The sequence below is a fragment of the Falsiroseomonas sp. E2-1-a20 genome (assembly GCF_051433195.1).
Taxonomy (GTDB): Bacteria; Pseudomonadota; Alphaproteobacteria; order Acetobacterales; family Acetobacteraceae; genus Falsiroseomonas.
In genome coordinates this window covers 109573-165321 of the sequence record NZ_JBHMFT010000010.1, presented here as the reverse complement: position 1 = coordinate 165321, position 55749 = coordinate 109573, and the positions used below count along the sequence as shown (strand labels likewise).

Sequence of the window (55749 nt, the reverse complement as noted above, 5' to 3'; positions counted from 1 at the left end):
GCGAGGCGCGCGCCAGCAGGGCCAGAAGGTAATCCTCGACGAAAGGCGGCGGCGCGGCCATGGCTGAACATATGACTTTTCATGTGTGGGTGCCAGCGCTAGGCTTTTGGCATGCGTGATGACCGGATCGAGCCGCAGTGGATCGAGGCCTTCGAGGCCGTGCTGCGGCTTTGTGCCGCGCAGCCGGGGGAGGCGGTCTGCCTGCTGTCCGAAAGCCAGTCGCGGCGGCTGAACATCGACCTGGCGGAACTGGCCGCACATCGGCTCGGCTGCCGGCCGTTCCGGCTGGAGGTGCCGACCCCGCGGCAGGCGGCGCCGGTGCCGGTGCGCTCCACCGGCGCGTCGCGGGCGCTGGCCGGGCATCCCTCGGTGCTGGCGGCGCTGGGTGCGTCCTCGCTCGTGATCGACCTGACCTGCGAGGGGCTGCTGCACGCGCCGGAGCTGAAGCCGATCCTGGCGAGCGGCGCGCGCGTGCTGATGGTCAGCGACGAGCACCCGGACATCCTGGAACGCCTGGTGCCGCGCCCGGAGGATGCCGCGCCGGTGAAGGCCGCGGTGAAGCGCCTGCGTGCCGCGCGTCGGATGCGCGTGACCAGCGCGGCGGGCACCGACCTGGCGGTGGAGATGGCGGGGGCGACGAGCGCCGGCGTCTGGGGTTTCACGGATCGGCCCGGCACCATCGCCCATTGGCCGGGCGGCGTGGTGGTGTCCTTTCCCGCCGCGGGCAGCGTGAACGGCACGCTGGTGCTGGCGCCGGGCGACGCGAACCTGACCTTCAAGCGCTATGTCGAAACGCCGGTGCGGCTTGCGCTGCGCGACGACCACGTGGTGGCGGTGGAAGGCGAGGGCCTCGACGCCATCCTGATGCGGGAGCATCTGGCCGCCTGGGGCGACAAGGGCGCCTACGCCGTCAGCCATGTCGGCTGGGGGATGAATCCGCGGGCGCGGCGGGAGGCGCTGCTGTTCCATGACCGCCGCGACCTGAACGGCACCGAGCTGCGCGCGGCGGCCGGGAACTTCCTGTTCTCGACCGGCGCCAATGAATTCGCCGGACGCTTCACGGAGGGGCATTTCGACCTGCCCGTCTTCGGCTGCACCATCACGCTGGACGACGTGCCCGTGGTCATCGAGGGGAGGCTGGTTGCATGAGCGTTGTCCTGTTGCACGGCATCGGCGGACCTTCCTGGGGCGACATGGTGCCGGGGGCGCTGGACTGGCCGATGCCGGGTTTCTGCGGGACCGCGCCACTGCCAAGGATGACGTTTCCCGCATTGGCGGAGGCGCTGCTGGCGGAGCTGGATGCGCAAGGCATCGAAAGCGCTACGCTGGTCGGCCATTCGATGGGCGGCATGCTGGCGCAGGAATTCGTGGCGCGCTTCCCGGACCGCGTGGCGCGGCTGGTGCTGGTCGGCACGACGCCGGCCTTCGGCGGGCGCGACCCGTCCTTCGCCGAGCAGTTCCTGGCGGCGCGGCTCGGGCCGCTGGAGGGGCGCAGCATGCAGGATGCCGCACCGGAACTGCTGGACGGCATGCTGCCCGCCGATGCGCCGCCGGATGCGATGCCGCGGGCGCTGGAGGCGATGCGTGCGATTCCGGCGGAGGTGTATCGCGACACGCTGCGCTGCCTCACCACCTTCGACCGCCGCGGCGACCAGGCCCGCATCGCCGTGCCGACGCTGCTGATCGCCGGCGAGCGCGACCAGGCTGCGCCGCTGAAGACCATGCAGCGCATGGCGGAGACGATCCCGGGCGCACGGATCGTGGTGATCCCGGGCGCCGGCCACCTGATCCACCTGGAAGCACCGGACGAATTTCGGGCCGCGCTGCTGCCCTTCCTCGCGGAGTGATGCCGATGGACGCGCTGCCTCCGACACTGGCCGCCGACGCGCCGATCTTCGACGCCAAGGCGTTCCGGCTGACGCCGTTCGAGGCGGACCTCACCGCGAAGGCGCGCAGCTTCGGCGCGCGCGTGCTGGCGCCGCGCGCGGCGGGCTGGGACCGGGAGGCGACCTTTCCCAGCGACAACTACCGCGACATGCACGCCGAGGGGCTGCTCGGCATCTGCATCCCGGCGGAGGAAGGCGGGCTCGGCGCGGATTTTCGTGCGTACTGCCTGACGGCGGCCGAACTCGGTCGCTACTGCGGTGCGACGGCGCTGACCTGGAACATGCATGTGTGCAGCACGCTGTGGACCGGTGCGCTCACCGAAGATCTGGAGATGGATGAGGCGACGCGCGCCGAACACCGGCGGCGGCGGCGGCTGCACTACGACACGATCCTGCGTGACGGCAGGATCTTCTCGCAGCCCTTCTCGGAAGGCGGCGCTGCGGCGGCGGGCGCGGCGGCCTTCGGCACCACGGCGAAGCGCGTCGAGGGCGGCTTCCTCGTGAACGGCAAGAAGATCTTCGCGAGCCTGGCCGGCCATGCCGACACCTACGGCATCCTCTGCACGGAGATGCGCGAGGGCGAGAAGCCATCGCGGAGGAACACGCTGTATCTCGGCGTGCCGGCCGATGCGCCGGGTGTTTCCGTGAACGGGGAGTGGGACCCGCTCGGCATGCGCGGCACCGTCTCCCGCACCCTGATCTTCCAGGATGTGTTCGTGCCGGAGGATGCGGCGCTGATGCCGCCGGGCCTGTATTTCCAGGCGGCGATGCGCTGGCCGCACATGTTCCTGACGCTGTCGCCGACCTACATGGGCCTCGCCCAGGCGGCCTACGACTTCTGCATCCGCTACCTGCGCGGCGAACAGCCAGGCACGCCGCCGGTGAAGCGTCGCATGTACCCGACCAAGCAGATCGCGGTGGCGCAGATGCGCGTGATGCTGGAGCAGACCAAGGCACTGTGGTTCCAGGCTATCACCGAGGCCGGGCCCGATCCGAGCAAGGACCAGATGCTGCGCGCGCTGGCCGCGCAGCACACGGTGATGGAGAACGCCCAGGCCATCGCCAGCCTCGCCATCCGCACCTGCGGCGGCCAGGCGATGCTGAAATCCTTGCCGCTGGAACGCATTTTCCGCGATAGCCGCTGCGGCGCACTGATGCTGCCCTGGACGGCGGAACTCTGCATCGACCGCATCGGCCGCGATGCGCTGTACGAGAAGGGCGAGACGGACGAGGCACCGTGAAGCACTGGCTGTCCGCGCATCCGCCGGCAAGCCTCGCGCTGCGTTTCGAGGGCGCGGCGATCACCTACGGCGCGCTGGATGCGCGGGCGCGGGCGATGGCGGCGGCGATGTGGGCGCGCGGCGTGCGCGCGGGCGATCGTGTCGGCTTCCTCGGCCAGAACCATCCGGCGCAGATCGCGCTGCTGTTCGCCTGCGCGCGGCTGGGCGCCATGCAGGTACCGCTGAACTGGCGGCTCGCCGCGCCGGAGTGGCGCTTCATCCTGGAGGATGCCGGCACAAGGCTGCTGCTGGCGACGCCGGACATGCTTTCGGCCGCACGCGCGGTGGAGGCCGCGGCGTTGGACGCCACGACGCTGCACGACGACGCATCGCCGCCCGATGCGGGGGGTGACGGGGCGCCGATCCTGCTGGTCTACACCAGCGGCACCACCGGCCGGCCGAAGGGCGCGGTGCTGGACCAGGCGGCGCTGCACGCCAATGCGCTGAGCGCGCGCCACGCCTTCGCCATTACGCCGGAGGATCGCGTGCTGACGGTGCTGCCGCTGTTCCATGTCGGCGGCCTGAACATCCAGACCACGCCCGCCCTGCAGGCCGGTGCCGAGATCATCCTGCACCCGCGCTTCGACCCGGATGCCGTCTTCGACAGCCTCGCCCGCGACCGCCCGACCCTGACCCTGCTGGTGCCCGCGGTGATGCAGGCGCTGGTTGCGCATCCGCGCTGGGCCGGCGCCGACCTGTCCAGCCTGCGCGCCATCGGCGCCGGCTCCTCCGACGTGCCGCTCCCGCTGATCGAGGCCTTCCATGCGCGCGGCATTCCCGTGCAGCAGGTCTATGGCGCCACCGAGACCTGTCCCATCGCCATCATCCAGGACCGGGCGGAGGCCTGGGCCGCGCCTGGCTCGCTCGGCCGCCCGGCACTGCATGCTGAGGCGCGCATCGCCGGCGGCGGCGCGGAAGGCGAGATCCTGGTGCGCGGCCCGGCCACGCTGCGGGCCTATTGGCCCGATGTGCCGGCGCTGGATGCGGAGGGCTGGTTCGCCACCGGCGATGTCGGCCGCATCGACCCGGAGGGTCGTTGGTGGTTCACGGATCGCCTGAAGCACGTGATCATCTCGGGCGGGGAGAACATCTACCCGGCCGAGGTCGAGCGCCTGCTGCGGACCGCCCCGGGCGTGGCGGAAGGCGCCGTTATCGGCCGCCCCGATCCGCGCTGGGGGGAGGTGCCGGTGGCCGTGGTGGTGCCCGGCCCGGGCTTCGATGCCGCGCGGGTGCTGGCGCATTTCGAGGGGCAGATCGCCCGCTTCAAGATCCCCCGCGCCGTGGTCACCCTGCCCGCGCTGCCGCGTACGGCGCTCGGCAAGGTGGAGGTGGCGCGGCTGCGGGAGATGGTGGCGACGCTGGCGCGGCCCCCTCACCCAACCTTCAACGCAGCGCGTCGAACTCCCTGAAGCAGGGGGCGAGGCCTTTCAGGTCAGGCCGCGCGACGCGTTGCGTCGATGCTCCACGGGCCGGGGCCGGCGGCGGCGATGTAGAGAAAGACGAAGCAGTACAGGATCGCCGCGTCGCCGCCGTTCAGCACCGGGAAGAAATCGCGCGGCGCATGCGCCAGCCAATAGGCGAAGGCCATGGTGCCGGAGGCCAGGAAGGCGGCCGGGCGGGTGAACAGGCCGATCAGCATCAGGAAGCCGGTCACCAGCTCGATCACCCCGGCAAACCAGCTCAGCGTGAAGGCCTCCGGCCCTCCGCCGGCACCATCGGCCACGGGGAAGCCGAGCAGCTTCTGGGTGCCATGCGCCATGAAGATCAGCGCCGCCACGATCCGAAGGACGGAGAGCAGCCGCGGCGCCCAGGTGGTGGGGAGGGGGGAGGTCGTGGTCACGTCGATCGCCATGCGCAAAATCCCTGACACGAGCGGAATGCCCGTGATCTGGGCTTGCAACGCAGACGGCGACCTCACGGCAACGTGAGGTCGCGGAGCCGTGAACTATCCGGCGATGGGAAGCCTGGTGCCGACCAGCACGTCACGCGACACCAGCGCGGCGAGGCGCTCGGCGTCCCAGCCCTCGGTGCCGGCGGGCCGGGTCGGCAGCACCATCCAGCGGTAATCCGCGGTGCTGTCCACCACCCGCACCTCCGTCCCCTCCGGCAGGGCGGTGCCCCATTCGGCCAGCACGCCGCGCGGGTCGCGGATGGCGCGGGCGCGGTAGGCGGCGGATTTGTACCAGTGCGGCGGGTAGCCGAGCACGGCGCGCGGGTAGCAGGAACACAGGGTGCAAACCACCAGGTGGTGCAGCCCCTCCCGGTCCTCCAGCACGCCGAGCGGCGGGGCGCCGGCCATGGAGACGCCCATCGCCTCCGCCGCCTGGGCGCCATCGCGCAGCAGCAGGGCGCGGTAGTCCGGGTCGGTCCAGGCGCGGGCGACCATGCCGGCGCCGATGCGGGGGTCGGCACGGTCCGTGCGCTCGATCTGGGCGGCGATCTCGGACTCCGAGACGATGCCTTTCGCGGCGAGCGCGGCGGTGAAACGCTCCAGCAGCGCGACGCTGTCGGCGGAGGGGGCGTGCGCCATCACACGGGCTCCAGCCAGTGTTCGTACAACTCCACCAGCACGGTGTCGCCGGCCTGGCCCTCGTTCCACAGCGCCGGCTGGTCGAAGCGCACATGGTACAGCGGGATGGTGGCGGCCGGCCGGGCGAAGGCCAGGTCTTCCGGGTTGCGGTAGGAGCCGAGCGGCTTTTCCACCACGCCCTGCCGCCCGCGCAGATAGTGCGGCGTGCGGATATGGCAGGGACCGCGGAGCTCGGGGAAATCCGCCTTCACGCGGATGGGCGTGCCGGGGGCGAAGGCTGTCATGGGTGCAGATCCTCCGGTGCCACCACGCCCTTCTCCGCCATCAGGCCGGAGATCGAGCGCAGCCAGCGTTCGTAGTAGCCAAGCGCGTGGTACTCGGCCTCCGGCAGCGCCTCGATGCCCCGCCGCAGTTCATCCACCGACATCAGGCCGCGCTGGGCGAGCAGCTGGCGCAGCGCGTCGACGCGCTTGCCGAAGGCATCCGGCGGCGCCTCGTCATCCGGCTCGACCGGCGTGCAGCGGAAGCGCGGGGCGCCGCCGATGTCGTGCGTCGCGGGTGGGGGTGCTTCGTCGGGCATGGCAAAAGCCTATTTGATTTCCTCGGTGGCGCCCACGCCCCAGATCTCGGCGCGGCGCAGATAGCCACGATGGCCGGAAACCTGCACCTCGCACCAGGGGGCGTCGGCCTCGCATTCGCGGATGCGGGCGATGACGCCGGGGCGGATGCGGGCGACGGCGGCGGCACCCTCCTCCGCCCGCCGGCGCAGCGTCGCCTCCGGCGTGGCGGAGGGAGGGCGGACCAGCACGGTGCGGCGGCCGGCGAGCGTCGAGGAATGCACCCAGCCCTCCGCCCCCTCGGCGTCGCGGATGCGGCGCCAGAGCTGGAACTCGCCGACGATCTGCACCGGCAGGTCGCGGCGCTGGAAGGTCCACTCGATCGGGTAGCTGGTGGAGGGTCCGACCCGCATGTTCACCTCGTCCGAGCGCAGCGCGGCGAAACGCGGCAGCGGCAGGCCGGTGGCCGGGCCGATGGTGGGCGCGGCGGGCGTCGCCGGCAGGGCAGGCGCGGGCGGGCGGGCGGCCGCGGCAGTTGCGGCGGCCGCCGCGGCGGCGGCAGCGCCGGTGGCGGCAGCGGCCGCCGCTGGCCGGCGATTGGCGGGTGGCGTGGTGCCGCCGACGGTGGGCGGGGTGGCGCGGGGCCGTGCCGGGGTGGTGGGCGGCCGCGCCGGGGTGGCCGCCGGGCGGGCAGGGGCCTGCACCTGCGGCGCCCGGAACGGCTGCGCCGGGGCCTGCTGGGACTGCGGCGCTGCGGGCCGGGCCGGCGGCGCGGCCAGGTTGCGCGGCTGTTCCGCCGGGACCAGGCGTGGCGCGCCGGCGGGGTTGGGCATGGGCGCGGCGGCCCGTGGCGGCGCCAGGCTGCCGGGCGTCGGCGCCAGGCTGGATTGCGGGCGTGCCTCTCCGGCACCCAGGGCGAGCAGGATCAGGGCAAGCGGGGCGGGACGGGCGAGCGACATACCCGATCCCTCCCCCATCCACCCGTGTCGGGTCAAGCGTGCTATAGCGTCGCGATCTGGCCCTCGCCCACCGCGGCCAGGAACGTCACGATTCCGGCTACCTCGACGCCCTGCGCCAGCGAGCCGGGTTCAATGTCCTCCGCGCGCAGCCCGGCCTCGCAGGCGATGCGGCGGATGCCGAGTTCGGCCGCGGCCTCCAGCAGGGTCGCCAGCGTGGCGACGCCGCGCTCAGCCAGCAGCGCCTCCCGCGCATCGGACAGCAGGGGCGGATCGGCGAGGAACAGCCGGCAGCCGGCATTGCTGGCGAATAGTACGACATCCCGCCCGATCGCGGCGGCGCCGGTGGCCAGCACCAGGGCGTAGTGCGTGCGGTCGTGCGCGCCGGACAGCAGCAGGATGCCGAGCGGCGCGCTCACACCGCGCAGGCCGGCGCGGCGTGGGCGGACAGGTCGTGGATGTCGGCCCCCGGGCCACACAGGCGGCAGGCCGGGTCGCGCTTCAGGGTGACGGTGCGGAACCGCATGTCCAGCGCGTCCCACAGCAGCAGGCGTCCGGCGAGGCCCTCGCCGATCCCGAGGATGAGTTTCAGCGCCTCCGTCGCCTGCAAGGTGCCCATCACGCCGGTGACGGCGCCGAGCACCCCGGCTTCCGAACAGGTCGGCACCAGGCCCTCCGGCGGCGGTTCGGGGTGCAGGCAGCGGTGGCAGGGGAAGCGGGCGCCGTCATGGCTGCGGAACACCGAAAGCTGGCCCTCGAAGCGCAGCACGGCGGCGGAGACCAGCGGCCGGCCGAGCAGGTGGCAGGCATCGCCGAGCAGGAAGCGCGTGGCGAAGTTATCCGTGCCGTCGCAGACCAGGTCGTAGTTGCCGATGTTGTCCCAGGCCCAGCCGGCATCCAGGCGACGGGCATGGATTTCCACGCGCGTCTCCGGGTTCAACGCGGCGATGGCCTCCGCGGCGCTGTCCGCCTTGTTGCGGCCGATGCGGGCGGTGACGTGGGCGACCTGGCGTTGCAGGTTGGACAACTCCAGCCGGTCGTCGTCGATGATGCCGAGCGTGCCCACCCCCGCCGCCGCCAGGTACAGCGCCAGCGGCGAGCCGAGCCCGCCGGCGCCCACCAGCAGCACCCGCGCGGCCCGCAGCTTCGCCTGGCCAACGGCGCCGACTTCCTCCAGCAGGATGTGGCGGGAGTAGCGGCGGAGTTCCGCTTCAGTGAAGTCCAGGTCCATGCCGCCGATATGGGCGCGGCGGGGTGGTGGCCGCAAGGCAGGCTCCGTGCGGGCGGCGGTGGCTTCCTGTTCCCAGACGGGAATCTTGGGGCGGTCGTGCCGCAGCGCCGCGCCGGCGGCGACCAGCAGGGGGGCGCGCAGGGGTTTTGCCCGTTCCAGGTCCAGCCGCGCCTCCGGCGTTTCCGGCGCCCGCGCCAGCAGGCGTTCGGCCAGCAGGTCGCCCAGGCGCGCGCGGGCCTCACCCTCGATGCAGACGAAGCGCCAGGGCTTCAGCCCGCCATGGTCCGGGGCCCGCAGGGCCGCCGCGACGGCGAGCGACAGTGCCTGCGCGCCGGGACCCGGGTCGTGCAGAAGGCGCGGCGGGACGGAGGCGCGGCCGAGCAGGGCGGCGACCGCGGGGGAAAGCGGGAGGGGAGCTTCGGGCATGGCTGCCTAGATATGCGAATCACTCGCAAGTGCAAGGTCAGCCAGCAGGGGTTGGCGGGGGCGCGCGGCCCCCACCACCAGGTTCAGCCGAAGATGTCGGCCGGGCTGTCCTTGCGCAGGCTGTCGCCCAGTTCGCGGCCCATTGCCGCCGCATCGGCGCGCGCGCCCCACAGCTTGCGCTTCAGCAGGAAGGAGCCGTCGGCGCGGGCCACCAGCCCGGTCAGTTGCAGCGATCCGTCCGCCAGGAACTGCGCATGCCCGCCGATCGGCGTGCGGCAGGAGCCATCCAGCGAACCCAGCAGGGCGCGCTCGGCGGCGCTGACGCAGGCGGCATCGCGATCCTCGATCGCGGAGAGCAGTTCGCGCAGCTCGTGGTCGTCCGCGCGCACGGTGACGCCGACGATGCCCTGGCAGGCGGCCGGCACCATCACTTCCGGGTCGATGACCACCGCGGCCTCATGCGCCATCTCCATCCGCCGCAACCCGGCGATGGCGAGCAGCGAGGCTTCCGGCCCGCCGGAGGCGCGCACCTTGGCGAGGCGCATCTGCACGTTGCCGCGGATGATCTCCACCTGCAGGTCCGGCCGCGCATGCAGCAGCTGGCTCTGCCGGCGGATGGACGCGGTGCCGACCAGGGCGCCCTTCGGCAGGCAGGCATAGGGGTCTTCCGAGGCGGCGCCTTCGCAGGTCGGGCCGAGCACGATGGCGTCCCGGCTGTCCTCCCGCTTCAGGGCGCAGGCCAGCACGATGCCGGCCGGCAGCTCGGTCTCCAGGTCCTTCATGCTGTGCACGGCGAAATCCACGCGGCCATCGAGCAGCGCCTCGTGGATCTCCTTCGCGAACAGGCCCTTGCCGCCGATATCGGCCAGCCGCTTGTCCTGGATCTGGTCGCCGGTGGTGGCGATGACGCATTCCTCGAAGGCTTTCACCTGCCGCAGCAGCGGGCAGACCTCCGTGATGAGGCTGAGGAAGTGCCGCGTCTGCCACAGCGCCAGCGGGGAGCCACGCGTGCCGACGCGCAGCGGCAGGGTGCGCGAGGATTGCCGGTGCTGCGGCGAGCGGCCATGGATGGCACCGCGCTGGCGCATCGCCTCGGCGGCGGTGGAGTCCTGGTTCGACAGCAACATGGTCAGGCGTCTCCACGCGAGGGCGAGGTGGTCGGGGCCACGCGCGGGCCGGCGAGGCCGACAAGATGCGCGAGATCCTTGAAGAAGATCTTCACGTGGGCCACCGGGTCGCGCTTCACGAGTTCCTTGTTCATGTACGCCTCCCAGGTCAGGCGCTGCACGTCCTTGTCCCGACAGATCGCGACGAACTTCTCGCGGCGCTTGTCGGAGGAATACCAGAAATACTGCATGATCCCGAGGATCAGGAAGACGCGGCCATGCGCCTTCATGAAGCGCTTGCGCGCCGTGGCCAGCGCGCTGGCGCGGCCGGTCGCGCAGAACTCGGCGGCGGCATCGGCGGCGAGCCGGCCGCACAGCATGGCGTAGTAGATGCCTTCGCCGGAGGACGGCGCGACGACGCCGGCGGCATCGCCGGCCAGCACCACGTCACGGCCGTTGTCCCAGCGCTTCAGCGGCTTCAGCGGAATCGGCGCGCCTTCGCGGCGGATCGTCCTGACCTTGTCGAGCCCGGTGCTGGCGCGCAGGTCGCTGACCGAGTTGCGCAGCGAGAAGCCCTTATGCGCGGAGCCGGTGCCGATGGAGACCTTGTCGCCATGCGGGAAGATCCAGGCGTAGAAATCCGGCGAGAGCTTGCCCTGGTAGAACACGTCGCAGCGCGTCGCATCGTATTTGGGCGCTTCCGTCGTCGGCGCCTCGACGATCTCGTGGTAGGCGAAGACGCAGGGGATCTTGTCCGCGCCCTTCACCGATTGCTTGGCGACCTGGCTGCGCGCGCCATCGGCGCCGATGATGCAGCGGGCGCGCACCCGGATTTCCTCCGTGGCGCCCTTCGGCGTGTAGGCGACGACGGCGACGCCATCCGCGTCATGCTCGATGCGCTCGAAGCTGCCGGTCCGGCGCTCGGCGCCCGACTCCGCGGCGCGAACTCGTAGAAATTCGTCGAAGCCGTCGCGGTCGACCATGCCGACATAGCCGCCATCGATCGGCATATCGACCTCGGCATCCGACGGCGCGATCATGCGTGCCGCGTTGACGCGCGCCACGATCATGTGGTTCGGGATCTCGAAGTCGCGGATCAGGCGGGGCGGGATGGCGCCGCCGCAGGGCTTGATGCGCCCGGCCTTGTCCAGGAGCATCACGCTGCGGCCCTGCCGCGCCAGGTCGTGCGCTGCGGTGGCGCCGGCCGGACCGCCGCCCACCACCACGACGTCGAATTCGTCGAAGCTCATGCTTCCTGCCTCCCCATCAGCAACCGGACGTTACCGGTGCCGCGTCGTTCATTCGCTGAGCCGCGCCCGATGCGCAGCGCCAGCACGGCCGCGGCGAGGAACAGCCCCGCATCGGCCAGGAATACCGTGACATAGCCACCCTGGGCGCTGCCGCTGAGCAGCCGCCCGAGATCCAGCACCACCGTGCCGGCCAATCCGCCCGCGCCGAAGGCAATCGCCTGCGCCGCGCCGAACATCCCCATCCGCACGCCCTGCCGGCCTTCGCGCCCCTGGCTGACCAGTTGCATCATCGAGGCGATGGCCGCCGCGGCGAAGGCGCCGTTGGCCAGGCCCAGCACGAAGAAGCTTTCTGCCAGCGGGAAGCCGGTGCCGGCGATGCTGGCCCCGGCCAGCGCCGCCAGCAGCGCCGCGGCGGACAGGCAGCCCCCGATGATCCAGCCGCGCAGCACCGCGACGCGGCCGCCGGTCAGCGTGCCGACGATGGCGATCAGGATCATGCCCGCCAGCACGCCGCCATGCTGCACGGAGGACAACCGGGTGGTTTCGCCCAGCGTCATGCCGAAGACGGTGCCGGCGAAAGGCTCCAGGATCAGGTCCTGCGCGCTGTAGGCCAGCATCGAGACGAAGACGAAGATGGTGAAGTGACGCGCGACGGGCTCCGCCCACACTTCGCGCAGTGCCGGCAGGAAGGGCGTCCGCTCGGCCGGTGCGGCCTTTTGGGGCGCACCCTCGATGCCGACCACCGCGACCAGCGCCAGCAGGAAGGCGAGCACGGACACGCCGGCGGAGACCGCGACCAGGCGCGGCCCGGAATAAGGGTCCAGCAGCCGGCCGGCGACGGCCGTGGTCAGCACGAAGCCTGCGATCATCATGATCCAGACCAGCGAGGCCGCCGCCGGCCGCCGCGCCGGCGCGACCCGCGCCGCCAGCAGCACCAGCAGGGACGTGCCGGCCGCACCGACGCCGCCGCCGACCAGCAGGAAGGCCACGACCGCGAGTGCCATGCCGGAGATCAGCGAGGACGCCATCCAGGCCGTCGCCACCGCCGCCAGCACGCCACCCAGCCCCAGCACGGCCATGCCGCCGATGATCCATGGCGTGCGCCGCCCGCCCTGGTCCGACCCATGGCCAAGCCGCGGCCGCAGCATCTGCACCGCGTAGTGCAGCGCCACCAGAACGCCCGGCAGAGTCGCCGGCAGCGCGTGTTCCACCACCATCACGCGGTTCAGCGCCGCCGTGGTCAGCACCACCACCGCGCCAAGTGCGGTCTGCACCAGCCCGAGCCGGACGATGCCAAGCCAGCCCAGCGGCGGCAAAGTGCTGTTCATGGTGCGAGCGCCACGGCGGACGCCATCATGCCGGAGACATACAGCGTGATCCCGGTGCCGTTGTACCAGGGCGCCAGGCCGCGCGGATCGCGCAGCAGCTTCCGCATCAAGGCAAGCTGCGCCAGCAGGGCTGCCGCCACCAGCAGCGCCGCGATAGGCGCACCCCAGGTCGCCAGCAGCGCCACCACCACCGCCTGCGGCACCGCCATGAAGACGCAGGCGACGCGCGCGGCACGCGGCGCGCCGAGGATGACGGGCAGGGACCGCAGGCCGAAACGCGTGTCGCCCTCGATCGACTTGAAGTCGTTCAGCGTCATGATGCCATGCGCGCCGAGGCCATACAGCACGGCCACCAGCACCACGCGCCCATCCGGCGCGCCGGCGGACAGCACGGCGACGGCGGTGATCCAGGGCAGCGTCTCGTAGGACAGGCCGCAGGCCAGGTTGCCCCACCAGCCATTCTGCTTGAGGCGCAGCGGCGGCGCGGAATAGATCCAGGCCATCACCACCGCCAGCACCGTCGCGGCGAAGCCCCAGGCGCCCAGCCCGGCACCGATCGCCAGGGACACCAGCGTCCAGGCGATGGCAACATACAAACCCCAGCGCCCGGGAATGCGACCCGACGGAATCGGCCGGTTCGGCTCGTTGATCGCATCCACATGCCGGTCGTACCAGTCGTTCACCGCCTGGCTCATGCCGCAGACCATCGGCCCGGTCAGCAGGATGCCGAGCGCGATCAGCGGCGCGTTGTCCAGCACGTTGACGCCGGAGGCCGCGACGCCGCAGGCGAAGGCCCACATCGGCGGAAACCAGGTGACCGGCTTCAGCAGTTCCAGCACCGCCGCCGGTTGCAGGCGGGGCGTGGCGCTTGCCGTGAAGGTGGCGGGACCGTCCATCACGGCGCCTGCTGTTCGTCGAGGTCGCCGAGGCCGTAGCGCCGCAGCTTCACATACAGGCTCTGCCGCGACAGGCCGAGCATCTCGGCGGCCGAGGCGCGGTTGTCGCCGGTCAGCTCAAGCGCCGCCTCGATGCACAGGCGCTCGATTGCATCCGTCGCCTCGCGCACCAGGTCCTTCAGCGGCACGCGGCCGATCAGCTCCGTCAACTGCTCCACGCTGCGCGTCGCACCTTCCGCGGCACGGGCGGGTGGGCGGGTGCGCGGGCCGATGTCGCGGATCTGGAAGCCGAAGCAGGAGGCGCCGCCATTCATCACGGACACCGCGGAGATCTCGACCTCCGCCTGCGCGCCCAGCTCGCCCCGCAGCACGGTGGTGTACAGCCGGACCGCGCCGCGCGTCCGCAGGTTGGACATCAGCACATCGAGTTCGACACCCTGCCGCCCGATCCAGCGGTCCAGCGTCTCGCCCCGCGCCTGCTGTTCGGTGTTGAGCTGCGCCATGTCGAGGAAGGCGGCGTTGGCGGTCAGCACATGGGCGGTCGCATCAGTGACCACGAAGCCGTCCGGCGCCGCCTCCACCACCTTCAGCAGCTTAGACTGTGCATCCGGCAGCAGGATCGCATCGCCGCCCTGATGGGCCACCGACAGCCGCACCAGGAACAGCAGCCCGCCTTCCTGCCGGAAGGTGGAGGCGGAGACGACAACGGATTCGCCGCCATCGGCCAGTCGTGCGGAGACATCATCCGCGCGCCCGGCGCTGCGGACGTTGGCCAGCAGCGCCTGCACCGCGGCGCGGTCCTCCGGCTCGAACACCTCGTTCAGGGTTCGGCCGGGCATGCGCTTCGCGTTGCGGCCGAACAGGCGCTGCGCGGCGGGATTCGCCTCGATCACGCGCTGCTGTTCCGCTTCCAGGATCAGCACCGGGTCCATCGACATCTGGAACAGCAGGCGGTAGCGCGTCTCGGCCTGGCGCAGGCGCGAGTAATCCCGCTCCATGGATTGCTGCACCTCGACCATGCGCTGCTGCAGCTGCGACAAGGGCCGCAGGTCGCGCCCGAACACCACGTGCCGCCCCGCCTGGCCCACCGGGGCCACCGAGCACAGCAGGGGAATGGAGGCGCCGCGCGCCGAAAGCTGGTTCACATGGCGCCAGCGCACCGAATCGGGGGCCGGCCGCGTGGCCAGCATCGCCTCGACCTTCGAGCGGCTGTCCTTCGCCACGGTGTCGCTCCAGGCCCGGCCCAGCCAACTGTCCTGGCCGTCGAATTCGCGGAACAGCTCCTCGTTGCTGAAGGCCAGGTCGCGAATGATGCCGGCCTCGTCAAGCACGAGCGCGATATCCGCTGCGGCGGCGAGCAGGCCTGCCATGGCATCCGCATCGAGCGGGCCGAGCGACGTCCTGGGAGTGGCGAACGGTTTCACGAAGCATTGCGTCCTTCATCCCAAGGGTCCCCTCCCCAGCCTGTCCTCCTGCACGTCACGTCGTAGTCATTCGAACGACCTCAGGCCTCGCGCATCAGCAGGGCCAGCAGCGTTTCCGCCTTCAGCGCCGCCTGTTGACCATCTGCCGCCGTCGCATCCGCACCGACCAGGGCCGCCAGCTCCGGCCGCTCGTTGAACACCCGTCCGCCGACGAGCACCCCGACCTGCGGATTGCGCGACGCCCGCCGGATTTCCCGGATGGCGCCCGCCAGAACCTCCAGCCGATCCTCGCAGGCCAGCGAGAAGCCGACCGCGGCGAACCACTGCCGCCGCACCACGGCGGCGAGTTCCTTCACCGTCGTCCCGGAGCCGCTGGAAACCTCCCAGCCCTGGCGCCGGAAGAATTCGCCCACCATCAGCAGGCCGAAGCTGTGCTGTTCCCCCGGCACCGGGGCCAGCAGCACGCGGCGGTCCACATCGGCGCGGCCGAGTCGCGGGCGGAAGGAGGGGCTGTTCTCCAGCACCACCTGCTGCAGGCAGCACAGGCCGATGGTGACCGCCGTGAAATCGCAGCGATCCTGTTCCCACAGGTCGCCGAGATGCCGCGCCACCGGCGCCAGCAGATGCAGGTAGATGCAGTCGAGCGGCATGCCGCGCGCCGTCAGCCCACCGACATAGGCCAGCGCCCCGGCCAGGTCGCCCTGCATGGCAAGGCCCGAGACCACGGAGACATCCTCCGCCTGCGGCAGGCTGCCGCCGGGGCTGTCGATGTAGGCCGGCGCATTCGCCTCGCGCCGCGACAGGATGAGGCGGGGGATGACCTCCGTCTCCAGGGTGCGGGCCAGCAGCGCCACGCGGCGCCGTTCCGCATTGGCAGGGCGCGGCCTGCCGGCGTTGACTCCGTGCGGCGCACCGATCGGCGCGCGCGACACGGCCCGGTCGCCACCAGCTGCCTGGTCGAGCCCCAGCCCGGCATGCGGGGAGGAACCCGCCTCCGGCGTACGGCTCATCTCGGACATCTGGTTGAGTGCCATCATTGGCTTCGCGGACATCGCCCCTCTCCGGTTCTTCTACTTGATGCCTGACGCCCCGGCCTGTCAATCGCGATTTACGTCAATCGCGCTTGACACTACGAAGGTCCGGCCTCTAGCCTCCCTGACAAGCACGGTGTGGGGAGAGAAAGTGATGCGCAGGGACGCGGCCAAATCGGCCAACGAGCGCGGTTTTCTCCCCGGTATCCCCCATCGCAGGCTGTCTGCCAGGTGCCACGGCAGCCTTGATCGGGCAGCGGACAGCCTTTGCAGGAGGATTGTCAAGCCATGCTGACAATGAACGGTCTGTCCGGGTTGCTTGACGCCCTGGACGCGTCCCCTTGGGGCGCCACCACCGGCCGCGCCAGGCGCGAGGCGGCAGCCAGCCGGCGGCCCCTGTATACGCCCGAGGAACGCCTCCGCCGGGATGCGACGCCCTGGACGCTGGTGCAGGGCGTGCTGGCACCGATCCAGTTCGCCGTCTTCCTGGTGAGCCTCGGCCTGGTATTGAACTTCCTGATGACCGGGCAGGGACTCGCGGTGGCCACCGCCTCCGTCGTGGTGAAGACGGGCCTGCTCTACACCATCATGGTCACCGGTTGCGTCTGGGAGAAGGTGGTGTTCGGCCGCTACCTCTTCGCCCCCGCCTTCTTCTGGGAGGACGTGTTCAGCATGCTGGTGCTGGCGCTGCACACCGCCTACCTCGCCGCCGTGCTGACCGGCTTCGGCGACGGCCAGGGGCAGATGCTGCTGGCGCTCGCCGCCTACGCCGCCTACGTCGTCAACGCCGCGCAGTTCCTGCTGAAGCTGCGCGCCGCCCGGCTGGATGAAGCCCGCAGCCACACCGGGCTGGCGGCATGAGCGCCGCGGCCGCCCTTCCCGTGACCGGCTGCGGCGACGCGCCCGTGCTGCGGGAGCGCGGCCAGCGCGAGGTGTTCTGCGGCCTGACCGGAATCGTCTGGCTGCACCGCAAGATCCAGGATGCCTTCTTCCTGGTTGTCGGCAGCCGCACCTGCGCCCATCTGCTGCAATCCGCCGCCGGCGTGATGATCTTCGCGGAGCCGCGCTTCGCCACCGCCATCATCGATGAGCGGGATCTCGCGGGCCTCGCCGACTGCAACGCCGAGCTCGACCGTGTGGTGACGCGGCTGCTGGAACGGCGCCCGGACATCAAGCTGCTGTTCCTGGTGGGCTCCTGCCCGTCCGAGGTCATCAAGCTGGACCTGTCCCGCGCCGCGCAGCGCCTGTCCGGCCGCTTCATGCCGCAGGTTCGCGTGCTGAACTACAGCGGCAGCGGCATCGAGACGACCTTCACCCAGGGCGAGGATGCCTGCCTCGCCTCCCTGGTGCCGGAGATGCCGGCGGAACCCGGCGCCGCCCGGTCCCTGCTGGTGGTCGGCGCGCTGGCCGAGGTGGTGGAGGACCAATTCCTCCGACTTTTCGCAGCCCTCGGCGTCGGCCCGGTCCGGTTCCTGCCGTCCCGTCGTGCTTCCGAATTGCCGCCGGTCGGCCCGGGCACGCGCTTCCTGCTGGCGCAGCCCTTCCTGGGCGACACCGCCCGCGCGCTGGAAGCCCGTGGCGCCACCCGCATCGCCGCCCCCTTCCCGCTGGGCGTGGAGGGCACCACGGCGTGGCTGACCGCCGCCGCCGAGGTCTGGGGCACGCCGCCCGCGCGCATCGCGGAAGCCACCGCCAGCGCCGCCAGCCGCGCCACCGCGGCGCTGTCGCGCATCCGCGAACGGCTCGCCGGCAAGCGCATCTTCTTCTTCCCGGACAGCCAGCTGGAAATTCCGCTGGCGCGCTTCCTGTCGCGCGAACTCGGCATGGAACTGACCGAGGTCGGCACGCCCTACCTGCACCGCCAGCACCTGGCCGAGGAACTGGCGCTGCTGCCGGCCGGCACGATGCTGTCCGAGGGCCAGCATGTGGACCGGCAGCTCGACCGCTGCCGCGCCCTGCGGCCGGACCTGACGGTCTGCGGCCTCGGCCTGGCGAACCCGCTGGAGGCGGAGGGGCTGACGACGAAGTGGGCGATCGAGCTCGTCTTCACGCCGATCCAGGGCTACGACCAGGCGGCGGACCTCGCCGAGCTGTTCGCGCGCCCGCTGCTGCGCCACGCGAAGCTGAGGGTGTAGCCGCCATGCAGCTCGCGCTCTGGACCTATGAAGGCCCCCCCCATATCGGCGCGATGCGTGTCGCCACCGCGATGGACGGCGTGCACTACGTGCTGCACGCGCCGCAGGGCGATACCTACGCGGACCTGCTGTTCACCATGATCGAGCGCCGCAGCAAGCGCCCGCCCGTCACCTACACCACCTTCCAGGCCCGCGACCTCGGCGGCGACACCGCCAACCTGTTCCGCGAATCGGTGCTCGATGCCTATGAGCGCTTCAAGCCGCAGGCGATGCTGGTCGGCGCGAGCTGCACGGCGGAGCTGATCCAGGATGATCCGGGTGGGCTGGCCAAGACGCTCGGCCTGCCGATCCCGGTGGTGCCGCTGGAACTGCCGGCCTACCAGCGCAAGGAAAACTGGGGCGCCGCTGAGACCTTCTACCAGCTCGTCCGCGCCTGCGCCGGGCCGCATGTGCCGAAGCCCGGCACGGTGCGGGCCAAGGGCGCGGTACCGCGTTGCAACATCCTCGGCCCGACGGCCCTGGGCTTCCGCCACCGCGACGACGTGCCGGAAGTGGAGCGGCTGCTGTCCGCGCTCGGCATCGAGGTCAATGTCATCGCGCCGATGGGCGCGACGCCGGCGGACCTCGCCACGCTGGGCGATGCTGATTTCAACGTGGTGCTGTATCCCGAGACCGCCGGCCTGGCCGCGGCCTGGCTGAAGCGCAGCTTCGGACAGCCGAGCACCACCGTGGTGCCGATCGGCGTCGGCGCGACAAGGGATTTCGTGCGTGAGGTGGCGCAACTGGCCGGCGTACCGGCGACGACATCCGAAGGCGCGCTGCGACTGCCGTGGTATTCACGCTCCGTCGACAGCACCTACCTGACCGGCAAGCGCGTCTTCATCTTCGGCGATGCGACGCATGCCATCGCCGCGGCGCGCGTGGCACACCAGGAACTCGGCTTCACCGTCGTCGGCCTCGGCAGCTATTCGCGGGAATTCGGCCGCGAGGTGCGTGCCGCCGCGGCGCTGTATGGCGTGGAGCCGCTGATCACCGACGACTACCTGGAGGTCGAGGCGCAGATCGCGGCGCTGCAGCCGGAACTCGTGCTCGGCACGCAGATGGAACGCCATGTGGCCAAGCGGCTCGGCGTGCCCTGCGCGGTGATCTCGGCGCCGGTGCATGTGCAGGATTTCCCGGCGCGCTTCTCGCCCCAGATGGGGCTCGAAGGCGCCAACGTGATCTTCGACACCTGGGTCCATCCGCTGATGATGGGCCTGGAGGAACACCTGCTCGGGATGTTCCGCGAGGATTTCGAGTTTCACGACGGCGCGCAGGCGTCCCACCTGGGACACGCCGCGCCGCCACAGTCGGGCAGAGAGGCAGCGCCCGCCGCGCAGCCCATGCCCGTGCCCGCGGCGGAGACTCCCCACTCCGCCGCGGGCGCCCTCATTTTGACGTGGGGCCTGGATGCCGAGAAGGAGCTGAAGAAGATTCCCTTCTTCGTCCGCGGCAAGGCCCGGCGCAACACGGAACGCTTCGCGCAGGAACGGGGGATCGGCACCATCACGGTCGAGACCCTGTACGACGCGAAGGCGCATTTTTCTCGGTGAGGCATTCCTCTCGCCGCAGGACCGGAGGGCCGCATGCCTGAGGGTATGAATTGGGTTTCCTCGACCACGATCCGTATCGTCGTGGTGACCATGGACAGCCATCTGGCGGGCGCCATGATGCAGGCGCGCGATGTGCTGCGGCAGGACATCCCCGGGCTGGAACTGGCGATCCACGCCGCCGACGAATGGGGCACGGATGCGGAGGCGCTGAAGGCCTGCACTGCGGGCATCGCGCGCGGCGACATCGTGATCGCGACCATGCTGTTCCTGGAAGACCACATCAACCTGGTGCTGCCGGCGCTGCAGGCGCGGCGCGATGCCTGCGACGCGATGGTGTGCTGCATGTCCGCCGGCGAGGTCATGAAGCTGACCCGCATCGGCCGCTTCGACATGGGCGCCGAGGCCAAGGGCGTGATGGGCCTGCTGAAGCGCCTGCGCGGCTCGAAGCAGTCCGGCGCGGCGTCTTCCGGCAAGGGCCAGATGAAGATGCTGCGGGAGCTGCCGAAGCTGCTGCGCTTCATCCCCGGCACCGCGCAGGATGTGCGGGTGTATTTCCTGGCGCTGCAATACTGGCTCGCGGGCAGCCAGGCGAACCTTGCAAACCTCGTGCGCCTGCTGGTGAACCGCTACGCCGCCGGGCCGCGTCGTGCGCTGGTCGGCACGCTGAAGGTGGCGCCGCCCATCGAATATCCCGAGGTCGGGCTGTATCATCCCCGCATTCCGGGCCAGGTGACGGATCGTGTCCTCAATCTGCCGGGCCGTGGGCGCAGCGGCACGGTGGGGCTGCTGATCATGCGGTCCTACGTGCTCGCCGGCAATGCGGCGCATTATGACGGCGTCATCAACGCGCTCGAGGCGCGCGGCCTGAACGTGGTGCCGGCCTTCGCCAGCGGGCTAGACAACCGCCCGGCGATCGATGCCTATTTCCGGCGCGAGGGCATCACCACCGTGGATGCCGTCGTCTCCCTGACCGGCTTCTCGCTGGTCGGTGGCCCGGCCTACAACGATGCGCGCGCGGCGGAAGAAACGCTGGCCACGCTCGACGTGCCCTACATCTCCGCGCACCCGCTGGAATTCCAGACGATGCGGCAATGGCAGGCCGATCCGCGCGGGCTGCTGCCCGTGGAAGCCACGATGATGGTGGCGATTCCGGAGCTCGATGGCGGCATCCTGCCGATGACCTTCGGTGGCCGCTGTGGCGCGTCCTCCACCGGCGTACGCTGCCCCGGCTGCGATGGCGTCACCTGCGGTCGCGACATGGTTTCCTACACCGAACGCGCCACCACGCTCGCCGCACGGGTCGCCAAGCTGGTCGCGCTGCGGCGCGCGGCGCGGGCGGAACGCAAGGTGGCGGCGGTTGTCTTCAACTTCCCGCCGAATGCCGGCAACACCGGGACCGCCGCCTACCTGTCCGTGTTCCAGTCGCTGTTCAACACGTTGGGCGCGATGCGCGATGCCGGCTACACCGTGGAGGTCCCCGCCGATGTCGACACGCTGCGGCGCGCGATCACGGAGGGCAACGCCCAGACCTTCGGCGCCATCGCCAATGTCGCGGCGCGCATTCCGGCCGACGACCATGTGCGGCGCGAAGTGCACCTAGCCGAGATCGAGCGCACCTGGGGCCCCGCACCCGGCCGCGCGCAATCCGACGGCGCCAGCATCTTCGTGCTCGGCGCGCGCTTCGGCAACGTCTTCATCGGCGTGCAGCCCGGCTTCGGCTACGAGGGCGACCCGATGCGCCTGCTGTTCGAGCGCGGCTTCGCGCCGACGCACGCCTTCAGCGCCTTCTACCGCTGGATCCGCGAGGATTTCGGCGCCCACGCCGTCCTGCATTTCGGCACCCATGGCGCACTGGAGTTCATGCCGGGCAAGCAGGCGGGCCTTTCGGCCGAGTGCTGGCCGGACCGGCTGATCGGCGACCTGCCGAACCTGTACCTGTATGCTTCGAACAACCCCTCCGAAGGCATGCTGGCGAAGCGGCGCGCCGGCGCCTCCCTCATCAGCTACCTGACGCCGCCGGTGACCAGCGCCGGGCTGTATCGCGGCCTGCTGGACCTGAAGGCGACGCTGGATCGCTGGCGCGCGCTGGAGCCGGAGTGCGACGCGACCGTGCGCGCCTCCCTCGCCGAGCTGGTGCAGGCGCAGGCCGCCGCGGTGGACCTGGCGCCGGCCGAGCCGGCCTGGAGCGAGGCCGAGGCGCCGACTGTCATCCAGAAGCTCGGCAACCAGCTACTGGAGCTGGAATACACGCTGATCCCGCACGGCCTGCATGTGGTGGGCGAGGTGCCGGATGCGGCGCAGCGCAAGGAAATGCTGGAGGCGGCCGGCGTGACCGACGCCGCGGAATTCGCGCGGCTCGACGAGTTGCTGGCGACGGAGCATGAGCTGCCGGCCATCCTGCACGCGCTCGATGGCGGCTATACGCGGCCGGCGCCTGGCGGCGACCTGCTGCGCACCACGGATGTGCTGCCGACCGGCCGCAACCTGCACGGCTTCGACCCCTTCAAGATCCCATCGGCCTTCGCCGTGAAGGATGGCGCCCGGCAAGCCGACCGCCTGCTGGCGCGCCACGCCGCGGACGGCAAGGGCCTGCCGGAGACGGTGGCGATCGTGCTGTGGGGCACCGACAACCTGAAGACGGAGGGCGGCCCGATCGCCCAGGCGCTATGGCTGATGGGTGCCGAGCCGCGCCACGACAGCTATGGCCGCCTGACCGGCGCGAAGCTGGTGCCGCTGGACGTGCTGGGCCGGCCGCGCATCGACGTGATGGTGACGCTGTCCGGCATCTTCCGCGATCTTCTCCCCCTGCAGACGAAGCTGTTGGCGGAGGCCGCCCTGCTGGCGGCGAGTGCCGAGGAGCCGATCGAGCAGAACTACATCCGCAAGCACGCGCTGGCCCACCTCGCGCAGCACGGCGGCGAGATGGCGCAGGCCGCGTTGCGGGTCTTCGGCAATGCGGATGGCGCCTATGGCACCAACGTGAACCAGATCCTCGATGCCGGGCTGTGGACGGATGAGGACGAACTCGCCGACGCCTATGTGAAGCGCAAGGGCTTCGCCTACGGCGTCGATGGCAAGGCGGCGCGGCAGGACCAGGTGCTGACGCAGCTGCTCGCCAGTGTCGACGTCACCTACCAGAACCTCGACAGCGTCGAGGTCGGACTGACGACCATCGACCAGTATTTCGACACGCTCGGCGGCATGAGCCGCGCGGTGCGGCGCGCCCGGGGCGGCCAGGAAGCCAGCGTCTACGTCGGCGACCAGACCCGCGGCGAGGGCACCATCCGAAGCGTCGCCGAACAGGTGGCGCTGGAGACCCGGACGCGGGCGTTGAACCCGAAATGGTTCGAGCCGCTGCTGGCGCATGGCTACGAGGGCGTGCGGCAGATCGAGGCGCAGGTCACGAACACCATGGGCTGGTCGGCGACGACCGGGCAGGTGGCGCCCTGGATCTACCAGAACCTGGCCGAGACCTACATGCTCGACCCCGCGATGCGCGCGCGCCTCGCGGCCCTGAACCCCACCGCGTCCGCCAAGATCGCCAACCGGCTGATCGAGGCGCAGGAGCGGCAATACTGGCAGCCGGATGCCGAGACCCTGGCCGCGCTGCGACGCGCGGGCGAGGAGCTCGAGGACCGGCTCGAAGGCATCACCGAGGAGATGGCGGCATGACCGTGATCGTGCGACCGCGCCCCGACGAGCGTCTCATCGGCGATGGGGATGGCAGCGTGCAGGTGCACATGCCCGACCCGCTGAAGATCGATGGCGCGAAGGTTTTCGCCGTCTATGGCAAGGGCGGCATCGGCAAGAGCACGACGAGCTCCAACCTGTCCGTCGCCTTCGCCAAGTTGGGCAAGCGCGTGCTGCAGATCGGCTGCGACCCGAAGCACGACAGCACCTTCACGCTGACCGGCCGGATGATCCCGACGGTGATCGACGTGCTCGACGGCGTCGGCTTTCATTCCGAGGAACTGCGCGCCGAGGATTTCGTGGTCGAGGGCCGGCACGGGGTGATGTGCGTCGAGGCCGGTGGGCCGCCGGCTGGCACGGGCTGCGGCGGCTATGTGGTGGGCCAGACGGTGAAGCTGCTGAAGGAGCATCACCTGCTGGAGGACACGGACATCGTGATCTTCGACGTGCTCGGCGACGTGGTCTGCGGTGGCTTCGCGGCGCCGCTGCTGCATGCGGATCGTGGCGTGATCGTCGCGGCGAATGATTTCGACAGCATCTTTGCGATGAACCGCATCGTCGCGGCCATCAAGGCGAAGTCGCAGAACTACGGCGTGCGGCTGGGCGGCGTGATCGTCAACCGGTCCAAGGACACCGACCAGATCCAGAAATACAATGATGCGACCGGCATGAAGATGCTGGCGCATCTGCCGGACCTCGACGTCATCCGGCGGTCGCGCCTGAAGAAGGCGACGCTGTTCGATATGGAGCAGTCGCCGGAGGTGGAGGGCGTCTGCAAGGAGTACCTGCGGCTCGCGGCAGGCCTGCTCGCCGGCGTCACCCCGCTGGAGGCAACGCCGCTGAAGGATCGGGAAATCTTCGACCTGCTGGGGTATGATTGATGACCAGCGCCAGCTACCAGGCTCGCCGCGGCGAGCTGGAAACCTATTTCGACCGCACCGCCGTGAAGGCGTGGGAACGCCTGACCTCCGACGCACCGGTCAGCGGCATCCGCGCCACGGTGCGCGCCGGGCGCGATGCGATGCGCGGACAGTTGCTGTCCTGGCTGCCGCCCGACCTGCGCGGCAAGCGTGTGCTGGATGCCGGCTGCGGCACCGGGGCGCTGGCCGTGGAAGCGGCGCGTCGAGGGGCGGAGGTGGTGGCCGTCGATATCTCCCCGACCCTGGTCGCGCTGGGGCAGGAACGCGCGGCGGGGCAGCATGGTGCCGGCCATGTCAGCTTCCATGTCGGCGACATGCTGGACCCCGCCTTCGGCCGCTTCGATCATGTGGTCGGGATGGATTGCCTGATCCATTACAAGCCGGCCGACGTGCTGCGCGCGCTGGATGGCCTGGCCGCGCGGACGGAGCGCAGCATCCTGTTCACCTTCGCGCCGCGCAGCGCCTTCCTGATGGCGTTCCTGACGGTCGGTCGTCTGGTGCCGCGCGGTGATCGCTCGCCGGCCATCGTGCCGGTGGCGGAAGCCACGCTGCGCCGGCTGGTGTCCGGCCATCCGACGATGGCCGGCTGGCATCCGGTGCGCACGCATCGCGTCGCCAGCGGCTTCTACACCTCCCAGGCCCTGGAACTGGTGCGGCGATGACGAAGCGACCCGGCCGGATCATCCGTCTGTGGCAGGGCGTGGGGCCGCACCTGCTGCCCTTCGCCAACGCCACCTCGGAACGCCTGCCGATGTCGCGGCTGCTGCGGCTGTCGCTGTTCCAGATTTCCTGTGGCATGGCGGCGGTGCTGCTGGTTGGCACGCTGAACCGCGTGATGATCGTGGAACTGCATGTGCCGGCCTGGCTCGTCGCCTCCATGGTCGCGCTGCCGCTGGTCTTCGCACCGGCGCGGGCGCTGATCGGCTTCAAGTCGGATACCTACAAATCCGTCCTCGGCTGGAAGCGCGTGCCGTATCTATGGCTCGGCACCGTCATCCAGTTCGGCGGGCTGGCGATGATGCCCTTCGCATTGCTGGTGCTGTCCGGTGATACCTGGGCGGAGCCCTGGGCCGGGCAGCTGGCCGCCGCCATCGCCTTCCTGATGACCGGCTTCGGCATGCACATGGTGCAGACCGTGGGCCTGGCGCTGGCAACCGACCTGACGCCGCGCGACCAGCAGCCGAATGTCGTGGCGATGCTATCGGCGATGCAGCTTGTCGGCATGGTGCTGTCGGCGCTGGTGTTCGGCGCGCTGCTGGCGGATTTCTCGCAGCTCCGGCTGATCCAGGTGGTGCAGGGCGCGGCGGCGCTGACGCTGGTGCTGAACCTGGTCGCGGCCTGGCAGCAGGAAGTGCGCGACCCCTCGCGCACGGCGCGCACCGGTGAGCCTGAGCCGACCTTCCTCGAAGCCTTCCGCGCCCTGCGCAAATCCGGCCCGTGGAATCGACGGCTGCTCGGCGCCGGCATCGGCACCGCCGGCTTCACCATGCAGGACGTGCTGCTGGAGCCCTATGGCGGGCAGATCCTCGGCCTGTCGGTCGGTGCCACGACGGCGCTTTCGGCGCTGCTCGCAGGCGGGGCGGTCATCGGCTTCCTCCGCGCGGCGCAGCGACTTGGGCAGGGTGCCGACTCGCATCAGGTCGCGGGCCATGGCGCGCTCGTCGGCATCGCCGGCTTCACCGTCATCATCTTCTCGGGCGCCTTCGGCAGTGGCGCGGTGTTCGCCGGCGGCGTGGCGCTGATCGGCTTCGGCGCCGGGCTATTCGGCCATGCGACGCTGACGGCCTGCATGCGCGCCGCACCGGCAGACCAGGTCGGGCTCGCGCTCGGCGTCTGGGGGGCGGTGCAGGCGACCGCCGCGGGTTGTGCCATCGCGCTGGGCGGCGTGCTGCGGGACGTGATGTCCTCGCTCGCGACATCCGGCGCGCTGGGGGAGGGGTTGGCCCTCGCCGCCACCGGCTATGTCAGCATCTACCTGATCGAGATCGCCCTTTTGTTCGTCACCCTCGCCGTGGTCGGGCCCCTGGTCCGCAACCGCGGCGCGTCTCGCCCGCAACAAGCCGCCGGCCTTGCCGGTCCGGCACACGTCTGACCATCCAAGGAAGCGGAGGCCCAAATGCCCGGCGCACATCAATTCGTACAAATGGATCTGGCGGCAGGGCTGCTTTACGCCTTCTTCGCCTTCTTCTTCATCCTGGTGCTGTGGCTGCATCGCGAGGGCAAGCGCGAAGGCTATCCGCTGATCTCGGATCGCCCGAGCCATCCGCTGCGCGTGCCGATCGAGGGCTTTCCCGGCGTGCCGCCGCTGAAGGTGTTCAAGCTGAAGCACGTCGATCCGCACCTGCTGACGCGGCAGGAGCGTGACCTGACCGGGCTGGTGGAATCGGCAGACCGCTTCGGTGGCTCGCCCTGGGTTCCGACGGGCGACGCGATGCGCGACGGGATCGGCCCGGCCGCCTATGCCGAGCGGGCCGATGTGCCGGACCGGACCTTCGACGATGAATCGCCCAAGATCGTGCCGCTGCGCGCCGCCCCCGGCTACACGATCGGCGAGACCGATCCGGACCCGCGCGGCAAGCCGGTGATCACGCTGGATGGTCGCGTCGCTGGTGTCGCCGTGGACCTCTGGGTCGACAAGTCGGAGCTGATCCTGCGCTACATCGAGGTGGAGGTGGCCGGCAGCGCACGGCGCGTGCTGGTGCCGATGTTCCTGGCCACCATCAATTCGGCCGGCACGGTCCGCGTCATCTCCGTCACCGCCGCGCAGCTTGCCGCCGCACCGTCTATCGCGATGCCGGAGCAGATCACGCTGCTCGAGGAGGACAAGGTGGCGGCGTATTTCGGCGGCGGTCATTTCTATGCAACTCCCGAGCGCAGCGAGGCGCTGGTATGAACAAGTACAACGGAATCGCCGAGCACGACGGGGAAGCCATCCCCGGCCTGCCCGGCCCACTGCCGGCGGGTGAGAGCATCCTGTGGCAGGGCGCGCCGGAATGGCGCGGCATCGCGCGGCGCGGCCTGTTCGTGCGCGGCATCGCCATCTACTTCGTGCTGCTCGCGGCGCTGCAGGCCGGCAACCTGGCGACGCAGGGCGCCGGTTTCATGGAAATGGCGGCCGGGGCCAGCCTGCTGGTCGTGATCGGCGTGGTGCCGGTGGCGCTGCTGCTGCTGTTCGCAGCGCTGTCGGCCCGCACCAGCCTGTACACCATCACCAGCCGCCGCATCGTCATGCGGGTGGGCGTGGCACTGCCGATGACGGTCAACATCCCGTTCGTGCTGATCGACGAGGCGTCGGTGGCGCACCATGCCGACGGCACCGGGGACCTGGTGGTGAAGCTGGTGCCGCCTCATCGCGTCTCCTGGATCGCGCTTTGGCCGCATATCCGCCCCTTCCGCGTTGCGCGACCCGAACCCATGTTGCGCGCATTGAAGGATGCGGATGTGGCGGCGCAGGTGCTGTCCCGCGCGCTGGCGGCAGCTTCTTCCGTGCCGGTGCCGGCCCTGGCCGCGGCGCAGAACAAGCGCAGCGCCGGCCGCGCCGAAGCGATGGCCTGAGGGAGGAGGACACCATGCCGGAAGCCATCGAAATCCACCCGATCCTTCGCCGCCCGGCGCTGGTCTGCGGCGCGATGGTGGCGGGCATGCTGGCGCTGGTCCTGGCCAGCCCCTTCCTGCCGAGCGCGCGCGACGGCCAGGTGCCGGTTGCCGTGGCGCAGCGCGACCTGCATTTCACCGATCGTGCCGATGGCGGCGTCGCCATCACGGAGGCGCCCTCCGGCCGCCCGGTCGCGACGCTGGAGCCGGGCGAGGGCGGGTTCGTGCGTGGCACGGTCCGCGGCCTGGTGCGCGAAAGACGGCGCGAAGATATCGGTTCGGCCATACCGTTTCGCCTCACGGCGTGGCAGACTGGGCAACTGACGCTGGAGGACCAGGCAACCGGTCGCCGGCTGGATCTGACGGGCTTTGGCCAGTCCAATTCTGCGGCCTTTGCCCGGCTTCTGACCAACAGGGAGTAACCAGGATGAACGGCCGCTGGGGAGCGGGCCGGGCACTCTTCGGTGGGACCAGGACCTTCGAAGTGCCCTGCACGGTGGATATCGAGAGAACCGCGGACAGCTTCCATGTCTATGCGGTGCCGGAGGACGTGTTCCTGCGGCCAGGCGACAAGGTGCTGGTGCACAACATGCCGGACCATGTCGCCTTCGGGGAACGCACCTCGTTCCAGACCCGCGCGACGGTGATGCGCGCCGGGCCGCTGACCCGCTGGTGGACGCAGTGGGTCGCAATTTTCGAACTGACCGAATTGTATCACTGCGGCTTCGAGCCGAAGGAGGCCGCCGCATGGAACGCCTGATCCTGGATGGCCCGGCGGTCGCCGACCCGGTCCTGGCCAACATCACCGCGCCGAGCATGACGCCGGGCGGGCGCCCCGATGCCGATGGCATCGCGACGAAGATGGCGCTGACCGAAACCGCGCTGTCGCCGCGCTTCTACACCACCGATTTCGCCGCGATGGACAAGATCGACATCGAGCCCGTGCGCCAGCAATGGGATGCGATGATGGCGGAATTCCACGCCGACCCGAACAAGGGTCACTTCACCCGCACCGCCGAATTCGACGAGTTCGACATCAAGGCGCTGCCGGAGCCGCTGCAGAAGGAGCTGCTGGAATTCCTGGTCAGCTCCGTGACCGCCGAATTCTCCGGCTGCGTGCTGTATGCCGAAATCAAGAAGCGCGTCACCAATCCGGACATGAAGGACATCTTCGGCGTCATGGCGCGGGATGAAAGCCGGCATGCCGGCTTCATCAACGATGCGCTGAAGGATGTGGGCGTCGGCGTCGACCTCGGCTTCCTGACCAAGGCGAAGAAGTACCACTACTTCCAGCCGAAATTCATCTTCTACGCGACCTACCTGTCCGAGAAGATCGGTTATGCGCGGTATATCACCATCTTCCGGCAGTTCGAGCGGCACCCGGAATTGCGCTTCCATCCGATCTTCAAGTGGTTCCACAACTGGTGCAACGATGAGTTCCGGCACGGCGAGGCCTTCGCGCTGCTGATGCGCGCGAACCCGCATCTGCTGTCCGGCGGCAATGTCTATTGGGTGCGGTTCTTCCAGCTCGCGGTTTTCGCCACGATGTATGTGCGCGACCATGCGCGGCCGGAATTCCACAAGGCGCTCGGCATGACGCCCACGGATTACGACATGCAGGTGTTCCGCATCACGGAGGAAATCTGCCGCCAGGTCTTCCCGGCGACGCTGGACGTGGACAACCCGAGCTTCCTGCGTGGGCTGGAGCGGTTGCGTAAGGTCAACGAGGCGATGGCGGAGGCGCGGGCGCAGGGTGGCATCGTCGGCACCCTCAAGCGCTACGGCCTGATGGCGGCAGCCGGCGCGAACTTCGCACGACTGTACTTCCTGCGGCCGCGGCGGCACGACCTGCCGGCCGACCCGCGCCTGCAGCCGGCCTGGTAGACCCATGGCCGAGCATGGGCTGCCCGCGCTGTTCACCCTGTTCATCTGGTGGTTCAGCACGGGTGTCATCCTGTACCTGGACGGCCTGCGGCGGGAGACCTTCCGCTGGACCATGCTCGGCGCCACCACGCTGTTGCTGGCGGCGCTGGCGGGGCTGCATGCCTCGGCCTGGGATACGACGACGCGCGGCGCCTATCTCGGCTTCATCTGCGGGCTGCTCGTCTGGGCCTGGATCGAGACCGCTTTCCTGACCGGCCTCGTCACCGGGCCCAACCGCAGCGCCTGCCCGCCGGGCGCCACGGGCTGGCCGCGGCTGCGCGCGGCGCTCGGCGCGGTGCTGTGGCACGAGATTGCCATCATGGTCGCCGCGGCGGCCATCGCCGTCGCGACCTGGGGCGCACCGAACCGCATCGGGCTGTGGACCTTCCTGGCCTTCTGGGCGATGCGGCAGAGCGCGAAGCTCAATGTCTACCTCGGCGTGCGCAACCTGGCGGAATCCTTCCTGCCGGACCACTTGCGCTACCTCGAGAGCTTCTTCCGGCGGCGGCGGATGAACGCGCTGCTGCCGGTCTCGCTGCTGCTCGGCAGCGTGGCCTGCGTGCTGCTGATGCAGTCCGCCATTGCCGCCGACGCCACGCCGCATGAGGTGGCGGGCTTCACCCTGCTCGCCAGCCTGGTCGCGCTGGGGCTGCTGGAACACATCTTCATGGTGATGCCGGTCCCGGCGGATGCTCTTTGGCGCTGGGGCCTCGCCTCGCGCAAGGATCGTCCGGCACCCGCAACGGCGCCCGTCGCGTGACTGAACGAAAAAGACCGGCCACAGGGGGTCCGAGATGAACTACGAATCCTTCTTCCGCACCCAGCTCGACAGCCTCCGCCGCGAGGGCCGCTATCGCGTCTTCGCCGATATCGAGCGTCGCGCCGGCCAGTTTCCGAAGGCGACGCGCCATCGCAACGGCAAGACCTCCGAAGTGACGGTGTGGTGTTCCAACGACTATCTCGGCATGGGGCAGCATCCGAAGGTGCTGGCGGCAATGCACCAGGCGCTGGACAGCCACGGCGCCGGGGCGGGCGGCACGCGCAACATCTCCGGCACCAACCACGAGCACGTGCTGCTGGAACGCGCCTTGGCGAAGCTGCACGGCACGGAAGACGCGCTGCTGTTCAATTCCGGCTACATGTCCAACTGGGCGTCGCTGTCGACGCTGGCGGGGCGGATGCCGGGTTGCGTCATCGTGTCCGATGAAATGAACCACGCCTCGATGATCGAGGGCATGCGCCACAGCCGCGCCGAGCGCCGCATGTTCCGCCACAACGACCTGGTCGACCTGGAGCGCGTGCTGTCCGAGATCGACCCCGCCGCGCCGAAGCTGGTGGCGTTCGAGAGCGTCTATTCCATGGACGGCGACATCGCCCCCATCGCCGCCATCTGCGACATCGCCGACAAATACGGCGCGATGACCTATTGCGACGAGGTCCACGGCGTCGGCCTGTACGGCCCGAATGGCGGCGGCATCACGGACCGCGATGGCGTCTCGCACCGGCTGACCGTCATCGAGGGTACGCTGGCCAAGGCGTTCGGCGTGATCGGCGGCTACATCGCCGGCTCCGCCGCCATGTGCGACTTCGTCCGCAGCTACGCCTCCGGCTTCATCTTCTCCACCGCCCTGCCACCGGCCATCGCCGCGGGCGCGCGCGCCAGCATCGAGCATTTGATGGAAAGCAGCGCGGAGCGGGTTCGGCTGCATGAACGCGCGGCGACGCTGCGCAAGCGCCTGGATGCGATCGGCGTGCCGCACCTGGACAATCCCAGCCACATCGTGCCGGTGATGGTGGGCGATCCGATCGTCTGCAAGACCATCAGCGACATCCTGCTGGATGAGCACGGGGTCTATGTGCAGCCGATCAACTACCCGACCGTGCCGCGCGGCACGGAGCGCCTGCGGATCACGCCGAGCCCGGTGCACAGCGACGCGGACATGGACCAGCTGGTGAACGCGCTGTCCGCCGTGTGGTCGCAGTTCAGCCTGCAAAGGGCCGCCTGATGGATCTGGGGCCGTCGATCCTGCGCAAGCCCGTGATGGCGCGCGCGGTGTTTCCCTTCGCGGCCATCGTCGGCCAGGACGAGATGAAACTGGCGCTGCTGATCGCCGCCGTGGATCCTTCCGTTGGCGGCGTGCTGGTGTTCGGCGACCGCGGCACGGGGAAATCTACCGCCGTGCGTGCGCTCGCCGCGCTGCTGCCGCCGATGCAGGCGGTGGCGGGATGCCGCTTCGGCTGCGATCCGGCGCGGGCCGCGGATCTGTGTGAGGCCTGCCGGAATTCGGACGAGCTTGTGGTGGCGACGGTGCCCGTGCCGGTCGTGGACCTGCCGCTGGGCGCGACGGAGGACCGCGTCGCCGGGGCGCTGGATATCGAGCGTGCGCTGGCCAATGGCGAGAAGGCGTTCGAGCCGGGGCTGCTGGCCCGCGCGCATCGCGGCTTCCTGTACATCGACGAGGTGAACCTGCTGGAGGACCACCTGGTGGACCTGCTGCTGGATGTCGCGGCCTCGGGCGAGAATGTGGTGGAGCGCGAGGGCATCAGCATCCGCCACCCGGCGCGATTCGTGCTGATCGGCAGCGGCAATCCCGAGGAAGGCGAGCTTCGGCCGCAACTTCTGGATCGTTTCGGTCTCTCCGTCGAAGTCCGCACGCCGACCGACCTCGCCAACCGCATCGAGGTGGTGAAGCGCCGCGACGCCTTCGAACGCAACACCGAGGCCTTCCTGTCGGCCTGGGAAGCGGAGGCGGAGGCAATGCGCGAGAAGATCCTCGCCGCGCGCGCATTGCTGCCGGTGGTCGCGGTGCCGGATGTGACGCTGGAGAATGCGGCACGGCTGTGCATGGCGCTGGGCACAGATGGTTTGCGCGGCGAACTGACGCTGATCCGCGCGGCCCGCGCCCTGGCGGCGCTGGACGGTGACGAGGTGGTGGGCGTGGCGCATCTGCGCCGCATCGCAGCCCCCGCGCTCCGCCACCGCCTGCGCCGCAACCCGCTGGACGAGGCCGTGGCCACCACGCGGGTCGATCGCGCGGTGAGCGAAGTGTTCGGCCCGTGACCGACCCGGCGCTGGCGGCCCTGCTGCTGGCGGTCGATCCGGCGGGGCTGGGAGGCGCGGTGCTGCGCGCGGCGCCGGGTCCGGCGCGCGATCGCTGGCTGGCGCTGCTGCGGGCCGCGTTGCCCCAGGACGCACCGTGGCGACGACTGCCGCTCGGGATCCCGGACAGCCGGCTGCTTGGCGGGCTGGACCTGGCGGCGACGCTGGCGGCCGGGCGACCGGTCGCGGAGCGCGGCGTGCTGGCGGGTGCCGATGGCGGCATCGTGGTGGCGGCGATGGCGGAGCGGCTTGAGACCGGCACCGCCGCCAAGCTGTGCGCCGTGCTGGATTCCGGGGTCGTGGCGGTGCAGCGGGACGGGTTGTCGCTGAGCCTCCCGGCGCGCTTTGCCCTGGTCGCGCTGGACGAGGGCATCGCGGAGGAAGCACCGCCTGCCGCACTCGCGGAGCGCCTCGCCTTCCGGCTGGATCTGGATGAGGCACCGCTCGACCCGGCCCCCGATTGCGCCGCGGCGCGGGCCCGCCTGCCGGATGTCACGGTGCCGGAGACGCTGCTGCCCGCGTTGTGCGGCGCCGCCCTGGCCTTTGGCATTGCCTCGCTCCGCGCGCCGTTGATGGCGCTGCGTGCGGCGCGCGCGGCGGCGGCGCTGGCAGGGCGTGAGGCCGTGAGCGAGGAGGATGCGACGCTCGCCGTGCGGCTGGTCTATGGCCACCGCGCCACGCAACTGCCCGCCGAGCAGCAACCCGAGTCGGAACCGGCACCCGAGCCGGAGACGCCCGCGGAGGACCAGCCGCAGCAGCAGCCCGACGCGCAGGCGATGCAGGAGATGCTGCTGGAGGCGACGCGCGCCGCATTGCCCGCCGGCCTGCTCGCGGCGCTCGGCGCGGGGGCGCGGGAGGCGGCGCGGAAAGCCGGTGGCGTGCAGGGCCGCGCTGGCCAGCTGAGGCTTTCGGCGCAGCGCGGCCGGCCCATCGGCACGCGATCCGGCGCGCTGCGCGGCGGCGCCCGGCTGTCGCTGGTCGAGACGTTGCGCGCCGCCGCGCCCTGGCAGGCGCTGCGCCGGCGCGAGTCGGCCGGGCCGCTGATCCGCGTGCGGGCGGAGGATATCCGCATCCTGCGCTTTCGCCAGAACACCGAGACCACCGCCATCTTCGCCGTCGATGCCTCCGGCTCCGCCGCGCTGGCACGGCTGGCGGAGGCCAAGGGCGCGGTGGAGATGCTGCTGGCGGATTGCTACGTGCGACGCGACCGCGTCGCCGTCGTGGCCTTCCGGGGCCGTGCGGCGGAAACCCTGCTGCCGCCGACGAATTCCCTGGTGCGCGCCAAGCGCAGCCTGGCCGGGTTGCCGGGCGGTGGTGCCACGCCGCTGGCAGCCGGCATCGACGCCGCCATGGCGCTGGCCGAGGAAGCGCAACGCCGTGGCCGCACGCCGTTGCTGGTGCTGCTGACCGATGGCCGTGCCAACATCGCGCGGGATGGCACGGCCGGACGACCGCGTGCCGAGGCCGATGCCCTGGCGGCTGCCGCACCGGTGCGGGCGGCGCGGCTCGCGGTGTTGCTGGTGGATACGGCGCCGCGGCCGCAGCCCTTCGCGCGGCAACTCGCGGAGGCCATGGGGGCACGCTACCTCGCACTGCCTTCCGTCGATTCGCAGCGGCTCTCCGCCGCCGTCGCGACCACGCGGGACGCCGCCTGATGGCGGAGCGCCCGAACTGGAACATCGAGGGCCGGGACTGGCCGAACCGCGAGGCCAGCCGCTTCGTCACCGCCGCCGGACTGCGCTGGCACGTGCAGGTGATGGGGCAGGGGCCCACCATCCTGCTGCTGCACGGCACCGCCGCCGCAACACATTCCTGGCGCGACCTGATGCCGCTGCTCGCGCGCGACTTCACCGTGGTGGCGCCAGATTTGCCGGGCCATGGCTTCTCGGATCCGGTGGCCAGCGCACGGCTTTCGCTGCCCGGCATGGCGGCCTCCGTCGCGGCGCTGCTGGCCACCATGCAGGTGCGGCCGGCGCTCGCGGCGGGGCATTCCGCCGGCGCCGCGATCCTGCTGCGCATGGCGCTCGATGGCCGCATCGCGCCATCGGCCATTGTCAGCCTGAACGGCGCGCTGCAGCCGCTCGGTGATCGTCACGCGGCCTTCTTCACCCGCGCGGCGCGGATGCTGGTGGGGCTGCCCTTCGTGCCGAGCCTGTTCGCCTGGCGTGCCGCCGATCGTGCCGTGGCGGAACGCCTGCTGCGCGACACCGGCAGCCGCATCGAGGCCCGCGGCGTCGATCTCTACGCGCGACTGTTCCGGCATTCGGGCCACCTGGCCGCGGCCCTGGGGATGATGGCGAACTGGGACCTGGTGCCGCTGCTGCGCGACCTGCCTAAGCTGAAGCCGCGGCTCGTGCTGGTGACGGGCGCGCTGGATCGCGCGGTGCCGCCGGCGCAGGCGGAGGCGGTGCGGCGGCGCCTGCCTTCGGCGGAAATCGTTGCGTGGCCGGGCCTCGGCCATCTGGCGCATGAGGAGCGGCCGGAGCAGGCTGCCGCCTTGATCAAGTCCGAAACGGCCGGGGAGATGGCGGCATGACAAGGCGGAACGCCCGATGCTGAGCAGTACCTCGGAGGCCGATCGCGCCGCCTGCCGCGCCATGCTGGCCGGCGGGTCGAAATCCTTCCGCGCCGCCGCGATGCTGCTGCCGGCACGCATCGCCGAACCCGCCACCGCGCTGTACGCCTTCTGCCGCGTCGCAGACGACGCGATCGACGAAGCGCCGGATGCCGCCGCCGCGCTGCCGGCGCTGCAACGCAGGCTGGACGCCATCCATGCCGGCCGCCCGCAGGCGCATGCCGCGGACCGCGCCTTCGCCGTGGTGGTACGGGATTATGCGATTCCGCGCGCGCTGCCGGCGGCGCTGCTGGAAGGCTTCGCCTGGGATGCGGAGGGACGGCGCTATGCCGACCTCGCCGCGCTCGAGGCCTATGCCGCGCGCGTCGCCGCCACCGTCGGCGCCATGATGACCCTTCTGATGGGCGTGCGTGATGCCGCCGCGCTGGCGCGGGCCTGCGACCTCGGCGTCGCGATGCAGTTGACGAACATCGCGCGCGACGTCGGCGAGGATGCGCGCAACGGCCGGCTGTACCTGCCGCTGGACTGGATGCGGGCGGAGGGGCTGGACCCGGAGGCGTTCCTCGCCGCGCCACGGTTCAGCCCGGCGCTCGGCCGTGTCGTGCAGCGCCTGCTGGATGTGGCGGATGCGCACTACGCCCGCTCCGAGGCCGGCTTCGCGCTGCTGCCGCGGGATTGCCGCGCCGGCATCGCGGCGGCGCGGCATGTCTATGCCGAGATCGGGCGGGAAGTGGAACGCCAGGGTGGCGATTCCGTCGGCCGCCGCGCGCATGTGCGCAACGGCCGCAAGGCGGTGCTGATGGCGCGCAGCCTGTCGGCGCTCACCGCGCGCCCCGCACGGCACGCGGCGCCCCCGTTGCCGGCGACGCGCTTCCTGGTGGAAGCGGTCCAGGCGCAGCCGGCCCCCAGCCCGCAGCGCCTGCCGGAGCGCATCGCCTGGGCCGTGCAGCTGTTCGACCGCATGCGCGAGGATGCCGATCTCGGCTCCATCGCGCGCTGAGCCTCAGCGCACCACCACCAGCCGGTACAGGTGCCAGGTCGCGTGCCCCAGCACCGGCAGCACCACGGCCAGCCCGATGAACAGCGGCAGCGACCCCAACAGCAGCAGCACCGCGACGATCAACCCCCACAGCGCCATCGGCATCGGGTTCAGCGCCACCGCGCGCAGCGATGTGCCGACCGCCTGCGCCACGCCGCCATCACGGTCCAGCAGCATGGGGAAGGACACCACCGTCAGCACCAGCACGACGACGGCGAACAGGAAGCCCACGCCGTTGCCGAGCAGGATCATCCGGCGGCCTTCCTCGGTGCTGAACAGCAGCGTGGTCATGTCCTGCCCCGGCTGCGCCGGCAGCGTGCCGAGGGTCGCGGCGTAGATGGCATCCGCCGCCAGCAGCCAGGCGAGGAACAGCACCACGAGCAACAGGGCGAGTGCCACGATGCCGGGCAGCGCCGGGGACTTCAGCACGTCGAAGACATTCATCCAGCTCGCCGGCAGCCCGGCCTCGCGCCGGCGACTGATCTCATACAGGCCCAGCGCCGCGATCGGGCCGACCAGCGCGAAGCCGGCCGCCATCGGGTAGAACAGGTGCATCACCTCGCCGCCCGCCGCCAGCGTCGCGGCAACCAGGCCGATGACGGGATACAGCACGCAGAGGAACATCAGCTGCGTCGGCGTCGCCAGGAAATCCGCCCAGCCCCGGCGCAGTGCGGTGGCGAGTTCGGCCGTCCCGATCCGCCGCAGCTCCGGGCGCGACGCATCCAGGTGTCGGGTCGTCGTCATAGCCTCAGCCATTGTACGCCTCCCCCCGATAGGGTTCCGCGGACGGCCCGGGACCGGCGGTGCCGGCTGGACTCCGCCTCCTGCAGTTGGGTGAGAAGCGGGAAAAACCGCCTCAAGCCCGCGTGAGGCTGAAAAGCCGGTTGACTTGGTTGTCAAGAAAGACTGACACTTCCGACTGACAAGCCGGGCTTACAGTCCCGTGCCGGTGGGAGGTTTCGCATGGATGCCGTGTCGCGCATCGAATCCAGCCTGGCGGATGCCGTGCTCTATGCCGAGGCCGCCGGCGCGCCGCCGCGGCTGGCCGCGGCCATGCGCCATGCGGTGTTCCCCAAGGGCGGCCGCATCCGGCCGCGGCTGACGCTGGCGGTGGCGGCCTCCTGCGGCGATGACAGCCCGGCCCTGTCCTCGGCGGCCGGTGCTGCGATCGAGCTGCTGCATTGCGCCAGCCTGGTGCATGATGACCTGCCCTGCTTCGACGATGCCGCAACGCGGCGCGGCAAGCCCAGCGTGCACCGCGCCTATGGCGAGCCGCTGGCCGTGCTGGCCGGCGATGCGCTGATCGTCCTGGCCTTCCAGACCCTGGCGCGCGCCGCCCCCTGCGCGCCCGCGCGACTCGGGCCGCTGCTGCTGCTGGTGGGCGATGGCGTCGGCGTGCCCTTCGGCATCGTCGCCGGCCAGGCCTGGGAATGCGAGCCGCGGGCCGACCTTTCCGAATACCAGCGGCAGAAGACCGGCAGCCTGTTCGCCGCCGCCACCATGGCCGGCGCCGCCGCGGCGGGACATGCGGAGCCCGAGGCCTGGCGCCTGCTCGGCGACCGCCTGGGCGAGGCCTACCAGGTGGCCGACGACCTTCGGGACGCGGTGGAGGACGAGGCGACTTTGGGCAAGCCGGTGGGCGTGGACAAGGCGCTGGGCCGGCCGAGCGCGGTGGCCGAATTCGGCCTTCTGGGCGCCGTGGCGCGGCTGCGGGCGCTGTCCGAACAGGCCGTCGCCGCCATTCCGGATTGCGCCGGCCGCGCCATGCTGCACGGCCTGATCCTGGCCGAGGCAAAGCGCCTGCTGCCGCAGAAACTGGCCGCGCAGGCCGCGTGACGCCGGTTTCCCAGGCCGCCATGCCGCCCGGCCTCCTGGACCGGCTGCGGGCGTGGCGGGAGGCTGTCACTGCCCGCCCCGCCTTCCGCGAATGGGCCGCGCGCTTCCCGCTGACGCGGCCGATGGCCCGCCGCCGGGCGCGGCAGTTGTTCGACCTGTGCGCCGGCTTCGTCTACTCCCAGGTGCTGGCCGCCTGCGTGCGCCTGAAGCTGTTCGACATCCTGCACGAGGCGCCCGCGACCGAGGCCGCGCTGGCGCACCGCCTGGCGGTGCCGCCGGAGGCGATGGGCCGCCTGCTGGCCGCCGCCGCGGCACTCGACCTGACCCGGCGCCGCGCCGATGGGGTCTGGACCCTCGGCCCGCTCGGCGCGGCGATGATCGGCAATCCCGGCATCGCCGCCATGGTGGAACACCATGCGCTGCTCTACGCCGACCTCGCGGACCCCGTCGCCCTGCTGCGGCGGGAGCGTGGCGGCAACGCCCTGTCCGCCTACTGGGCCTATGCCGGCGCCGCGGCCCCGGATGCGCTGGGGGCGGAGCGCGTGGCGGATTACTCCGCGCTGATGGCGGCCTCCCAGCCCATGGTGGCGGCGGAGGTCCTGGCGACCTACGATTTCACCCGGCACGGCACGCTGATGGATGTCGGCGGCGGGGAGGGCGCCTTCCTGTCCGCCGTGGCCCGGGCCGCGCCGAACCTGCGCCTGATGCTGTTCGACCTGCCCCAGGTCGCCGCCCGCGCCACCGCCCGCTTCGCGGCGCAAGGGTTGGCCAGCCGGACGCAGGTCTTCGGCGGCGATTTCTCGACCGATCCGCTGCCCCGGGGCGCCGACCTCATCAGCTTCGTCCGCGTGCTGCACGACCATGACGATGCGGTGGTGATGGCGCTGCTGCGCGCCGCCCGCGCGGCCTTGCCTGCCAAGGGCCGCCTGCTGATCGCGGAGCCGATGGCCGGAACCAGCGGCGCGGAGCCGATGGGGGAGGCGTATTTCGGCTTCTACCTCCTCGCCATGGGCCGGGGCCGGCCGCGGCGGCCGGAGGAGTTGCGCGCCATGCTGGCCGAGGCCGGCTTCGCCTCCAGCCGTGCCCTGCCGACACCGACGCCGCTGCTGACACAGGTTCTTTTGGCGGATGTCAGCGCGACCTGACGTTTCAATGTCAGTTTAGCTTGACATGCTGCACTGTCAGTCTAGGCTTACACTCAATCAATGGGAGCGGCCGTCCAGGTGGACACCGTGGCAGTCTTGCTGGAAGCGCCGGAACGTCTCGTTCTGAGCCGATTGGAACTCTCCCCTCCCGGGGAAGGGGATCTGGTCGTCGACGTCGAGTGGAGCGGCATCAGCACCGGAACCGAACGCCTGCTGTGGTCCGGCCGCATGCCGCCCTTCCCCGGCATGGGCTACCCGCTGGTGCCCGGCTACGAATCCGTCGGCCGCGTCGTCTCCGCCGGGCCACTGGCGCGCCGCCGGGTTGGCGAGCGTGTCTTCGTGCCGGGCGCCAAGTGCTTCGGCGAAGTGCGCGGATTGTTCGGTGGCGCGGCGTCTCGACTCGTGGTGCCGGATGCGCGCGCCGTGCAGATCGATGAGTCGCTCGGCGAGGATGGCGTGCTGATGGCGCTGGCCGCGACGGCCCGCCACGCGATCTTCGCGCCGCATGCGGAACTGCCGGATCTCATCGTTGGACATGGCGTGCTCGGCCGGCTGGTCGCACGCATCGTCGTCGCCAGCGGCGGCGCCCCGGTGGTGTGGGAGACGAATCCCGCCCGCGCCGAGGGGGCCATCGGCTACCAGGTTATCGCACCGGAGGCCGATGCACGGCGCGACTACCGCTGCATCTGCGACGTCAGCGGCGACAGCTTGCTGCTGGATAGCCTGGTGCAGCGCCTGGCGCCGGGCGGCGAGGTGGTGCTGGCCGGCTTCTACAGCGCGCCGCTCAGCTTCGCCTTCCCGCCGGCCTTCATGCGGGAAGCCCGCATCCGCGTCGCCGCCGAGTGGCGGGAGCCGGATCTGCTGGCCGTGCGCGACCTGCTCGAGTCCGGGCGCCTGTCCTTCGAAGGCCTGATCACGCACCGCAGCGATGCGAGTGCTGCGCCCGACGCCTACCGCACGGCCTTCAACGATCCCGCGTGCCTCAAGATGATCCTCGATTGGAGAGCATGCTCATGAACGCACAGACCGGCACCCCGGCGACCCCTTCTGCACAGCAGAGCATGGCGGATGCGCTGCGGGCCGAAGCGGCGCAGGAGCCGGATGCGATCAGCACCGAGCCTGTGAAGAAGGAAACGCAGATCATCGCCATCTACGGCAAGGGCGGCATCGGCAAGTCCTTCACCCTGGCGAACCTGTCCTACATGATGGCGCAGCAGGGCAAGCGCGTGCTGCTGATCGGCTGCGATCCGAAATCCGACACCACGTCGCTGCTGTTCGGCGGCCGGTCCGTGCCGACGATCATCGAGACGTCTTCCAAGAAGAAGGCGGCCGGCGAGGCGGTGAAGATCGGCGACGTCTGCTTCAAGCGCGACGGCGTCTTCGCCATGGAACTCGGCGGCCCGGAGGTTGGCCGCGGCTGCGGCGGGCGCGGCATCATCCACGGCTTCGAGCTGCTGGAGAAGCTGGGCTTCCATCAGTGGGATTTCGACTACGTGCTGCTCGACTTCCTGGGCGACGTGGTCTGCGGCGGCTTCGGCCTGCCGATCGCGCGCGACATGTGCCAGAAGGTGATCGTGGTCGGCTCCAACGACCTGCAGTCGCTGTATGTCGCGAACAACGTCTGCTCCGCGGTCGAGTACTTCAAGAAGCTCGGCGGCAATGTCGGCGTCGCCGGCATGGTCATCAACAAGGATGACGGGACCGGGGAGGCGCAGGCTTTCGCCAAGGAAGTGGGCATCCCGGTGCTCGCGGCGATCCCGGCCGATGATGACATCCGCCGCAAATCCGCGAACTACGAGATCGTCGGCATTCCCGGTGGTCAATGGGCCAGCGTGTTCGAGGAGCTCGCCTTGCAGGTCGCGGGGGCACCGCCGGTGCGCCCCTATCCGCTGACGCATGAGAACCTGCTGAACCTTTTCAAGGGCGATGCGGTCGGGCGCGGTGTGGTGCTCGACCCCGCGACGATGGAAGACATGTGCGGCGCCGAGGTCATCAACAAGCCCACCCTCGAAGTGGTCTATGAGGGCGCCTGAGCGATGACCGAACTCCCCACCGCCGGCGCCTGCCACGGAGGCCGCGAGACGTTCGAGACTGCCGCGCGCGCTGCCGGCAAGTCGCTGGTGATGGATCAGCTCGCGAAGAACTACCCGCGCGGGCCGCACGACCAGCCGCAATCCATGTGCCCGGCCTTCGGATCCTTGCGCGTCGGGCTGCGGATGCGGCGGACCGCGACGATCCTCTCGGGCAGCGCCTGCTGCGTCTATGGCCTGACCTTCACCAGCCATTTCTACGGCGCCCGGCGCACGGTGGGCTACGTGCCGTTCAATTCCGAGACGCTCGTGACCGGCAAGCTGTTCGAGGACATCCGCGACGCGGTGCACGCCACCGCGAAGCCGGAGGATTACGACGCCGTCGTCATCATCAACCTCTGCGTCCCCACTGCGTCCGGCGTGCCGCTGGACCTGCTGCCGAAGCAGATCGACGGCGTGCGGATCATCGGCATCGACGTGCCGGGCTTCGGCGTGCCGACCCATGCCGAGGCCAAGGACGTGCTGGCCGGCGCCATGCTGCGCTACGCCCGCGGCGAGGCCGAGGCCGGCCCCGTGGCGCGGCCCCGCCAGATGGTGGACGGCGAGCGCACCGTCGCGCTGATCGGCGAATTGTTCCCCGCCGACCCGATGGGCGTTGGCGCGATGCTGCAGCCGATGGGCCTGACCGTCGCACCGCAGACGCCGGCACGCGAATGGCGCGACCTGTATGCGGCGCTGGACTGCGAAGTCGCCGCCGCCGTGCATCCCTTCTACACCGCCAGCATTCGCGAATTCCGCGCCGCAGGACGGCCCGTGGTGGGCTCCGGCCCCGTGGGCCATGATGGCACGGCGGCCTGGCTCGATGCGGTCGGCCGTGCGGCCGGCATCGCCGACAGCCAGGTGGATGCCGCCAAGGCGCGGGCATTGCCGGCCATCAAGGCCGCGCTGGCCGCGGCGCCGATCAACGCACGCATCACCGTGTCCGGCTACGAAGGCTCGGAACTGCTGGTCGCGCGGCTGCTGTCGGAAGCGGGTGCTGAGGTGCCTTATGTCGGCACCGCCTGCCCGCGCACCGAATGGTCCGACGCGGACCGCGAATGGCTCGAAGCCCGCGGCACGCATGTGCAGTACCGCGCCAGCCTGGAACAGGACATGGCGGCGATGCGGGAGGTGAAGCCGGACCTGGCACTCGGCACCACGCCGCTGGTGCAGAAGGCCAAGGAACTCGGCATTCCCGCGCTGTACTTCACCAACATGGTCTCCGCCCGCCCGCTGTTCGGCGCGGCCGGCGCGGGGTCCATGGCGGGGATCGTCGCGGCGCAGACCAAGGGGCGGGAACGCTTCTCCCGCATGGTCAGCTTTTTTGAGGGTGTCGGCACACCCGACGGCGCCGGCTACGGCTTTACCCAGAAGCCCACGGACCCGCCCGGTTTCCGCGACCGCCAGCGCAAGCTGCGCGCGGCCAAGGCGAAGTCCGAAGAAGCGGTGGGCAGCTGAGATGCTCGTCCTCGATCATGACCGCGCCGGCGGCTACTGGGGCGCCATCTACGCCTTCTCCGCGATCCGCGGGCTGCGCGTGGTGATCGACGGCCCGGTGGGCTGTGAGAACCTGCCCGTCACCGCCGTGCTGCACTACACCGATGCGCTGCCGCCGCATGAACTGCCGGTCTGCGTCACCGGGCTTGACGAGGATTCGCTGTCGAAGAACGGCACCGAGGATTCGATGCGCCGCGCCGCCTCGACGCAGGACCCGGACCTGCCCGCGGTGGTGGTCACGGGATCGATCGCGGAGATGATCGGCGGCGGCGTGACGCCGCAGGGCAGCAACCTGCAGCGCTTCATCTGCCGCACCATCGACGAGGACCAGTGGCAGGCCGCGGACCGCGCCATCATGTGGCTGTGGACCGAATTCGGCGCCCGCGGCAAGAAGGTGCGCGCGCGCAACCCGAAGCTCGGCGAGAAGCCGCGCGTCAACATCGTGGGCCCCATCTACGGCACCTTCAACATGCCGTCCGACCTGGCGGAGATCCGCCGGCTGGTCGAGGGCATCGGCTGCGAGGTCAACCTGGTCTTCCCGCTCGGCAGCCATGTCGAGGACATCGCGAAGCTGCCCGATGCGGACGTCAACATCTGCATGTACCGCGAATTCGGCCGCAAGCTGTGCGAGGAGCTGGAACGCCCCTGGCTGCGCGCGCCCATGGGCCTTTTCGCGACCACCAACTTCCTCCGCAAGCTCGGCGAGCTGACCGGCCTCGACCCCGAGCCGTTCATCGAGCGGGAGAAGCACACCACCATCAAGCCGATCTGGGACCTGTGGCGCAGCGTCACCCAGGACTTCTTCGCGAGTGCCAGCTTCGCGGTGGTCGCCACGGATACCTACGCGCGTGGCCTGCAACGCTTCCTCGGCGAGGAGATGGGCGTGCCCTGCGCCTTCGCTGTCAGCCGCCTGGCCGGCGAGAAGACCGACAACGCGGCGATCCGCGACGCGATGAAGAAGACGCCGCCGCTGGTGCTGTTCGGAAGCTACAACGAACGCATGTATGCGGCGGAGCTGAAGTCGCGGGCGATGTACATCCCGGCCAGCTTCCCGGGCGCCATCATCCGCCGCGCCACCGGCACGCCCTTCATGGGCTACGCCGGCGCCACCTACATCGTGCAGGAATACTGCAACGCGCTGTTCGACGCGCTGTTCCACATCCTGCCGCTCGGCACCGACCTCGACCGCGTCGAGGCAACCCCGGCTCGCGCCGCCGAGCCCTGGGACGACGACGCAGTCGCCCTGCTCGACGCGCATGTCGAGTCCGAGCCTTTCCTGCTGCGCATCTCCGCCGCCAAGCGCCTGCGCGAGGCCGTCGAACGGTCCGCGCGCGCAGCCGGCGAGCCGCGCATCACCCGCGACCGCGTCCGGCACACGCTGGGCGACGTCGTCGCGCACCAGGTTGCGGAAGGCGTCGCATGACGCGCCTGCATCACCCCGATCCCGCCGCCCGAGCCTCTGGTGCCCTCCCCGGCACAGCGTCTCGGGCAACGGGTCGGCCTCGGCGGTTTCCCGCCGGTTCCATCCCAGCCGCGCGGGATCAGCGCGGTGGCGGCCGAAAGGCAAGTTGGAGGTCATGATCATGGCCGAAGGTTCAAAGACTGGCCTGACCGAAGGCGAGGCGCGCGAGATTCATTCCCTGCTGATCCAGGGTTGGGCGTTCTCCGTCTTCGCATCGATGGGCGCGCATATCCTGGTGTGGCTGTGGCGGCCGCTGGTCTACGGGAATTCCGTGGTCCCGCCGGATTGGCGCTTCTTCTGAGTGATGCCGGACCGGCGGCAATCGTGCCGCGGGTCCGGGCCTGAGTTCAAACGGGCCCGAGTTCAGCTAGGAGAAGAAGATCATGCATAAGATTTGGATGGTAGTTGACCCGCGCCGCTCGCTGTTCCTGGCGATGGTCGGCGTGATCGCCGTGTCGGGGCTGCTGCACGTCGTCGTGCTCGCATCGCCGCGCTACTGCGACCATTGGGGCTGGTGCGCGACGCCCGCGACCTTCACCCCGGGGCAACCGGTCGGAGCCATGCGCTAGCAGGGCGAAGGCGCCGGTGTCGCTCCGCGGCAGCGGGCGAGGCAAGCACAGCGGGCCTCGCCCGCTGTCGAGGACGACGACACGGGCAGGCGGGCGGTTGCCCCGCCCAATTGGGAGCGTCATGCGATGGCGATACTAAGTTTCGAGCGGAAATATCGCGTCCGCGGGGGCACCCTGGTGGGCGGCGACCTGTTCGACTTCTGGATAGGCCCGTTCTGGATCGGCTTCTTCGGGGTCACCACGGCCTTCTTCACCTTCATCGGTGTCGGCCTGATCCTGATGGGTGCCGCCATGGGCGGAACCTTCAACCCCTGGCTCATCAACATCGCGCCGCCGGACCTCAGCTACGGTCTCCGGCTCGCACCGATGGGGCAGGGCGGTCTGTGGCAGGCCATCACGGTGTGCGCCATCGGCGCCTTCGTGTCCTGGGCGCTGCGACAGGTGGAAATCTCCCGCAAGCTGGGCATGGGATACCACATCCCGGTGGCCTACGGCGTCGCGGTGTTCGCCTACATCACGCTGGTGGTCATCCGGCCCGTGCTGATGGGCGCCTGGGGGCACGGCTTCCCCTACGGCATCTTCAGCCACCTCGATTGGGTGTCGAACGTCGGCTACCAGCACCTGCACTTCCACTACAACCCGGCGCACATGCTGGCGGTGACGTTCTTCTTCACCACCACCCTCGCGCTGTCGATGCATGGCGGCCTCGTGCTGTCCGCGCTGAACCCCGCGCCCGGCGAGGTGGTGAAGACCGCGGAACATGAGAACACCTATTTCCGCGACCTGATCGGCTACTCGATCGGCACGCTCGGCATCCACCGCCTCGGCCTGTTCCTGGCCCTGTCGGCGGGGTTCTGGAGCGCGGTCTGCATCGTCATCAGCGGGCCGTTCTGGACGCAAGGCTGGCCGGCCTGGTGGGGCTGGTGGCTCAACCTGCCGATCTGGCGCTGAAGGCGAAGGGGGAAAACGCACATGCCCGAATACCAGAACCTCTTCACCCGCGTGCAGGTCCGAGGGCCCGTGCCCTATCCGGGCGTGCCGATGGGCAACAGGGGCCTGCTGGGCGGCAATGCCGCACGCCAGGTCGGCAGTTCCCGCTTCGTCAGCCTGTTCGGCATGCTGGGCGATGCGCAGGTCGGCCCGATCTACCTCGGCTCGCTCGGCATCCTGTCGATCGTCTTCGGCTTCATCGCCTTCGAGATCATCGGCCTGAACATGCTGGCCTCGGTGAACTGGGACCCGGTGCAGTTCGTCCGCCAGCTGTTCTGGCTGGCGCTGGAGCCGCCGCCCGCCGAATACGGCCTGCGCATCCCGCCGCTGCGGGAAGGCGGCTGGTGGATCGTCGCCGGCTTCTGCCTCACGGTCTCCATCCTGCTGTGGTGGGCGCGCACCTATCGCCGCGCCAGGGCGCTCGGCATGGGCACGCATGTCGCCTGGGCCTTCGCCGCCGCCATCTGGCTGTACCTGGTGCTGGGCTTCATCCGCCCCGTTCTGATGGGCAGCTGGGCGGAAGCCGTGCCCTTCGGCATCTTCCCGCACCTGGACTGGACCGCGGCGTTTTCCATCCGCTACGGCAACCTGTTCTACAATCCCTTCCATGCGCTTTCGATCGTGTTCCTGTATGGCTCCACGCTGCTGTTCGCCATGCACGGCGCGACCATCCTGGCGCTGGGCCGCTACGGCGGCGAGCGTGAGATCGAGCTGGTGCTGGACCGTGGCACGGCGGCCGAGCGTGGTGCGCTGTTCTGGCGCTGGTGCATGGGCTTCAACGCCAGCTTCGAGAGCATCCATCGCTGGGCCTGGTGGTTCGCCGTCCTCACGCCGATCACCGGTGGCATCGGCATCCTGCTGACCGGCACCGTCGTGGACAACTGGTACCTCTGGGCTGTCGACCGCCACTTCGCGCCGCCCTATCCGCAGGTGTGGGAGCCGGTCGTCCTCGACCCCGCCCTCGCCGCCACGCCGGCCGCGACGCCCGGCACCACGCAGGGAGCACCGCGATGAGCCTCACGGCACGCGTTGGCCTGGTCTTCGCCGCAGCCCTCTGCGTCGTGATCGTGCTGATGACCTTCGAACGCCCACCGGTCGCCACCACGCAGGTGGGCTTCCGCGGCACCGCCATGGAACAGGTGGTCAACCCCCGCGCCCAGCGCGTGCGGCTGGCCGCCAACCAGATCCCCGAGGCCCCGGAAGCCGCCGACAACGAGGGCGAACGGGCGCGGGAAATCTACGAGAACGTGCAGGTGCTGGGCGAGCTCAGCATCGCGCAGTTCGGCCGCATCATGCAGGCGATGACGGAGTGGATCGCGCCGGAGCAGGGCTGCGCCTACTGCCACAACGTCGAGAACATGGCCTCCGACGAGGTCTACACGAAGGTCGTCACGCGGCGGATGCTGCAGATGACGGCGCGCATCAACGCCGACTGGACGCCGCATGTCGGCAATGCCGGCGTGACCTGCTACACCTGCCATCGCGGCCGGCCGGTGCCGGCGGCGGTGTGGTCCACCTCCGTGCTGCCGCAGAACGGGCTGCAGGAACCGCGTGGCCAGAACATCGCCTCCCCGGTGTCCAACCTCAGCTCGCTGCCGGGCAACCCCTTCACGCCCTACCTGCTGGAGGACAACGAGATCCGCGTCATCAGCACCGCGACCCGCCCGGGCACCAACCCGGCGGACACGATGCAGACGGAGTGGACCTACGCGCTGATGATCCACATGAGCCAGGGGCTCGGCGTGAACTGCACCTACTGCCACAACAGCCGGTCCTTCGCGAACTGGTCCGAAAGCCCGCCGGCGCGTCTCACCGCCTGGCACGGCATCCGCATGGTGCGGGAGCTGAACAACGACTACGTGGTGCCGCTGACGCCGCTCTGGGTCGCCAATCCGCGTGGGCCGGCCGAGGGCCCGCACATGCCGCGCCTGGGTCCGGCGGGCGATGCGTTGAAGATCAACTGCGCCACCTGCCACCAGGGTGCCAACCGGCCCTTCTACGGTGCGCCGATGCTGCAGGACTATCCGGAGTTGAACACGGTATCGCAGGAGCCGCTGCGCGCGGCCTCCGCCGCACCGCAATGAACCTCGCGGGCCACAGCCCGCGCAACGAGACCCGGACGGCCGGCCCTGCCTTCGCGCAGGACCGGCCGTCCGGCCGCATGAGGAGTTCTCGTGTCGGCACTTGCGGAACTTGGCGGCCTGTTCCTGGTGGCGCTCGGCGCGGCCAGCCTGCTGCCCATGCAGTCGGAGCCGGTGCTGGTGGGCCTGCTGCTGCTGGGCGAACAGCCGGCCTGGCTGCTGGTGGCGGTGGCCAGCCTCGGCAATACGCTGGGCTCCGTCATCAACTGGTGGCTCGGCCGCGAACTGGTGCGCTGGCGCGACCGGCGCTGGTTTCCGGTGAAGCCGGCGGCGCTGGACCGCGCCACCGGCTGGTACCGCCGCTGGGGCCACTGGTCCCTGCTGCTGTCCTGGGCCCCTGTCATCGGCGACCCGCTGACGCTGGCGGCGGGCGTGATGCGGGAGCCGTTCGGGCGCTTCCTGCTTCTGGTCGCGATCGCCAAGACCGGACGCTACGTCGTCCTTGCACTCGCGACACGCGGCCTCACGTGATCAACGTCAAGAAGGACGCCCCGTGATGGATGGCATCGACCTGCACCAGGATACGCGCCCGCATGCGGTGGTGATCGGCGCCGGCTTCGGCGGCCTTGCCGCCGCCATCCGGCTCGGCGCGCGCGGCTGGCGCGTGACGATCGTGGAGAAGCTGGATGCGCCGGGCGGCCGCGCCTATGTCTACCGGCAGGATGGCTTCACCTTCGACGCCGGCCCCACCATCATCACCGCGCCCTACCTGCTCGAGGAATTGTGGACGCTCGCCGGGCGCCGCATGGCGGACGACATCGACCTGCGCAGCATGAACCCGTTCTACCAGATCCGGTTCGACGACGGCACGGTGATGAACTGCAGCGCCGACCTCGACGCCACCCGCGCCGAGATCGCCCGCATCGCGCCGGAGGATCTCGCGGGCTTCGAGCGCTTCATCGGCGACAGCGAGAAGATCTTCGAGGTCGCCTTCGCCAAGCTGGCCGACCAGCCCTTCCACAAGCTGTCGACGCTGCTGCGCGCCGTGCCGGACATGCTGCGCCTGCAGGGCTACCGCACGGTCTTCGGCAAGGTCGGCGACTATTTCACCAACGAGAAGCTGCGCATCGCCTTCAGCTTCCATCCGCTGCTGATCGGCGGCAATCCGCTGAACACCACCGCCTATTATTGCCTGATCGCGCATCTGGAACGCATCCACGGCGTGCACTACGCCATGGGCGGCATGGGCGCCGTGGTGGACGGCCTGGTCGGGCTGATCCGGCAGTTCGGCGGCACGCTGCGGCTGGACACGGAGGTCGAGCAGATCACGGTGCGGGACGGCCGCGCATCCGGCCTCCGCCTCAAGGGCGGCGAGTCGCTGGAGGCCGACATCGTCGTCTCCAACGCCGATGTCGGCTGGACCTATACGAAGCTGCTGTCGGAGCACAAGCGCCGCCGCTGGACCGATGCGAAGGTCGCGCGGGCGAACTACTCGATGAGCCTCTTCGTCTGGTATTTCGGCACCAACCGGCGCTTCGAGGATGTCTATCACCACACCATGGTGCTCGGCCCGCGCTACAACGAATTGCTGACCGACATTTTCAAGCGGAAGATCCTGTCCAAGGATTTTTCCCTGTACCTGCACCGGCCCACCGCCACCGATCCGTCGCTGGCGCCGCCGGGCTGCGACAGTTTCTACGTGCTGTCGCCGGTGCCGCATCTCGGCAGCGGCACGGATTGGGCGGTGCAGGCGGAACCCTACCGCGCCGCCATCCAGCAGCGGCTGGAGGACACGGTGCTGCCGGGTCTCGGCGCCAGCCTGGTCACCTCCCGCGTCCTGACGCCGCTGGATTTCAGGGACCGCCTGCTGTCGGTGCAGGGCGCCGCCTTCTCGCTGGAGCCGCAGCTGTTCCAGTCCGCCTGGTTCCGCCCGCACAATGTCAGCGAGGACCTGCCGGGCCTGTTCATGGTCGGCGCCGGCACGCATCCGGGCGCCGGCGTGCCGGGCGTGGTGTCCTCGGCCAAGATCCTCGACCAGGTGGTGCCGCATGGCAGCACGGTGGTGGCGGCGCGTTCCCGCTGAACCGGTCGCGCCGGGGGTTCAGCCGAAGCTGACCGCCGCATCCTCCAGCAGCCGCGCCGCCGCCAGCCGGCCTGACATCGCCGCCATCGGGATGCCGGGGCCCGGATGCACGGACCCACCTGCCAAATACAGGCCGGGCAGGCGGGATGCCGCGCCGGGGCGGGCGAAGGTGCCGGTGGCGCCGTGGCTGGCGCGGCCGTACAGCGCGCCGCCGCTGCCCGGGAACAGCGCGTGGAAGCCGGCGGGCGTGGTCGTGGTGGTGTTGGACGCATCCGCCGCCACCTCCAGCCCGCAATCGCGCAGCAGGGCCAGGCTGCGGGCCTGCAGGTCGTGCAGCGCGGCCTCCGGCATCTCGCCCAGGTCGCCATCGGCGGGCGCGTTGACCAGCAGCAGCAGGCGTTCCGGCGCCCCCTCCGCCACCGCCCCATGCCCGCGACCCTGGGCGCAGATGTAGACGGTGGGCGCGGCGGTGATGCCGCGGCGGCGGAAGATGGCGGCGAATTCCTCGGCGTAGTCCTCGGCGAAGAAGACGTTGTGGTGGGTCAGCGGAAAGCCGCGCGTCGGCGCGTTCACGCACCAGGTGACGGCGGACAGCGACCGTGCGGCGCGCGGCGTGTCCCGCGCCGCACGGCGCGCGGCGCCGCCGAGCAGCCCCTGGCCGAGCGCCGCCACGTCGCCGTTGAACACCACCGCATCGGCGGCGACCACCTCCCCATCCGCCAGCCGCACGCCGGCGGCGCGGCCGCGCTCCACCAGGATGTCCAGCACCTCCGCGCCGAAGCGGAAGCGGGCGCCCTGGCTTTCGGCAAGGTCGCGGATGGCGTCGGCCACCCGGCGCATGCCGCCCTGCACCAGCCAGACGCCGTCCTGCTCGACATGCGCCACCAGCATCAGCGTGGCCGGCGCCAGGAAGGGGGAACAGCCGCAATAGGTGGCGTAGCGGCCGAACAACTGGCGCAGCCTGGGGTCGGAGAAATGCCCGCCCAGCGCCTGCCACATCGTCGCCCAGGGCATGGTCCGCCACAGCGCATCCAGCCGCCCGACACGGCGCACCAGGTCGAGCGGGGAGGGCCGCTGCGCCGCGATGAAGCTTTTCTCCAATGTGCGGAAGATGTCGGCGCTGCGGGCGGTGAAGTCGCGATAGCCCTGCGCGTCGCGGGCGCCCGCAAAATCACCGATGGCGTCCGCCGAGCGCCCCACATCCGCGAACAGGTCCAGGCGCCCGCCGGCCCGCCACGCATGCCGCGCCAGGATGTCGGCCTGGTGCAACTGAAGAAAATCCTCCAGCCGCCGCCCCGCATCCTCGAACAGGCCGGCAAAGATCGAGCGCATGGTGAAGACGGTGGGGCCGCCATCGATGGCCGCGCCGCCGGCCTGCACATGGCGCATCTTGCCGCCGGGCGTCGCGGCGCGTTCCAGCACGGTGACGCGGGCGCCGCGCCGGGCGAGGTCCGCCGCCGCGGCCAGCCCACCCATCCCGGCGCCGACCACGACGACATGCAGCGGTTTCAGGCGACGGCCCCCAGCCGCTGCCGCCGGTGCCGCGCCTGGCGTTCCACCGCCAGCCGGTGCCAGATGATGAGGGCGAGGCCGACGATCAGCGGGATCGACCACATGCCCGGATGCAGCGCCATTTCCGGGAAGATGCGGACGGAGCCGAAGGCCATGAAGGCGGTGTAGACGGAGATTCCGGCGCCGACCAAGGCCTTGATATGCTCCTTCAGCCAGTCCTGCCGCTCGACGCGCGGCTTGTGCAGGAACCACAGGTTGGTCAGCCCGGTGGCGATGCCGACGACAGCGATGCCGATCATCAGCGGCTGTCCGATGATCCAGCCCTGTACCGCGCAGGCCAGCGCCGCCGCCATCACCAGGTATTGCAGCCCGAGGTTCAGCCAGGTGCGGTTCGCCGCGTGCCGGCCCTTGTTGGTGATGCAGAGCCAGCCATACCAGGCGAGGTTGATGGTCAGGATGCCGGTGTGCAGCATCATCCAGCCGAACATGCCGCGCAGGAAGGCGGCATCGAACTGGCCTTCCAGGTGCGGGTGCGTGCCGATCGGGTCGGCCAGCGTCAGCAGGCTCATCGCCACCGCGAAACAGCCGGTGGCCAGCATGGCGTAGGCGAAGATGCGGCCCCAGCGGGCATGGTTCACGCCACCCTTGCGGCCGATCACCGGCACCCAGAAGGCGATGGCGCCGGTCGTCCCGGTCAGGATGTGGGCGACGATCAGGGCGTGGAACACCGCCAGCACGATCCTGCCTCCCTCCCTTTCCTGTCCATGCGACTTGACGCAAAGTGACAATGGCACTTGACACTTCCGTGTGTAAAGCGCCGCTTTGGAGGCAGGCGATGGACGTGGTCGGGAAGGCGCGGGCTTGGGTCAGATGAGCGAATTCGTGCCGCCGCACCCGCACCCGCGGTCCCCGGTGGTGGCCCTGTTCCGCGCGCTTCTGCAAGGGGAGGGCGACCTGCTCGGCCTGTTGCCGGCCGAGGCCTACCACATGCCGATCGGCCCGCTGGGCTATTCGCGCCGGTCCATCGTGGTGGTGAACGAGCCGAGGCTGGTCCGCCAGGTGCTGGTGGATGCGGAGGGCATCTTCCCGAAATCCGACCTGATGGTGAATGCGCTGGAGCCGCTGATCGGCGACAGCATCTTCGTCAGTTCCGGCGCCACCTGGGCGCGGCAGCGCCGGATGATGGACCCGGCGCTGACCCTGATGCGCGTCAACCGCGCCTTCCCCAGCATGGAAGCCGGCATCGCGGCGGCGGAGGACACGCTCGGGGAGGCCGCCGCCACCGGCCAGCCCTTCTCGCTGGATCTCGCGATGAGCCACCTGACGGCCGACATCATCTGCCGGTCCGTCTTCTCCACCGGCCTTGAATCGCGCGTGGCGCATGAGGTGTTCGACGCCTTCACCTTCTTCGAGCGCAGCGTCGCCCAGGTGGAGATCCGCCGCCTGATCATGGACCGCGCCTGGACCCGCATCCCGCAGACGCGGGCGGTGCTCGACAGTTGCGCGCTGATCCGCCGCAGCATGGGCGAGCTGCTCGACAGCCACCTCGATGCCGGCCAGAGCTTCGACGACATCGCCAGCGCCGTCGTCGCCGCCCGCGATGCGGAGGGAAAGGCCTTCACGCGGGAGGAACTGATCGACCAGCTCGGCGTGCTGTTCCTGGCCGGCCACGAGACCAGCGCCAGCGCGCTGACCTGGGTGTTCTTCCTGCTGGCCTCGCGCCCCGAACATGTGCGCCGGCTGCGGGCCGAGGTGCAGGCGGTCTGCGGCGACGGCCCCATCACCTTCGAACACACCAAGCGCCTGGTCTTCACCCGCAACCTGTTCCGCGAGACGCTGCGCCTGTACCCGCCCATCACCTTCCTGCCGCGCGTGGCGAACGAGGCGACGGCGCTCGGCGACTATCGCATCAGGCGCGGCGCGCTGGTGATGGTGGCGCCCTGGCTGCTGCACCGCCACCGCCGCTACTGGCAGCACCCCAACCGCTTCGACCCGGACCGCTTCGAGCGCGAGGCGGAGATGACGCCTGGCGCCTACATCCCCTTCGGCGTCGGCCCGCGCATCTGCGCCGGCGCCGCCTTCGCCACGGTGGAGGCCACGCTGCTGATCGCCCGCCTGTTCCGCCGCTTCGACTTTTCCGTGCTGGATGCGGATGCGGTGCGCCCGGCGGCGCGGCTGACGACGCGGCCGGCGCGGCAGGTCTTCGTCACGGTGCAGTCGTGCTGATGATCCGCCGACGGCCGACGGGAAGCCCTCTCCCCCCAACGGGGGGAGAGGGTTTGGGTGAGGGGGGCTTCCGAGCCGGACGCGTGTTGTCGGAACGCCGCAACACCCGCCCTTCGAACGCCTTGGGACGTCGCGGCCCCCCTCACCCAACCCTCTCCCCCCCTTGGGGGGAGAGGGCTTTCGGGGCGGGCGGCTGATGCGGACGGTGCTGCTCACGCTGGGGCGCCTGCCGAAGGCGCTGGAGCTGGCGCGCGGCTTCGCCGCCATCGGCTGGCGCGTCGTCGTGGCGGAACCCTTCGCCCGCCACCTCTGCGGCTCCTCCCGCAGCGTCGCGAAATCCATCCGCGTGCCGGCGCCGGCCGAGGGCAAGGCCGCCTACCTGCACGCGCTGGCGGAGGTGGTGCGCACCGAAGGTGTGGAACTCGTGCTGCCGGTGTCGGAGGAGACGATGCATGTGGCGCATCTGCCGCCGCTGCTGCCGCCCGGCGTGCGCGTGCTGACCATGCCGCCCGACATCCTGCTGCGGCTGCACCACAAGGGCGGTTTTTGCGAGTTTGCCGCCGCGCATGGCCTGGGCGTGCCGGAAAGCTTTCGACTCGGCGACCCGCGCGCCGCCGCGATGGCCGCCGGCGGCCGCGTCGTGGTCAAGCCGGTGCATGGCTGTTCCGGCCGCGGCGTGCAGCGCCTTCGGGCCGGTGACCCGCTGCCCGAAGCCGATCCGGCCGCACCGTCCCTGGTGCAGCGCTTCGTCGAGGGCGCCGAGTTCAGCACCTGCACCCTGGCGCATCAGGGCCGCGTACTCGCCACCACCGTCTATCGCGGCACGCTGATGTCGGGCTCCGTCGCCGTGGCGTTCGAACGCGTGGCGCAGGCCGCGATCGAGGATTGGGTGCGCCGCTTCACCGCGGCCGCCAACTGGTCCGGCTTCCTCGCCTTCGACATCATCGTCGATGCCGAGGGCCGCCCCTGGGGGCTGGAGTGCAACCCACGCACCACCAGCGGCCTGCATTTCTTCGAACCCGCCGACCTCGCCCGCGCCATCCTGGACCCCGAGGGCGCCCCGCCGCCGCGCCACCGGCCGGAGACCCGCCTGCAGCAATTCTGGTCCTGCCTGACCGAGACGCAGCTTTCGCTGTTCCGCGACCGCGGCGCCTTCCGGGCCAATGCCCGCACCCTGCTGACCACGCGCGACGTCTGCTGGCAGGCGCGCGACCCCTGGCCGCTGCTGGCGATGCCCTGGACCACCTGGCCCATCATCCGCATGGCCGCCCAGCGCCGGGTGCCGTTCGGGGAAGTCGCGACGCTGGATGTCGGCTGGTACGACTGAAGCGGTGGTCAGCCCAGAAACGCCTCCGCCGCCCCGGCGCGCGCCAGGTTCGACCCGCCGAGCCCGAAATCCAGCCAGGCGCTGCCGTCCCAGGCATAGTCGTATTCACTGCCGAACCCGTTGGTGCCGCTCGGCGTGCCGACCTGCGCGCCCCAGAAATAGGTTGGCAGGGTCCGGCCTGCGGCAGAGTCGAAATAGGCGGTGGTCCAGATCGTCCCCGCCGGCTGCGCGCCGCTCCAGGCCTGTTCCTCGGATATGGTGTAGCGGCCATGCGCGGTGGTCACCACATCGCCCGGATCGTAGCCATCGACGCCGGCAACCAGCCAGCCCTGGTAGCTGTCGCCGTTGCCGGCGGTGAATTGCCAGCCGAACACGCTGTTGCGGTCGACGCTGGCCAGGCTGGCGCCGCCCTGTCCGAAATCCAGCCACTGGTCGCCATCCCAGGCCCGGTCCAGCTCCGACCCCAGCCCACCGGTGCCGCTG

General features: G+C 70.5%; 55 protein-coding genes and 1 pseudogene (2 of these 56 cut by a window edge). 37 read left to right on the top strand and 19 right to left on the bottom strand.

The window, feature by feature from the left end; translation table 11 throughout:
• On the bottom strand, positions 1-61 hold the start of the coding sequence (locus tag ACFHPP_RS14465) for a MarR family winged helix-turn-helix transcriptional regulator (RefSeq protein WP_437163950.1). The gene continues 359 nt to the left of window position 1, outside the view; only the first 61 of its 420 coding nucleotides appear in the window; the start codon lies at positions 59-61; its stop codon lies beyond the left edge, outside the window.
• Between the two features lie 50 nt (positions 62-111).
• On the opposite strand from ACFHPP_RS14465, the gene ACFHPP_RS14460 reads away from it, so the two are divergent.
• The 4 genes from ACFHPP_RS14460 to ACFHPP_RS14445 are packed head-to-tail and all read left to right on the top strand — an operon-like array spanning position 112 to position 4575.
• The gene (locus ACFHPP_RS14460; RefSeq protein ID WP_437163949.1) at positions 112-1149 is read left to right on the top strand and encodes a 2,5-dihydroxypyridine 5,6-dioxygenase; all 1038 of its coding nucleotides are present in this window, start codon (positions 112-114) and stop codon (positions 1147-1149) included.
• On the top strand, positions 1146-1847 hold the full coding sequence (locus ACFHPP_RS14455; protein WP_437163948.1) for an alpha/beta fold hydrolase: 702 nt from the start codon (positions 1146-1148) through the stop codon (positions 1845-1847). Before ACFHPP_RS14460 ends, ACFHPP_RS14455 begins: the two co-directional genes overlap by 4 nt.
• Positions 1848-1852: 5 nt before the next feature.
• On the top strand, positions 1853-3127 hold the full coding sequence (locus tag ACFHPP_RS14450) for an acyl-CoA dehydrogenase family protein (RefSeq protein ID WP_437163947.1): 1275 nt from the start codon (positions 1853-1855) through the stop codon (positions 3125-3127).
• Positions 3124-4575 (top strand): AMP-binding protein, encoded by a 1452-nt coding sequence (locus tag ACFHPP_RS14445; protein WP_437163946.1) that lies wholly within the window; start codon positions 3124-3126, stop codon positions 4573-4575. The genes ACFHPP_RS14450 and ACFHPP_RS14445 overlap by 4 nt, the downstream gene beginning before the upstream one ends.
• Before the next feature lie 23 nt (positions 4576-4598).
• On the opposite strand, the gene ACFHPP_RS14440 is transcribed toward ACFHPP_RS14445, so the two are convergent.
• From ACFHPP_RS14440 to ACFHPP_RS14375, 14 genes and pseudogenes are all read right to left on the bottom strand, one after another.
• Positions 4599-5018 carry a DoxX family protein gene (locus tag ACFHPP_RS14440; protein ID WP_437163945.1) on the bottom strand — a complete coding sequence of 140 codons (420 nt, stop codon included), beginning with the start codon at positions 5016-5018 and terminating at the stop codon, positions 4599-4601.
• Positions 5019-5111: 93 nt separating this feature from the next.
• Positions 5112-5696 (bottom strand): nitrile hydratase subunit alpha, encoded by a 585-nt coding sequence (locus ACFHPP_RS14435; RefSeq protein ID WP_437163944.1) that lies wholly within the window; start codon positions 5694-5696, stop codon positions 5112-5114.
• Positions 5696-5980 carry an SH3-like domain-containing protein gene (locus ACFHPP_RS14430; protein WP_437163943.1) on the bottom strand — a complete coding sequence of 95 codons (285 nt, stop codon included), beginning with the start codon at positions 5978-5980 and terminating at the stop codon, positions 5696-5698. The genes ACFHPP_RS14435 and ACFHPP_RS14430 overlap by 1 nt, the downstream gene beginning before the upstream one ends.
• Positions 5977-6276, bottom strand: a complete 300-nt coding sequence (locus ACFHPP_RS14425; RefSeq protein WP_437163942.1) for a nitrile hydratase — start codon at positions 6274-6276, stop codon at positions 5977-5979. Before ACFHPP_RS14425 ends, ACFHPP_RS14430 begins: the two co-directional genes overlap by 4 nt.
• 9 nt (positions 6277-6285) lie before the next feature.
• Positions 6286-7212 (bottom strand): SH3 domain-containing protein, encoded by a 927-nt coding sequence (locus tag ACFHPP_RS14420; protein WP_437163941.1) that lies wholly within the window; start codon positions 7210-7212, stop codon positions 6286-6288.
• A 41-nt stretch (positions 7213-7253) separates the two neighbouring features.
• On the bottom strand, positions 7254-7628 hold the full coding sequence (locus ACFHPP_RS14415; RefSeq protein WP_437163940.1) for a hypothetical protein: 375 nt from the start codon (positions 7626-7628) through the stop codon (positions 7254-7256).
• Entirely contained in the window at positions 7625-8440 is an 816-nt protein-coding gene (locus ACFHPP_RS14410; protein ID WP_437163974.1) for a HesA/MoeB/ThiF family protein, read from the bottom strand. Before ACFHPP_RS14410 ends, ACFHPP_RS14415 begins: the two co-directional genes overlap by 4 nt.
• Positions 8441-8521: 81 nt before the next feature.
• Positions 8522-8866 (bottom strand): annotated as a pseudogene (locus ACFHPP_RS14405) (nitroreductase family protein); the annotation flags it as partial.
• 83 nt (positions 8867-8949) lie between these two features.
• Positions 8950-9993, bottom strand: coding sequence for a hydroxymethylbilane synthase (gene hemC, locus ACFHPP_RS14400; protein WP_437163939.1), 1044 nt, complete (start codon positions 9991-9993; stop codon positions 8950-8952).
• Between the two features lie 2 nt (positions 9994-9995).
• A complete protein-coding gene (locus tag ACFHPP_RS14395; RefSeq protein WP_437163938.1) occupies positions 9996-11222 on the bottom strand; it encodes a geranylgeranyl diphosphate reductase in 1227 nt (408 codons plus the stop codon).
• Positions 11219-12550, bottom strand: coding sequence for a BCD family MFS transporter (locus ACFHPP_RS14390; RefSeq protein WP_437163937.1), 1332 nt, complete (start codon positions 12548-12550; stop codon positions 11219-11221). The genes ACFHPP_RS14395 and ACFHPP_RS14390 overlap by 4 nt, the downstream gene beginning before the upstream one ends.
• On the bottom strand, positions 12547-13446 hold the full coding sequence (gene chlG / locus ACFHPP_RS14385; protein ID WP_437163936.1) for a chlorophyll synthase ChlG: 900 nt from the start codon (positions 13444-13446) through the stop codon (positions 12547-12549). Before chlG ends, ACFHPP_RS14390 begins: the two co-directional genes overlap by 4 nt.
• Positions 13446-14870: a transcriptional regulator PpsR gene (gene ppsR / locus ACFHPP_RS14380; protein ID WP_437163935.1), complete on the bottom strand. Its 1425-nt coding sequence runs from the start codon at positions 14868-14870 to the stop codon at positions 13446-13448. The genes chlG and ppsR overlap by 1 nt, the downstream gene beginning before the upstream one ends.
• Positions 14871-14950: 80 nt before the next feature.
• Complete coding sequence (locus tag ACFHPP_RS14375; RefSeq protein WP_437163934.1) at positions 14951-15922, bottom strand: cobalamin B12-binding domain-containing protein; 972 nt, start codon at positions 15920-15922, stop codon at positions 14951-14953.
• A 267-nt stretch (positions 15923-16189) separates the two neighbouring features.
• Between ACFHPP_RS14375 and bchF the strand changes: the two genes are divergently transcribed.
• From bchF to ACFHPP_RS14285, 18 genes are all read left to right on the top strand, one after another.
• Positions 16190-16762, top strand: a complete 573-nt coding sequence (bchF, locus tag ACFHPP_RS14370) for a 2-vinyl bacteriochlorophyllide hydratase (protein WP_437163933.1) — start codon at positions 16190-16192, stop codon at positions 16760-16762.
• Entirely contained in the window at positions 16759-18036 is a 1278-nt protein-coding gene (locus ACFHPP_RS14365; protein WP_437163932.1) for a ferredoxin:protochlorophyllide reductase (ATP-dependent) subunit N, read from the top strand. The genes bchF and ACFHPP_RS14365 overlap by 4 nt, the downstream gene beginning before the upstream one ends.
• Before the next feature lie 5 nt (positions 18037-18041).
• Positions 18042-19628, top strand: coding sequence for a ferredoxin:protochlorophyllide reductase (ATP-dependent) subunit B (gene bchB, locus ACFHPP_RS14360; protein ID WP_437163931.1), 1587 nt, complete (start codon positions 18042-18044; stop codon positions 19626-19628).
• Positions 19629-19661: 33 nt separating this feature from the next.
• Positions 19662-23300 carry a magnesium chelatase subunit H gene (locus ACFHPP_RS14355; RefSeq protein ID WP_437163930.1) on the top strand — a complete coding sequence of 1213 codons (3639 nt, stop codon included), beginning with the start codon at positions 19662-19664 and terminating at the stop codon, positions 23298-23300.
• On the top strand, positions 23297-24199 hold the full coding sequence (gene bchL / locus ACFHPP_RS14350) for a ferredoxin:protochlorophyllide reductase (ATP-dependent) iron-sulfur ATP-binding protein (RefSeq protein WP_437163929.1): 903 nt from the start codon (positions 23297-23299) through the stop codon (positions 24197-24199). Before ACFHPP_RS14355 ends, bchL begins: the two co-directional genes overlap by 4 nt.
• A complete protein-coding gene (gene bchM / locus ACFHPP_RS14345; protein ID WP_437163928.1) occupies positions 24199-24900 on the top strand; it encodes a magnesium protoporphyrin IX methyltransferase in 702 nt (233 codons plus the stop codon). The genes bchL and bchM overlap by 1 nt, the downstream gene beginning before the upstream one ends.
• Positions 24897-26330, top strand: coding sequence for a PucC family protein (locus tag ACFHPP_RS14340; protein ID WP_437163927.1), 1434 nt, complete (start codon positions 24897-24899; stop codon positions 26328-26330). The genes bchM and ACFHPP_RS14340 overlap by 4 nt, the downstream gene beginning before the upstream one ends.
• A gap of 51 nt (positions 26331-26381) precedes the next feature.
• Positions 26382-27131, top strand: a complete 750-nt coding sequence (gene puhA / locus ACFHPP_RS14335; RefSeq protein ID WP_437163926.1) for a photosynthetic reaction center subunit H — start codon at positions 26382-26384, stop codon at positions 27129-27131.
• Complete coding sequence (gene puhB / locus ACFHPP_RS14330; RefSeq protein ID WP_437163925.1) at positions 27128-27793, top strand: photosynthetic complex putative assembly protein PuhB; 666 nt, start codon at positions 27128-27130, stop codon at positions 27791-27793. Before puhA ends, puhB begins: the two co-directional genes overlap by 4 nt.
• Positions 27794-27807: 14 nt before the next feature.
• The gene (puhC, locus tag ACFHPP_RS14325; protein WP_437163924.1) at positions 27808-28254 is read left to right on the top strand and encodes a photosynthetic complex assembly protein PuhC; all 447 of its coding nucleotides are present in this window, start codon (positions 27808-27810) and stop codon (positions 28252-28254) included.
• 62 nt (positions 28255-28316) lie between these two features.
• Entirely contained in the window at positions 28317-28592 is a 276-nt protein-coding gene (locus tag ACFHPP_RS14320; protein WP_437163923.1) for a hypothetical protein, read from the top strand.
• Positions 28580-29716: a magnesium-protoporphyrin IX monomethyl ester (oxidative) cyclase gene (gene acsF, locus ACFHPP_RS14315; protein WP_437163922.1), complete on the top strand. Its 1137-nt coding sequence runs from the start codon at positions 28580-28582 to the stop codon at positions 29714-29716. Before ACFHPP_RS14320 ends, acsF begins: the two co-directional genes overlap by 13 nt.
• 4 nt (positions 29717-29720) lie before the next feature.
• Positions 29721-30515 (top strand): putative photosynthetic complex assembly protein PuhE, encoded by a 795-nt coding sequence (gene puhE, locus ACFHPP_RS14310; protein ID WP_437163921.1) that lies wholly within the window; start codon positions 29721-29723, stop codon positions 30513-30515.
• A gap of 34 nt (positions 30516-30549) precedes the next feature.
• Positions 30550-31761, top strand: coding sequence for a 5-aminolevulinate synthase (hemA, locus tag ACFHPP_RS14305; protein WP_437163920.1), 1212 nt, complete (start codon positions 30550-30552; stop codon positions 31759-31761).
• Positions 31761-32816, top strand: coding sequence for a magnesium chelatase ATPase subunit I (gene bchI / locus ACFHPP_RS14300; RefSeq protein WP_437163919.1), 1056 nt, complete (start codon positions 31761-31763; stop codon positions 32814-32816). Before hemA ends, bchI begins: the two co-directional genes overlap by 1 nt.
• The gene (locus tag ACFHPP_RS14295; protein WP_437163918.1) at positions 32813-34510 is read left to right on the top strand and encodes a magnesium chelatase subunit D; all 1698 of its coding nucleotides are present in this window, start codon (positions 32813-32815) and stop codon (positions 34508-34510) included. The genes bchI and ACFHPP_RS14295 overlap by 4 nt, the downstream gene beginning before the upstream one ends.
• Complete coding sequence (gene bchO / locus ACFHPP_RS14290; protein WP_437163917.1) at positions 34510-35391, top strand: alpha/beta fold hydrolase BchO; 882 nt, start codon at positions 34510-34512, stop codon at positions 35389-35391. The genes ACFHPP_RS14295 and bchO overlap by 1 nt, the downstream gene beginning before the upstream one ends.
• A gap of 16 nt (positions 35392-35407) precedes the next feature.
• The gene (locus tag ACFHPP_RS14285; protein WP_437163916.1) at positions 35408-36430 is read left to right on the top strand and encodes a phytoene/squalene synthase family protein; all 1023 of its coding nucleotides are present in this window, start codon (positions 35408-35410) and stop codon (positions 36428-36430) included.
• Positions 36431-36433: 3 nt separating this feature from the next.
• On the opposite strand, the gene ACFHPP_RS14280 is transcribed toward ACFHPP_RS14285, so the two are convergent.
• Positions 36434-37213 carry a DUF2189 domain-containing protein gene (locus ACFHPP_RS14280; protein ID WP_437163915.1) on the bottom strand — a complete coding sequence of 260 codons (780 nt, stop codon included), beginning with the start codon at positions 37211-37213 and terminating at the stop codon, positions 36434-36436.
• Positions 37214-37432: 219 nt separating this feature from the next.
• On the opposite strand from ACFHPP_RS14280, the gene ACFHPP_RS14275 reads away from it, so the two are divergent.
• From ACFHPP_RS14275 to ACFHPP_RS14215, 13 genes are all read left to right on the top strand, one after another.
• A complete protein-coding gene (locus ACFHPP_RS14275; protein WP_430670509.1) occupies positions 37433-38305 on the top strand; it encodes a polyprenyl synthetase family protein in 873 nt (290 codons plus the stop codon).
• Positions 38302-39450 carry a methyltransferase gene (locus tag ACFHPP_RS14270; RefSeq protein ID WP_437163914.1) on the top strand — a complete coding sequence of 383 codons (1149 nt, stop codon included), beginning with the start codon at positions 38302-38304 and terminating at the stop codon, positions 39448-39450. Before ACFHPP_RS14275 ends, ACFHPP_RS14270 begins: the two co-directional genes overlap by 4 nt.
• 87 nt (positions 39451-39537) lie before the next feature.
• Complete coding sequence (gene bchC, locus ACFHPP_RS14265) at positions 39538-40467, top strand: chlorophyll synthesis pathway protein BchC (RefSeq protein ID WP_437163913.1); 930 nt, start codon at positions 39538-39540, stop codon at positions 40465-40467.
• Positions 40464-41483 carry a chlorophyllide a reductase iron protein subunit X gene (locus ACFHPP_RS14260; RefSeq protein ID WP_437163912.1) on the top strand — a complete coding sequence of 340 codons (1020 nt, stop codon included), beginning with the start codon at positions 40464-40466 and terminating at the stop codon, positions 41481-41483. The genes bchC and ACFHPP_RS14260 overlap by 4 nt, the downstream gene beginning before the upstream one ends.
• Before the next feature lie 3 nt (positions 41484-41486).
• Positions 41487-42977, top strand: a complete 1491-nt coding sequence (gene bchY / locus ACFHPP_RS14255; protein WP_437163911.1) for a chlorophyllide a reductase subunit Y — start codon at positions 41487-41489, stop codon at positions 42975-42977.
• 1 nt (position 42978) lies between these two features.
• Positions 42979-44439: a chlorophyllide a reductase subunit Z gene (gene bchZ, locus ACFHPP_RS14250; RefSeq protein ID WP_437163910.1), complete on the top strand. Its 1461-nt coding sequence runs from the start codon at positions 42979-42981 to the stop codon at positions 44437-44439.
• A 160-nt stretch (positions 44440-44599) separates the two neighbouring features.
• Positions 44600-44779 (top strand): hypothetical protein, encoded by a 180-nt coding sequence (locus ACFHPP_RS14245; protein ID WP_430670503.1) that lies wholly within the window; start codon positions 44600-44602, stop codon positions 44777-44779.
• 82 nt (positions 44780-44861) lie between these two features.
• Positions 44862-45047, top strand: a complete 186-nt coding sequence (gene pufA / locus ACFHPP_RS14240; protein WP_430670502.1) for a light-harvesting antenna LH1, alpha subunit — start codon at positions 44862-44864, stop codon at positions 45045-45047.
• A gap of 126 nt (positions 45048-45173) precedes the next feature.
• Positions 45174-45998 carry a photosynthetic reaction center subunit L gene (gene pufL / locus ACFHPP_RS14235; protein WP_437163909.1) on the top strand — a complete coding sequence of 275 codons (825 nt, stop codon included), beginning with the start codon at positions 45174-45176 and terminating at the stop codon, positions 45996-45998.
• A gap of 21 nt (positions 45999-46019) precedes the next feature.
• Complete coding sequence (gene pufM / locus ACFHPP_RS14230; protein WP_437163908.1) at positions 46020-47051, top strand: photosynthetic reaction center subunit M; 1032 nt, start codon at positions 46020-46022, stop codon at positions 47049-47051.
• Complete coding sequence (pufC, locus tag ACFHPP_RS14225) at positions 47048-48121, top strand: photosynthetic reaction center cytochrome PufC (protein ID WP_437163907.1); 1074 nt, start codon at positions 47048-47050, stop codon at positions 48119-48121. The genes pufM and pufC overlap by 4 nt, the downstream gene beginning before the upstream one ends.
• A gap of 90 nt (positions 48122-48211) precedes the next feature.
• A complete protein-coding gene (locus tag ACFHPP_RS14220; RefSeq protein ID WP_437163906.1) occupies positions 48212-48649 on the top strand; it encodes a YqaA family protein in 438 nt (145 codons plus the stop codon).
• 25 nt (positions 48650-48674) lie between these two features.
• Complete coding sequence (locus ACFHPP_RS14215; protein WP_437163905.1) at positions 48675-50201, top strand: phytoene desaturase; 1527 nt, start codon at positions 48675-48677, stop codon at positions 50199-50201.
• A gap of 18 nt (positions 50202-50219) precedes the next feature.
• Here ACFHPP_RS14215 and crtD read toward each other — a convergent pair whose 3' ends face one another.
• Together crtD and ACFHPP_RS14205 are read right to left on the bottom strand one after the other, a co-directional pair.
• Positions 50220-51692 (bottom strand): 1-hydroxycarotenoid 3,4-desaturase CrtD, encoded by a 1473-nt coding sequence (gene crtD / locus ACFHPP_RS14210; RefSeq protein ID WP_437163904.1) that lies wholly within the window; start codon positions 51690-51692, stop codon positions 50220-50222.
• Positions 51693-51709: 17 nt separating this feature from the next.
• Entirely contained in the window at positions 51710-52450 is a 741-nt protein-coding gene (locus ACFHPP_RS14205) for a hypothetical protein (RefSeq protein ID WP_437163903.1), read from the bottom strand.
• A 133-nt stretch (positions 52451-52583) separates the two neighbouring features.
• Between ACFHPP_RS14205 and ACFHPP_RS14200 the strand changes: the two genes are divergently transcribed.
• Both ACFHPP_RS14200 and ACFHPP_RS14195 read left to right on the top strand, forming a co-directional pair.
• The gene (locus tag ACFHPP_RS14200; protein WP_437163902.1) at positions 52584-53939 is read left to right on the top strand and encodes a cytochrome P450; all 1356 of its coding nucleotides are present in this window, start codon (positions 52584-52586) and stop codon (positions 53937-53939) included.
• A gap of 196 nt (positions 53940-54135) precedes the next feature.
• On the top strand, positions 54136-55266 hold the full coding sequence (locus ACFHPP_RS14195) for an ATP-grasp domain-containing protein (RefSeq protein WP_437163901.1): 1131 nt from the start codon (positions 54136-54138) through the stop codon (positions 55264-55266).
• An 8-nt stretch (positions 55267-55274) separates the two neighbouring features.
• Here ACFHPP_RS14195 and ACFHPP_RS14190 read toward each other — a convergent pair whose 3' ends face one another.
• A protein-coding gene (locus ACFHPP_RS14190) for a hypothetical protein (protein ID WP_437163900.1) crosses the window boundary here: on the bottom strand, positions 55275-55749 show its end. Its footprint extends 1361 nt past the window's final position; only the last 475 of its 1836 coding nucleotides appear in the window; its start codon lies beyond the right edge, outside the window; it ends in the stop codon at positions 55275-55277.

Coding starts and splice junctions, on each gene's coding strand:
- ACFHPP_RS14410 (WP_437163974.1), bottom strand. CDS start 8,440: ATGGACCTGGACTTCACTGAAGCGGAACTCCGCCGCTACTCCCGCCAC.
- acsF (WP_437163922.1), top strand. CDS start 28,580: ATGGAACGCCTGATCCTGGATGGCCCGGCGGTCGCCGACCCGGTCCTG.
- chlG (WP_437163936.1), bottom strand. CDS start 13,446: ATGGACGGTCCCGCCACCTTCACGGCAAGCGCCACGCCCCGCCTGCAA.
- ACFHPP_RS14435 (WP_437163944.1), bottom strand. CDS start 5,696: ATGGCGCACGCCCCCTCCGCCGACAGCGTCGCGCTGCTGGAGCGTTTC.
- ACFHPP_RS14440 (WP_437163945.1), bottom strand. CDS start 5,018: ATGGCGATCGACGTGACCACGACCTCCCCCCTCCCCACCACCTGGGCG.
- bchO (WP_437163917.1), top strand. CDS start 34,510: ATGGCGGAGCGCCCGAACTGGAACATCGAGGGCCGGGACTGGCCGAAC.
- hemC (WP_437163939.1), bottom strand. CDS start 9,993: ATGTTGCTGTCGAACCAGGACTCCACCGCCGCCGAGGCGATGCGCCAG.
- ACFHPP_RS14260 (WP_437163912.1), top strand. CDS start 40,464: ATGAACGCACAGACCGGCACCCCGGCGACCCCTTCTGCACAGCAGAGC.
- pufC (WP_437163907.1), top strand. CDS start 47,048: ATGAGCCTCACGGCACGCGTTGGCCTGGTCTTCGCCGCAGCCCTCTGC.
- hemA (WP_437163920.1), top strand. CDS start 30,550: ATGAACTACGAATCCTTCTTCCGCACCCAGCTCGACAGCCTCCGCCGC.
- ACFHPP_RS14200 (WP_437163902.1), top strand. CDS start 52,584: ATGAGCGAATTCGTGCCGCCGCACCCGCACCCGCGGTCCCCGGTGGTG.
- ACFHPP_RS14245 (WP_430670503.1), top strand. CDS start 44,600: ATGGCCGAAGGTTCAAAGACTGGCCTGACCGAAGGCGAGGCGCGCGAG.
- pufA (WP_430670502.1), top strand. CDS start 44,862: ATGCATAAGATTTGGATGGTAGTTGACCCGCGCCGCTCGCTGTTCCTG.
- bchY (WP_437163911.1), top strand. CDS start 41,487: ATGACCGAACTCCCCACCGCCGGCGCCTGCCACGGAGGCCGCGAGACG.
- pufL (WP_437163909.1), top strand. CDS start 45,174: ATGGCGATACTAAGTTTCGAGCGGAAATATCGCGTCCGCGGGGGCACC.
- bchI (WP_437163919.1), top strand. CDS start 31,761: ATGGATCTGGGGCCGTCGATCCTGCGCAAGCCCGTGATGGCGCGCGCG.
- ACFHPP_RS14460 (WP_437163949.1), top strand. CDS start 112: ATGCGTGATGACCGGATCGAGCCGCAGTGGATCGAGGCCTTCGAGGCC.
- puhC (WP_437163924.1), top strand. CDS start 27,808: ATGCCGGAAGCCATCGAAATCCACCCGATCCTTCGCCGCCCGGCGCTG.
- ACFHPP_RS14275 (WP_430670509.1), top strand. CDS start 37,433: ATGGATGCCGTGTCGCGCATCGAATCCAGCCTGGCGGATGCCGTGCTC.
- ACFHPP_RS14195 (WP_437163901.1), top strand. CDS start 54,136: ATGCGGACGGTGCTGCTCACGCTGGGGCGCCTGCCGAAGGCGCTGGAG.
- ACFHPP_RS14425 (WP_437163942.1), bottom strand. CDS start 6,276: ATGCCCGACGAAGCACCCCCACCCGCGACGCACGACATCGGCGGCGCC.
- ACFHPP_RS14280 (WP_437163915.1), bottom strand. CDS start 37,213: ATGACGACGACCCGACACCTGGATGCGTCGCGCCCGGAGCTGCGGCGG.
- ACFHPP_RS14340 (WP_437163927.1), top strand. CDS start 24,897: ATGACGAAGCGACCCGGCCGGATCATCCGTCTGTGGCAGGGCGTGGGG.
- ACFHPP_RS14375 (WP_437163934.1), bottom strand. CDS start 15,922: ATGTCCGCGAAGCCAATGATGGCACTCAACCAGATGTCCGAGATGAGC.
- ACFHPP_RS14420 (WP_437163941.1), bottom strand. CDS start 7,212: ATGTCGCTCGCCCGTCCCGCCCCGCTTGCCCTGATCCTGCTCGCCCTG.
- puhA (WP_437163926.1), top strand. CDS start 26,382: ATGGATCTGGCGGCAGGGCTGCTTTACGCCTTCTTCGCCTTCTTCTTC.
- ACFHPP_RS14390 (WP_437163937.1), bottom strand. CDS start 12,550: ATGAACAGCACTTTGCCGCCGCTGGGCTGGCTTGGCATCGTCCGGCTC.
- ACFHPP_RS14395 (WP_437163938.1), bottom strand. CDS start 11,222: ATGAGCTTCGACGAATTCGACGTCGTGGTGGTGGGCGGCGGTCCGGCC.
- ACFHPP_RS14355 (WP_437163930.1), top strand. CDS start 19,662: ATGCCTGAGGGTATGAATTGGGTTTCCTCGACCACGATCCGTATCGTC.
- ACFHPP_RS14365 (WP_437163932.1), top strand. CDS start 16,759: ATGAGCGCCGCGGCCGCCCTTCCCGTGACCGGCTGCGGCGACGCGCCC.
- ACFHPP_RS14450 (WP_437163947.1), top strand. CDS start 1,853: ATGGACGCGCTGCCTCCGACACTGGCCGCCGACGCGCCGATCTTCGAC.
- pufM (WP_437163908.1), top strand. CDS start 46,020: ATGCCCGAATACCAGAACCTCTTCACCCGCGTGCAGGTCCGAGGGCCC.
- bchF (WP_437163933.1), top strand. CDS start 16,190: ATGCTGACAATGAACGGTCTGTCCGGGTTGCTTGACGCCCTGGACGCG.
- bchB (WP_437163931.1), top strand. CDS start 18,042: ATGCAGCTCGCGCTCTGGACCTATGAAGGCCCCCCCCATATCGGCGCG.
- bchZ (WP_437163910.1), top strand. CDS start 42,979: ATGCTCGTCCTCGATCATGACCGCGCCGGCGGCTACTGGGGCGCCATC.
- ACFHPP_RS14430 (WP_437163943.1), bottom strand. CDS start 5,980: ATGACAGCCTTCGCCCCCGGCACGCCCATCCGCGTGAAGGCGGATTTC.
- puhE (WP_437163921.1), top strand. CDS start 29,721: ATGGCCGAGCATGGGCTGCCCGCGCTGTTCACCCTGTTCATCTGGTGG.
- puhB (WP_437163925.1), top strand. CDS start 27,128: ATGAACAAGTACAACGGAATCGCCGAGCACGACGGGGAAGCCATCCCC.
- bchL (WP_437163929.1), top strand. CDS start 23,297: ATGACCGTGATCGTGCGACCGCGCCCCGACGAGCGTCTCATCGGCGAT.
- ACFHPP_RS14285 (WP_437163916.1), top strand. CDS start 35,408: ATGCTGAGCAGTACCTCGGAGGCCGATCGCGCCGCCTGCCGCGCCATG.
- ACFHPP_RS14455 (WP_437163948.1), top strand. CDS start 1,146: ATGAGCGTTGTCCTGTTGCACGGCATCGGCGGACCTTCCTGGGGCGAC.
- bchM (WP_437163928.1), top strand. CDS start 24,199: ATGACCAGCGCCAGCTACCAGGCTCGCCGCGGCGAGCTGGAAACCTAT.
- ACFHPP_RS14215 (WP_437163905.1), top strand. CDS start 48,675: ATGGATGGCATCGACCTGCACCAGGATACGCGCCCGCATGCGGTGGTG.